This is a genomic window from uncultured Kluyvera sp. (genome assembly GCF_902485085.1).
Lineage (GTDB): Bacteria > Pseudomonadota > Gammaproteobacteria > Enterobacterales > Enterobacteriaceae > Kluyvera > Kluyvera ascorbata.
In genome coordinates this window covers 57672-102144 of record NZ_CABTJS010000091.1, presented here as the reverse complement: position 1 = coordinate 102144, position 44473 = coordinate 57672, and the positions used below count along the sequence as shown (strand labels likewise).

Below are 44473 nucleotides of genomic sequence, written 5' to 3'. Positions count from 1 at the left end.
TGCCATTCGGGAAGTAAATCCGCGCGACGCGACATTTCCCGGCCTGCCAGTAGCTCCAGAAGCTGCAGGATGCCTTCCTGATCGTCTAACGAACGCAATGTCTTTTCGTCATCTTGCAGAAATTGTTGCCCACGAGGTGTGGGTTGCCAGGCATCTTCTGGCGTGCTTTTCATCAGGTCAAACTGAGGATAGTTAAGGAATAAATAGCAGCCGTAGCTGTGGCGAGGGTTCAGAATATGGTTATCGGTATCCCAGATGCGGCGGGCGATTTCGGCATCTTCACCTGACAAGCGCTCGCTGATCCAGAGATCCGGTTCGGACCAGTCAACGGGTTTTTGCGGTGTACCGGTTTGCTCGTGGATGGCGGTAATCATATCGCGCACGGCTTTCAGGGAATAGCCTGAAACGGCTTTGATCATGGCTTTAACCTGGGCGTAGGTCGGAAAAAGCGGGGTAATCACTTTGTAATTTTTCACGAAAATCCCTTAACGTCAGTTATGGGCTTAGCTTGCCATAACGAGAGCGAAATTCTTTGGTGTGGGTCAGCTATTGGTGATGCGACGATGATTTTAGCAATGTGCTAAAACTGTGGAATAATATAACAGTTAACGGTTACAAGGACTCAAACCATGCCGACTAAACTGACAGAACTCACCTGGGATGCCTCCGTCCTTCCCGCTGTCCAGGCACCGGGAACCCGGGTGGCGCTATTCACCTTCAAAACGCACCTGGCGGGTTTCGTCTGGGATGCCGCGCAGCTGGAAAACAACCCGTACACCTTTGTCGAGGTGAAAACCCTTCTCGACGGCGTGACCGTGGGCGGGCATAAGGTCAGCGATACCGAGCAGGTGCTGAATCTGGCCGACAGCAGTAAAAAACTCATTGAACTGGTGCAAACCGGGCGTTTTGTGCTGGATAAAAAAACCTTCACCCTGCTGCATGGCATTATCGCGCGCAACGAAGCGCTGGAATGGGGCGTCTTTCGTGGGGAAGGTGAGGAGCTGCACTATAACGCTCGCGTCCATCTCGGGGAGCTGGGGACGCATTTCCCGCCAGCAACCGAAGCGGGCGCACCAGAGCTGAACCGCATTTTTGCCGAGGGCGTTAGCCAGATTAAAGCGCTGCCGCCGTTCGAAGGCGGGCTGGCGATGTTCCTGTTCGGCGCGTACTTCCAGTTTTTCTTCGATGGCAACAAGCGCACCAGCCGCCATATGATGAACGGCTGGCTGATGATGCATGGCTACAACCCTATCAGCATTCCCGCTGCTCGCGCGCTGGAGTTCAACGGTAAAATGGTGCGTTTCTACCACAGTAAAGATGCCACCGAGATGATGGAATTCCTGGCGGACTGCTACACCCTATAACTCTGGCTCCATCGCCACCTTCACCGCCGTCCCTAACTGCACCATCACCTCCCGATGCTTTTCGATCGGCGGCAGCGCGCAGTTGATCCGCAAGCAGTTCCGGTACTTCCCGGACGCCGAAAACAGCGATCCCGGTGCCACCTGGATTTTCATCCGGCACAGCTGCTTCGCCACGCACACCATATCTACCTGCTCAGGCAGTTCCACCCACAGCATAAAGCCGCCGGTTGGGCGGGTCACACAGATCCCGCAGGGGAAAAACTCACGCAGCCAGCAGGTGTAGATCTCCATATTGCGCTGGTAGATCTGCCGCATCCGTCGTACGTGGCGGTGGTAGTGGCCTTCGCGGATAAAGTTCGAGGCGGCTAGCTGAGTCGACGGCACGTTGGTGCCGCTGGCGGCGTATTTCATTTGCAGCAGCTTGTCGTAGTAGCGGCCCGGTGCTATCCAGCCAATGCGCAGGCCGGGGGCGATGGTTTTGGTAAACGAGCTGCACAGCATCACCCGGCCGTCGATATCCCATGAGTGGATGGTGCGCGGGCGCGGGTAGTCTGTCGCCAGTTCGCCGTAGATATCGTCTTCAAAAATCACGATGTCATAGCGCTGGGCGAGGCTCAGCACCGCGCGCTTGCGGGCGTCGGGCATGATAAAGCCCTGCGGGTTGTTGCAGTTGGGGACGAGGATCACCCCTTTGATCGGCCACTGATCCAGCGCCAGTTCCAGCGCTTCGATGCTGATCCCGGTGTTGGGATCGGTCGGGATCTCTATGGCCTTCAGCCCTAAGCCGCGCAGCAGCTGCATGGTGCCGTAATAGGTTGGGGATTCCACGGCAATAATATCGCCCGGCTGGCATACCGACAGCAGCGCCAGCGACAGCGCGCTGTGGCAGCCGCTGGTGATGATCAGGTCGTTGGCGGTGACCACCGATCCGCCGTCGAGCATCAGGCGGGCGATCTGTTCGCGCAGTTCGCGACGGCCGGCCAGTTCGTCGTAGCTCAGCACGTCGACAATATTATGCTGTATTACCCGGCTCATCTCGCGCCACAGTGGTTTAAGCGTGGGCTGGGTGACGTCCGGCGAGCCGCCGCCGAAGGGGATGATCGATTTGTCATTGCGGGCGTCGAGCATGTTCAACACCTGATCCCACTGGGTGATCTCCACCGGGCGCTGTACCGGGCGTGACATCGGCGGCACCGGCGGCTGGGCTTTTTGCGGCGCGACGAAGTAGCCGGAGCGCGGCTGCGGGGTGATCAGCTGGCGTTGTTCCAGCGTCTGATAAGCCTGCTGTACGGTGCTGATGCTGACGCCGTGCTCCTGGCTCAGGCTGCGCACGGAGGGCAGCTTTTCGCCGTGGCGATACAGCCCTTGTTCAATTCGTTCGGCCAGCAGGTTGGCCAGATGTTGGTAACGCGTCATTGCTGTATCCCCAGTGATCGCCATACAGATGAGAAAACCAGTACAGTCAGGCGATAAAAACCGCACGCAGATATCGTTTTAGCGAATCTGTATGTTAAAGAAAAGTATTTTTTGAATCTGTATTGCAGGACAGGAAATCCGCGAAGATAAAGCCTCTGGCAAGGTGAGGAGGCAAAGTATGGAATTTCACGTGAACCGGGCAAAACAGCCGTTTATCGGCTTTGTGCAACTGTGGCGCTTTATGAAAAAAGGGTGGCAAATTCGGCAAACGCGTCGCGTATTGCAGAGAATGAGCGATGAACAGCTGAAAGATGTTGGGCTGCGCCGTGATGAAGTGGGTTAAAAATACGGGCGACGTGCCTGACACGTCGCCCGCCCGCGTTTTAGCTCAACATAAATTGCCCTAAGATCCACACGCCGAAGACGATCAAGATACCGCCAGCCGTACGTTCAATTTTCCAGACAAGATGGCCAAGGCGACGCTGAACCTGCGGCAGGGCGATCAGTGCGATCAACAGCAGATCCCAAAGCAGCACGACGCCGGTCATCCAGAGTCCGCATACGGCCTGCTGTACCAGCGTGACATCCGGGCCGAGCAGCGCTGTCATCAGCGCCAGATAGAACAGCGCATTTTTCGGATTCAGCAGTGAAGAGCCCAGCCCCAGCAGCAATTGTCGGGTGAGCGAGGGCAGCGCCGATGCGGTATGTTGCCACTCCCGTGTTCCGGCGCGGCTATTCAGCAGCTGGCGGCCTACCCAGAGCAGGTACGCGGCGCCCATCAGTTCGATACCGGTGAAGAGCAGCGGCGCCTGGCGCAGCAGCCCGGAGCCAATAACGACCAGCAGAATGTAGAACCCGTTCCCCGCTGCAATGCCAAGGCAAACGCCCACGCTGCCGCGCAGTCGAAAGCGTAGCGCGTAGCCAACCAGCAGAAAGAAGTCCGGCCCCGGGCTGAGCAGCGCCATAAAGTGCGCGAGTGCCAGTGCGGGAAACGCGGGAGGGAAGAGTGTGGTGACCTGTTCCATAGCGACCTCAATAAAAAGCGTGAGGTCAGCGTAGGCCTGAAGAGGCGTTAATTATTGTCTGATATTGATCTACCCAGCGCGTACTGACGCGGCGTGGCGGCCGTGTAGCTGACGAAGGTTTTGTGGAAATGGCTCTGGTCGGCGAAGCCGCTCTGGTAGGCCACATCGGCAATCTCGTCCCCGGCGCGTAGCCGCGCTTTGGCGTACTCCACGCGCGAGTTGTTAAGAAAGCTGCCGGGCGTCAGGCCGGTATCCTGCTTGAACGTCCGGATTAAGGTCTCTTTACGCAGCGAGAAACGTGCGGCGAACGCATCAAGGGAGGGGGGAGAGACGGGGTTTGCCAGTAGCGCCTGCTGCAGATGTTGGCTGGTGGAACGCAGTTTTTCATTAACGCCAGTTCGCAGGGAAAGAGCGGATAACAGCGTGGTCAGCGCGTCGGCGGACATCTGCTCAACGACGGTGAGATACAGGCTGAACAGCGCATCGTTGCGAATGACCTGCCGGGCTAATGGCAGCGGCGTGTCGATATAGAGCATATGGTAGCTGCGCGGCTTTCCTTGTATCGGGTTGCAGCTGTGCGGCGCGTTGGCGGGGATAACGATAAGGTCACCTGGTGACAAAAGGTACTCCTGCCCGTCACAGACGCAGCGCGTTCCGCCTTCGAGAATCGCCCCTATAGAAAGCTGCGTATGACTGTGGCGCTTATAGGCCTGCGTGCTCTGCCAGGTGCTGCGTCGTTCAAGCCCCGGCAGTCGGGCGAAGGTCTGATGAATATCGCGTGGTGTGGTCATTCGCTTCCCCCGGCGGTTTTTTATTTTTATACCACATTAGGGGAAAGCAGGTAGAGATGTGTGAAAAATAAACGATTCGCTTTAGATCACATTAACGAATTTAATGTATCAAATAACTGGTATCAGACTCACAGTTCACGCTGAAATCATTCGCCTCATATAGATAAGTGTTGCTTCACAGCTAGTATCAACTCGCTAATCATACACCTGCAAGAGGATACAATGAAAAATACAAATCGTATGATCGTGAACTGTGTTGCTGCTTCCCTGATGTGCTCCTGGAGCCTTTCCGCGCTGGCGGCAGGTGCCCAGACCGAGGTCAAGATTGTTCGCGATGAATACGGCATGCCGCATATTTACGCCGATGATACCTATCGGCTGTTTTACGGCTATGGCTACGTGGTGGCGCAGGATCGCCTGTTCCAGATGGAGATGGCGCGGCGCAGCACGCAGGGCACGGTCTCTGAAGTCCTCGGCAAGTCGTTCGTCAGTTTTGATAAGGTGATTCGCCAGAACTACTGGCCGGATTCTATCCGGGCGCAAATTGCGGCGCTAGCACCGGAGGATAAGTCCATCCTTCAAGGCTATGCCGACGGCATGAACGCCTGGATTGATAAAGTGAACGCCAACCCTGGCACGCTGCTGCCAAAACAGTTTTCCACCTTTGGTTTTGCACCACAGCACTGGCAGCCTTTTGATGTAGCTATGGTTTTTGTCGGCACGATGGCGAACCGATTCTCTGACAGTACCAGCGAAATTGATAACCTGGCGCTGCTGACGGCGCTAAAAGACAAATACGGTAAACAGCAGGGGATGGCGGTTTTTGACCAGTTAAAATGGCTGGTTAACCCTTCCGCGCCAACGACTATTTCCCCTAAGGAGAGCCACTATCCGCTCAAGTTTGACCTTAACAATACGCAAACGGCGGCCTTGCTTCCGCGCTACGACCTGCCGGCACCGATGCTCGACCGGCCGGCAAAAGGCGCAGACGGCGCACTGCTGGCGCTGACGGCGGGACAAAACCGCGAAACCATCGCCGCGCAGTTTGCGCAGAGCGGGGCCAACGGGCTGGCGGGCTACCCAACAACCAGCAACATGTGGGTGATAGGTAAAAACAAAGCGCAGGATGCAAAAGCTATTATGGTCAACGGCCCGCAGTTCGGCTGGTACGCGCCTGCTTATACCTACGGCATTGGCCTGCACGGCGCGGGCTACGACGTCACCGGCAATACGCCGTTTGCTTATCCTGGTTTGGTGTTTGGTCACAACGGCACGATTTCCTGGGGTTCTACCGCTGGTTTCGGCGATGATGTCGACATTTTTGCCGAAAAAATGTCGAAAGATAAACCGGGCTATTATCAGCATAACGGCCAGTGGGTGAAAATGCTCAGCCGCGAAGAGACCATTAAGGTCAAAGACGACCAGCCGGAGACCTTCACCGTCTGGCGCACCCTGCACGGAAATGTGATGAAAACTGACCCAGCCACACAAACGGCTTACGCCAAGGCGCGCGCGTGGGAAGGCAAAGAGGTGGCATCGCTGCTGGCGTGGACTCACCAGATGAAAGCCAAAAACTGGCAGGAGTGGACGCAGCAGGCGGCAAAACAGGCGCTGACCATCAACTGGTACTACGCCGACGTGAACGGCAATATCGGCTACGTGCATACCGGCGCGTATCCTGACCGCCAGCCGGGCCACGACCCGCGCCTGCCGGTGCCCGGCACCGGAAAGTGGGACTGGAAGGGGCTGCTCTCTTTTGATTTGAACCCGAAAGTGTATAACCCGCAGTCGGGCTATATCGCCAACTGGAACAACTCACCGCAAAAAGATTATCCGGCATCCGATCTGTTTGCCTTCCTGTGGGGCGGCGCGGATCGCGTGACCGAGATTAACCGCATTCTTGATAAGCAGCCGCGCTTTACCGCCGATCAGGCCTGGGATGTGATCCGCAAAACCAGCCGTCAGGATCTGAACCTGCGGCTCTTCCTGCCGACGCTCAAGGACGCGACCGCGAGCCTGCCGGTGAGCGACCCGCGTCGCCAGCTGGTGGATAAACTAACCAGTTGGGATGGCAGCAATCTGCTCAACGAAGGCGGTAAAACCTATCAGCAGCCGGGCTCGGCGATTCTCAACGCCTGGCTGACCAGCATGCTGAAACGCACGGTTGTGGCGGCGGTACCGAAGCCGTTCGGTGACTGGTACAGCGCCAGCGGCTATGAGACGACGCAGGACGGGCCAACCGGCTCGCTGAACATCAGCGTAGGGGCGAAGATCCTCTACGAAGCGCTGCAGGGCGAGAAGTCGCCAATTCCGCAGGCGGTCGATCTGTTTGGCGGAAAACCGCAGCACGAGGTGGTGCTGGCGGCGCTGGACGATGCCTGGCAGACGCTGTCAAAGCGCTACGGCAACGACCTGAACGGCTGGAAAACGCCGGCGATGGCGCTGACCTTCCGGGCCAATAACTTCTTCGGCGTGCCGCAGGCGGCAGCGGATGAAGCGCGTCATCAGGCGGAATACCAGAACCGCGGCACGGAAAATGACATGATCGTGTTCTCGCCGTCGGCCAGCAAAAGCCCGGTGCTTGCCTGGGACGTGGTCGCACCGGGTCAAAGCGGGTTTATTGCCCCGGACGGCAAGGCGGATAAGCACTATGACGACCAGCTAAAAATGTACGAAACCTTCGGGCGTAAATCGCTGTGGTTAACACCGCAAGAGGTTGATGAACATAAGGAATCGCAGGAAGTGTTACAGGTGAAGCGGTAATTTTTTCCTGTCATCCCCCGTCTTGTCCGGCGGGGGATGCCTATTCGGAAACCTCCGTTTATACCCAACTTTACGTCCGCAGCCAGCCAGATTGACTACCCTTAATACCCTAAGCGGTAAAAACAAGGAGATTCACGATGGCTTACCAGACAGTTAATCCTGCCACTAACCAGCTTATCAAAGCATACCCTTCTCATACCGACGCGGACGTTGAAGCGGCGCTGAAAGCGGCCGATGCGCTCTACCATTCCGGCTGGGCAAAAGGGGATATCGACCAGCGCCTGCCGGTACTCCACAAATTAGCCGATTTGATAGATGCCCGCGTTGAGGAGCTGGCGAAGATTGCCAGCCAGGAGATGGGCAAACTGATCGCCCAAAGTCGCGGCGAGGTGAAACTATGCGCGCAAATTGCCCGCTACTATGCCGACAACGCGAAGCAGTTTCTCGCGCCGGTGAAGTACAAATCCGAGCTCGGCGAGGCGTGGGTCGAACATCATCCTATCGGCGTGCTGATGGCCGTTGAGCCGTGGAATTTCCCTTATTACCAGCTGATGCGCGTGCTGGCCCCGAACCTGGCAGCAGGTAACCCGGTGCTGGCGAAGCACGCCAGCATTGTGCCGCACTGCGCAGAGGTCTTTGCGCACCTGGTGCGTGAAGCGGGCGCACCGGAAGGGGCGTGGGCGAACCTGTACATCTCGCAGGATCAGGTGGCCAACATTATTGCCGACGACCGCGTGCAGGGCGCGGCGCTGACCGGTTCTGAAAAGGCGGGGAGCGTGGTGGCGGCGCAGGCGGCGAAGCACATTAAGAAATCGACCCTTGAGCTGGGCGGTAACGATGTCTTCGTGGTGCTGGACGATGCCAACCTCGATAAAGCGGTGAAAATCGGCGTCAATGCCCGCCTTAACAACGCCGGGCAGGTCTGTACCGCGGCAAAACGTTTTGTGCTGCATGAGAAAATTGCCGATGCTTTCCTGAGCAAGTTTACCGAGGCGTTTAAGCAGGCAAAAATTGGCGACCCGCTGGATGAAAGCACCACGCTTGGCCCGCTGTCGTCAAAAGACGCGCTGGAGACGCTGACCAAACAGGTCAACGAAGCACTGAAAAACGGCGCGAAGCTGCATCTCGGCGGTAAGCCGGTGCAGCGTGACGGCAGCTTCTTCGAGCCTACCATTCTGACCTACATTTCCCGCGATAACCCGGCGTATTTCGAAGAGTTCTTCGGCCCTGTCGCGCAGATTTACGTGGTGAAGAGCGATGATGAAGCGGTAGCTCTGGCCAATGATTCCCACTACGGGCTGGGCGGCGCGGTCTTTAGCCAGGATATTGAACGGGCGAAGAAAATGGCCTCGCGCATTGAGACCGGGATGGTGTACATCAACTGGCTCACCGATACCGCGGCTGAACTACCGTTTGGCGGCGTGAAGCGTTCCGGCTACGGGCGCGAGCTGTCGGATCTGGGGATCAAAGAGTTTGTGAACCAGAAGCTGGTGGTAGTGCGCCAATAGCGGCAGCCATAAAAAAACCTGCCATCTGGCAGGTTTTTTTGGGAAGTGGGTAACGTTAGAAGTTTACGCCGCCGCCAATGTAAGCGCCGTCAATCAGCGTGTGGTTTGGACGGCCGTCTTTGCCGTCAACGCTGACGTGGCGATAGCCCACTTTCAGCGTGACCAGTGAAATTGGCGACCAGCTTACGCCACCGTTGGCTTCAACGTAGTTTTTCACGCTGTTGTTCAGGCCTTCCGGCGCGGCATAGCCTTCGCCAAAGACGCGGATGCTGTCGGTCAGGGCTACGCTAACGCCGCCGCCGATAGGGAACGCCACGCCGTTATCACCTTTTTTCGGGCCGATGTAGATAGCTTTCGCGCCTGCGTTCAGCATCACTGGGCCGACTTCCAGGTTATAGCCTGCGCCCACGCCGCCGGTCTGGGTGCCGTCGTCGGTGTTTTTCAGCCAGTTGCTTTCTGCGTACAGGCCGGATGAGGATTTACCCATTTCCAGATTCAGGTTGGTAAAGTTTTTACCCTGCTCAAGGCTACCGCCCATCGCCAGTGCGGAACCGGATACGGCGGTCAGAGCGGATAGGAGCAGGATATTAAGCTTTTTCATGGTTTATTCCTCGTCATAAAATTAATCTGAGGACACCTTAACAAGTGGATTTTACTTCTGCAAATGTGACTCATGTCGATTTTTAATACTGGAATTGTAGTGGGTATGGTATTTTTTTGTTGCCTGTCTGTTTGTTTTTACCTGCGTCAATAATTAGCGTTTTGACGTTTAGCGCCCGTTTAGTTTTTGGCTAAACGTACCTTGAACAGAGCGGGGGATATTGGTTGGCAGTGAATTAATTGTCTTTCTAATAGTTTCCGAAAGCATTCCAATTGTCATGAATAAAAATGGATATTTACATTTCTACGCATTTAATTACCCCCTTCCGGGCGGAGGGGGCGTGATTCAGGCAGGGCTACGGGCTATTTTTTCAGGCTGGCGAATGCCGCGCGAATTTCTGCTTCCGGCAGTTGAATGCCAATAAACACCAGCGTGCTGTGCGGCGCTTCATCGCCCCACGGCCTGTCCCAGTCGGCGCTGTACAGACGCTGTACCCCCTGGAACAGCAGGCGGTTCGGTTCGCCGTCAATCCACAGCATCCCTTTGTAGCGCAGCAGCTTGTCGGCGAAGTCCAGTAGCAGGTTTTCCATCACCCGGGAGACGTCGCTGATATCCACCGGGTAATCCAGCTCGACCACAATCGACGACACGTCGTTTTGCTGGTCGGCCATAAAGTGGAAGCGCGGCTTCGAGGTGACGTTCTCTTCCAGCATAAAGCCGTTGGTGTTGAACAGCAGATTCAGGTCGATATCGCCGTGGGTGACGGTGTAAATCGGCGCGCGGGCGTTGATGCGGGCCAGACGCTCGCGCAGCTTTTCGGCCTCACCGGCGACGTCGGTTTTGGTCAGCAGAATACGGTCAGCGTAGCCAACCTGCGACTGGGCAATGGTGAACTGGTTCATCTGCTCGTCGGCGTGCACCGCGTCGACCAGCGCAATGACGCCATCCAGCAGATAGCGTTCACACAGTACCTCGTGGGAGAAAAAGGTCTGAATGATGGGGCCGGGGTCGGCCATGCCGGTGCATTCAATCACCAGGCGGTCGAAACTGATGTTGCCCTGGTCGAGATTATCGAGCAGGTCTAACAGCGCGTCTTCCAGTTCGTTAGAGCGGGTGCAGCAGATGCAGCCGTTGGTCAGGGTTTTAATCTGCGTGGCGCGGTCGCCAATCAACTGGTCGTCGACGGAGACTTCGCCGAATTCGTTTTCAATCACGGCAATTTTAAAGCCGTGCTGTTCATTGAGGATGTGGCGCAGCAGGGTGGTTTTGCCCGCGCCGAGGAAACCGGTAAGTAGGGTAACTGCAATCGGTGCCATGATGTCTCCTTTAACAGCAGCGCATGCCGCCTTTTCCATCGCCGCCGTAGCGCGCCTGCTGGCGCTCGCGGAAGAACTCTTCGTAGGTCATGTACGGTTTATCCGGATGGTTGGTCTGCATATGTTCGACGTAGTTGTCGTAATCCGGAATGCCAATCAGCATTTTTGCCGCCTGACCGAGATATTTTTTAGCTTGCCCTAAGTTACCAAACATAGACCATCCTGATAAGACAAAGCCCGACGAGGTTCTCTCTATCGGGCTGGGGAACTCGTTTTCCCTCACCCTGGCCCTCTCCCGGAGGGAGAGGGAGGGTTTGGTGGATTAGTGGTGTGAAGAGGTCTTCACGCCGCCTTCCGGTACTGGCACATACGGTGTTTCTTTGTCGGTACGTTTATCGCTATTGCGCACCTGCATCCAGGTTTTGAAACCGTAGAAGATGATGCTGTACACCACCACCAGGAACAGAATACTCAGGCCTGCGTTGGTGTAGTTGTTGATAACGATGTGGTTCATGTTGGCAATCTGCTGTGCAGTCAGTTCACCACCGGAAGCAATCTTCTCTTTGTACTGGCTAGCCATGAAGAAGAAGCCTTCCATCTGCGGGTTGGTGCTGAACAGTTTCAGGCCCAGCGCCCAGGTGGTGCAGATCAGCAGCCATACTGCCGGAATGATGGTCACCCACACGTACTTGCTGCGTTTCATCTTCACGAGGATGACGGTGCCAAGCACCAGCGCCACGGCGGCCAGCATCTGGTTAGAGATACCGAACAGCGGCCACAGGCTCTTCACGCCGCCCAGTGGGTCGACTACGCCTTGATACAGCAGATAACCCCACAGACCAACACAGCCCGCCGTCGCAACCACGCCAGCGACCAGCGAGTCGGTTTTCTTCAGGAACGGCACGAAGTTACCGAGCAAATCTTGCAGCATAAAGCGGCCCGCACGGGTACCGGCGTCCAGCGCGGTGAGGATGAACAGCGCTTCGAACAGAATACCGAAGTGGTACCAGAAGCCCATATCCGCCCACGGCAGCACTTTGTGGAACACGTGCGCAATACCGACCGCCAGGGTTGGTGCGCCGCCTGCGCGGTTCAATACCGAAGGCTCGCCGATGTCTTTCGCGGTTTGCAGGATCTGCTCTGGCGAAATCACGAAGCCCCAGGAGCTGACGGTGGCGGCAGCGTGAATGGTCACATCTTTTAGCTGTGCGGCAATCAGCGCCGCGTTCTCGCCGCCCATCTCATGCAGGTTTGGCATGGTGATGCCGAGGCCCGCCGGAGGCGTGTTCATCGCGAAGTAGAGGCCCGGTTCGATGATGGACGCCGCAACCAGCGCCATAATCGCCACGAAGGACTCCATCAGCATCGCGCCATAACCAATCAGGCGCGCATCGTTTTCATTCGCCAGCAGCTTCGGCGTGGTGCCGGAGGAGATCAGCGCGTGGAAGCCAGAAACGGCGCCACAGGCGATGGTGATAAACAGGAACGGGAACAGCGCGCCTTTCCACAGTGGACCGGTACCGTCGATGTACTGGGTCACGGCTGGCATTTTCAGATCCGGGTTGAGGATCACGATGCCAAGCGCCAGGCCAACGATAACGCCGATTTTCAGGAAGGTCGCGAGGTAGTCGCGTGGTGCCAGAATCAGCCATACAGGCAGCAGGGCAGAGATAAAGGCGTAGCCAATCAGCGCGAAGGTGATGGTGGTGTCTTTAAAGGTCAGCGCCGGGCCCCAGTACGGGTCATGGGCAATCACGCCGCCGAAGTAGATAGAGGCGACCAGCAGCACGATACCCATCACCGACACTTCGCCGACGCGGCCCGGGCGGATAAAGCGCATGTAGATACCCATAAACAGCGCAATCGGCACGGTGGAGCAGACGGTGAACACGCCCCACGGGCTTTCTGCCAGGGCTTTCACCACGATCAGCGCCAGCACCGCCAGGATGATTATCATAATCAGGAAGCAGCCGAACAGGGCAATGGAGCCCGGCACGCGGCCCATCTCTTCTTTGACCATTTCGCCCAGCGACGAACCGTTACGGCGCGTGGAGATAAACAGCACCATAAAGTCCTGTACGGCACCCGCGAGCACCACGCCTGCCAGCAGCCAGAGGGTACCCGGCAGGTAGCCCATCTGCGCGGCCAGTACCGGCCCAACCAGCGGGCCTGCACCGGCGATAGCGGCGAAGTGGTGGCCGAACAGCACGTAGCGGTTGGTCGGCACGTAGTTCAGGCCATCGTTGTTAATGACCGCTGGCGTCGCGCGCGTGGGGTCGAGCTTCATCACCTTTTGGGCGATGTACAGACTGTAGTAGCGGTACGCCACCAGATAAACAGAAACCGACGCGACGACGATCCACAGGGCACTGACGTGCTCACCGCGGCGCAGGGCGACGACCGAGAGGCAAAATGCACCGATGATTCCGAGAATCACCCAGGGTATGTGCTTGAATAGCTTTTTCGTATCCATAGTAAAACCTGGTTCTAATAGGATGAATAATCAGCCGAAGCTGCCGTTGTTTTGAGTTTGGGTTTGAGGAGGTATTGACCGTTATGCTGATGACAAGCTTGCCAGAGATACGCGCGCGTAAAGTTGGGTAAATGGGTGAGCGGTTGAAAGTGATGGCTAAGCGGTCAGAAATGACGGTGAGTGGTTTCTATCATGACGGGATAACGGTGAAAATGTGATGTATATCACTATGTTAAGCTGATTAAATTTCTCGCATCCGTCTACCCTATACGCCAGCCCTACAATATGGAGAACAACAATGACAACTATCAACATCGCGCTCAAGGATGCCTACCAACTGGCTTTCGACGTCCTCATTTCAAACGGGTTTTCAGCCCCTCATGCCGATGCCATTGCGCGCAACGTGACCGCGGGCGAACGCGACGGCTGCGCTTCGCACGGCCTGTGGCGACTGCTGGGCATTGTGGAGACCCTGCGTAAAGGTAAGGTGTCGCCGGATGCGGAGCCAACGGTCGTCGACCAGGCACCAGCAATCGTGAAGGCGGATGCCAACGGGGCGTATTCGCTTTGTGCCTATGAAAAGGCGCTGCCTCTCCTGATTGAAAAAGCCCGCCAGTGCGGGATTGCGGCGCTGGCGATTAACCGCTGCGTGCACTTCTCCGCGCTGTTTGCCGATGTGGAACCGCTGACCGACGTGGGGCTGGTGGGCTATGCCTGCACGCCAAGCCACGCGTGGGTGGCCCCGGCGGGCGGTACGCAGCCGCTGTTTGGCACCAACCCGATTGCGTTTGGCTGGCCGCGCGGCGAGAAGCCGCCGTTTATTTTTGATATGGCGACCAGCGCGGCGGCGCGGGGTGAGATTCAGCTGCATCAGCGGGCGGGGAAAACGATTCCGCAAGGGTGGGGAATTGATAGCGACGGCCAGCCGACCACCGATCCACAGGCGGTGCTGGACGGGGCGATGCTGACCTTCGGCGGCCATAAGGGCTCGGCGCTTGCGGCGATGGTGGAGCTGTTAGCCGGTCCGCTGATTGGCGATATGACCAGCGCCGAATCGCTGGCGTGGGATAACGGCGCGGGCGGCCTGCCGTATGGCGGTGAGCTGATTCTGGCGCTGGACCCGCAGCGTTTCCTGGGCGGTGAGGCCGAGGCGCATCTGGCGCGCGCCGAGACGCTGTTTAGCGGCATGCAATCACAGGGCGCGCGATTACCGGGCGAGCGACGCTATCTGGCGCGTGAGCAAAGTGAGAAGCAGGGGCTGGAAGTGTCTCGCGGCCTGTACGATGAGATTTGCGCGCTGCGCGGATAACGAGTTTCCCCGGCGGCGCTCCGCTTGGCCGGGCTACCATGTTTCTGTAGCCCGGGCGAGGCGTTTACGCCGACCCCGGGGAATACCGACCACTGATGCAAAATCGTGCCACTACCCGTATTAATAGTCACAATTTCTATAAAGTTTTTCTTTTCCACGCCGAAAACTCGTTATTCGTCCGGAGGAAAGAGAAACATGTTAAAACGTATAAAAATCGTCACTAGCCTTGTGCTGGTTTTGGTGTTGTTTGGCCTGTTACAGCTGGCATCAGGGGGCCTGTTCTTTAACTCTTTAAAGCACGACAAAGAGAACTTCACCATTTTGCAAACCGTGCGTCAGCAGCAGTCAGGGCTGAATGGGAGCTGGGTGGCTTTGCTGCAAACCCGTAACACCCTGAACCGCGCCGGGATCCGATACATGATGGATCAGAACAATATCGGCAGCGGTTCCACCGTTGCTGAACTGATGCAGATTGCCACGAAATCGCTGTCAGAAGCGGAAAAACGCTGGGCTGAGTACGAAGCGATGCCGCGTGACCCGCGTCAAAGCGAAGCGGCGGCGCTGGAAATTCAGCGTAACTACGATATTTACCACGGCGCGCTGGCCGAGCTCATCAAACTGCTGGGCGCCGGTAAAATCAACGACTTCTTCGACCAGCCGACCCAGGGCTATCAGGACGGTTTTGAGAAGGCTTACGTCAACTACCTGCAGCAGAACGACAGCCTGTACGATCTGGCGGTCAACGACAGCAACGCCTCTTACACTCAGGCCATGTGGATCCTGTTCAGCGTGATGATCGCCGTACTGGCGGTGATTATCTCCGTCTGGCTTGGCGTACGTAAAACGCTTATCGCACCACTGAATCGTTTAATCGACAGCATTCGCCACATTGCGGGCGGTGACCTGGTCAAACGCATCGACGTGGAAAGCGACAACGAAATGGGCGAGCTGGCACATTCTCTGCGCCATATGCAGGGCGAGCTGGCACGTACCGTGGGCGAAGTTCGTCAGGGGGCCGACGCGATTTACAGCGGCGCGAGCGAGATCGCCATGGGTAACAACGACCTTTCTTCACGTACCGAGCAGCAGGCGGCTTCTCTGGAGGAAACGGCAGCGAGTATGGAAGAGCTGACCGCGACCGTGAAGCAGAACGCCGAAAACGCCCGTCAGGCGAGTCATCTGGCGCTTAGCGCGTCGGAAACCGCGCAGAAGGGCGGAAAAGTAGTGGATAACGTGGTGCAAACCATGCGTGATATCACCGCCAGTTCGCAGAAAATTGCCGATATTATCAGCGTGATTGACGGCATTGCCTTCCAGACTAACATTCTGGCGCTGAACGCCGCGGTGGAAGCCGCACGCGCCGGTGAGCAGGGGCGCGGTTTTGCGGTGGTCGCAGGTGAAGTCCGTAACCTGGCGCAGCGCAGCGCCCAGGCAGCGCGGGAAATTAAGAGTCTGATTGAAGACTCGGTAAACCGCGTCGACCTCGGTTCTACGCTGGTAGAAAGCGCGGGCGAAACCATGGATGAAATCGTTAACGCGGTGACCCGCGTGACCGATATTATGGGCGAAATTGCTTCCGCATCGGATGAACAGAGCCGTGGTATCGACCAGGTGGGTCTGGCCGTATCGGAAATGGATCGTGTGACTCAGCAAAACGCTTCGCTGGTGGAAGAGTCCGCCGCCGCCGCCGCCGCGCTGGAAGAACAGGCCAGCCGACTGACTCAGGCGGTTGCCGTATTCCGTATCCAGCAAAGCCAGGCAAGCGCCGCACGCGAACCCGTCAGCGCGGTGAATGCGCCGGTAGCTGGCAGCCTGCGTAAAGCCGCAGCGACCGATACCGGGGAAAACTGGGAAACCTTCTGATATAACATGCGCCTCTGTCCGGGCGCATTAGTTCAGCATCAGGCGCATGGCGCAGCGTGATTCATACGCCATGCCGTGCGCCACTTCCTGCATCAGTTTCTGCCGAAGCGCGGTACTCAGCGAGTCTTCCGGCAGTATCTCAAACCCCATTCGGGCATACCACGGCGCGTTCCAGGGCACATCCCGGAAGGTCGTCAGCGTCAGCGACGTGAAACCTTGTGCCTTAGCTTGTGCGGCGACATAGCTTATAAGCTGGCGGCCTAACCCCAATCCCTGACAGGCCTGATGCACGGATATTTCGACAATAAAGAGCGTTGAACTCTGCGCTTGTGCTAGCAGAAAACCACAGGGTTGATCGTTGTGCTCTACCACCCAGCTCATCTTTTGCTGCGCGTAATGCTGATGGCAATCCGCAGAAATGACGGGACCTTGTGCAATCCATTGTAGTCCGGGCGCCTGCTGAAAGCGCTGCCCGGCGGCGCGTTCAATCACAGGTAGTGCGGGAATATCCGCAGAGGTTGTCGGGCGAACGGAATTTATCATGGAAGGAAGTATAGCCCGCCGTTAACCTGCACAAACGAGAATCGGCGAATAAAAATTACTGATAATCATCGCATTATCCGGTGTTTTGCGGATGCTCAACAGCCGTTTCTGGCCCGGGGTAATACCCAGCGCGTATTTTTCAAAGACTCCCGCTGGCACGTTGTCGTGACCAAGCTTTTCAAGTTGCTTGATGTGCAGTTCGTAAAACGTTTCATGTACGTAGTGCCAGTCAAAGCTCTCCTGGCGCGAAACTTTAGCATGTTGCCCATCGTTAAATACTTCGCCGTTCATGTTGATATAGCCGGTGCCATCCGGCGCGAAGTGCATGACCACCATTCCTTCAAATGAAAAATGGTTGTCCTGATGGCTGTCTTTATAGGTCAGGCTGCCCTGACAGGTCATAGAGAGGCGCGTGGTGCTACCTACCCACAGTGAAGCCGCAAGGATAATCAGCAGGTTAAGTAAGATAAAGCCGATGAGTCGTTTGTGCTTTTTCACTTTTGCCACTCGTAGTAATAGAGCGTCTGGCAGGCGCTGGCTTTGCCGAGAAACTGGGAGCATTGGGAGAGCACCAGGCGACCTTCATCGCCATACAGTAAAGGAGCCTGAATATGGGCATAAAAAATGGAGTGATTCAGACATGAAAAGGCCCCGTCTTTTTGAATCTGCGCGATCAACTTTTTAGCCTGCTCCCTGAAGACATCCGCCAGCGGCGCGAGGGTATAGACCGGGCAGTTGCCGATATGCTCTAACAAATAGAGATCGGCCTGCTGTTGCCGGTTTTTCCAGACGATCGCGGTGCTGCAAAGCGCCAGTACGATGAGGGTGACTATCGCGTATACGGCGGTGCATTTTCTCGGACGGGAGGCTTTTTCACTCGTTAACACCGGTGGCGGCGGAAGGGGAGTGAGCGGCGTGAGAGTAACATCCGCGCTGAGCATAAATCCGACTTTTGGCACGGTGACAATAAACAGGCTGTCGGGCACCAGCGTGGCGAAAATCTTACGCAAAATACTGATGTACTGATTGAGCGAGTTGCTGGAACCACGCAGCCCGCGCTCGTCCCAGACTTGTTCAAGGAACGTTTCGCGTTCGACCACCATGCCGTGGTGGGCAATCAGCAGATTGAGGATAGTTTGCGCCGTACAGGTTAACACCTGGCTTTCCGGGTCGGGATCGTTTTGTAATGTCAGTGAACCATCCTCGTTGTCATAAACGAGGACGTTCGCGAGCAGATATTTCATGGTTTTCAGGCGATCCGGATCGGGTAAAAAAACGACGTTAACGTAGATATAGACATTTTAGCTTGATTTGTTATCGGTAACATTGATCCGGCTCGCCCAATTTTTGATTAATAAGTAAGCGTAATCACGACGTCGTCACTGAACAGGCCAGTGCCACTCAGCATTTGTGGAGGCACGGTGCCGTAGACGGTGAAGTTCTGCACGTTTCCGTCCTCGTGTGTGACCTCCAGCGTGTTGCTGCCCGTCTGCTCTCCCCACGGTATGGTTGTGCCAGCATCCTGCCACAGCGCGTACTGTAGGCACTGATGACTATCGTTACAGAGCTGCCGCTGGCTCCCTGAAGCGTGTTCACCTGCGCTTATCCCCAATGAGTAATGCGTGCCGACCGGGCAGCGGGAGCGAATGGTGGCCGTTGAGGAGATGCGTGACATCAGTGAGGTGCTGTTGACTGTACCGAAATCGAGCGGCGTCACGCTCTGGATAAAACAGCTGTCAGACAGCGTAGCACTGGCGCTGGACGAGTTGTCGATGGCTTCCCCTTCATTCTCGCCATCCTGACAGCCGGGCAGCGAAGCTGTGCTCGTTGCGCTGTTCCAGGTCAGTCTCAAGCCCATCGTATAGTTAAAATAGCTGCGTACCGGCAGGTTGCTCTGCCCGGCCGGTATGGACGCCAGCAGTGGAAACGTCCCGCTGACGACCTGGTTTCCCTCCGCCGTCAGCGAGGTTTGTAGCGCGCGTCCCGATGCCTGTGAGGTCAGTTCCTGGCTGGTATCAAGCGCGCTGTAGAGGCGAAACAGCATCGTGTATTGCTTACCTTCTTCATCGCCGTTTGAGGTCATTTTAAACGGCGAGGTATCCAGGCTGCTCAGGCAGACCTTAAAGTAACGCGTTTCGCCATAATCGGCATAACAGCTGAATTTAACGTTCGCGTGTGTCGTGCTGCCGCTGCCGGTGACCAGCGTGCCAAATGCGGAGGTTACCCCCTGGGTTATCCAGCAATTTGAGGCGTGCGCGGGGCGGCACAGAAAACCCGCGCAAAGGAGAAGGACTAAGGCGAGGGGGATTTTTAATGACACAGCAAGGTTCCCAGATTGATTGTTGTTTTGCCCTCAGCCGCGGGGAGGGTGACTTCACAGCGCCCTGATGGGGTTTGGATTTGCAGTGCGCCAGGCATCGGTGGGCTTTCCAGCCAGATAAAGCCGTCGCGCCCGACGATGGATTGGTGATCGCCAAAGGTGACGAGGCTGCCGACGGGCAGTGGCCTGTGCTGTTGATCCATAACCTGGGCACTGACCAGAGATGAGCGATGAACCTGAAAATCGACTTTTACGGCTTCACTCTGCCCGGGCGTTGCCCGCATTTCCGTCAGCGGCGTGACGACTTCAGGCGGCAAATCCAGCGGGTCGAGCGAAATTTTACTCTTTTGATAACGGGGCAAATCCGTCAGCAGTAAGAAGCCGTTGTCATCCGTTTTGCCTGCCGGACGGTTTTCGACCGCAATGGGGACACCGCTGATGCCATCGGTGGTGATGAGCGCAATTCCCTGGCGGTTGTAGCGTAAGGCGTAGGGGTGTGAGTCCAGCAATATGAAGGAACCTTCTCCGCTGAGGTAGCGATTATTGCTTTGATTATCACGGTCCATACCCATATGCCACTCGCCGTATTGGCTCAGATAGCCAAGGTCAGCGTGCTGCTGTCGGGTACTGGCGTTATTCTGGCTGACCTGCCATGACCAGCCACCTGACTGATAATCCGGCTGATGGCGATAGTCCGCGCGCGTTGATTGATTGCTCATCTGCAGTGAAACCGTGTCTTTACGGCCAAGCGGAACCGACAGCATCAGTTGAATCGTTTTGTCGCCAGAGCTCAGCGCATGCGTAAAAGCGAACGTAGTGGAGACGCGGTTGTTAAAGGATTTTGACCAACTGGCATTCAGGTAACGTGCGCTATCCTGTCGCACCCATCCTGCTCCTAGCGTTCCCCAACCTGACAGCGTCTGGCTGAGCCAAATGTTGTCAGTGCGCCTCACCGGGAGGCTACCGGAAAGACGCGCAATATCCGTCCATTGCTCGCTGCTGCGGCTGGTGCTGGCGGCAAGCCCTAGCCCTTGTCCGTTCCACTGGTAGCCGAACCCCCACTTTACGCCTTCTCCCTGCGGGCTTTGGCTGCCCGCAAGATGACTGCTGACAATGCCCGCGAGTGGAGAGAGCAGCCAGTCTCCCGACGCGCCCAGATTATGTACGTCGTGGTGTTGTTCGGTGTGGGCGCTGAGGGTCAGACTGTTGTTGAAGCCGTAGCGCCAGCCCGCATCCAGCATGGGTGAGGCGGCATAGTCGTTTGAACGCTCGGCATAGCGTTGACGCAGCCAACCGATATCCAGCGAACTGCTGCTGATACCCTGTGCCAGCATATTTGGCGCACCATATAAATCGAGCGTAACTTCCCGGCGCTGACCGTTTATATCGGTGATCACCACCTGAGCCTGACCGCTACCTGAGAAGGTAGGGAGCGTATTGAGTATGTAATTCCCAGGCGTCACCTGCTGATGGCTTTGTTGCAGCCCATCAATATACAAATCGACCGTAGACGGTAGCGCGACGCTATCGCTGAACGCCGTGCGTGGCGCGGTATTCAGTTGCGGATCGAGTTGAAAATTTCGTGCCAGATGCAGCCCGCCAAATCGCACCTGACGACTCCAGCTCACCCCTGTCGTCACGCTATCGCCAATGGCTATGCTGGCGAGCCAGGTGGGGAAATCATACTGCCAGGTTGTCATGAGCCGGGTATGCGTGGCCGCTTCTGCATTGTCTCTGCGTTGAAAACGGCTGTTTGTGCTGTTGCTGAGCTGACCCGGAAGCCAACCGGAGGTCTGGAGCTGGCTTTGTAAGCTGGTTTGCTTGAGCGTGGCGGTTTCACTGGAATAGAGCGAGTAATCCAGCGTGAGATTGCCCATCTCCTCGGCCTGAGGGAGCGCATCGCGGGCATGATTTGGCTGTGCGTCCAGGTGCTGGACATGGGTGAGTTCGCTTTCGGGAAGCGTCAGGGCTAGCTGTTGTTGTAGGCTATCGTAGTTGACCTGAATGTGCTTTGCCGTCGAAAGATTAATCCACGACGCGTTCGCTTTCGGCGCTGATATTCCCAGCCTGACGGCATCCTCAGCGCTCATCCACAACGCGCCGTTGTCTACGCGTATGGGCCATAGCCCGTCGTAAAGATAGTGGTTAACGGTAATGGAGAGATACAGAGTGGATTCAGCGGGCGGCTCAGCGTGGAGCGGCATTGCGATTAACCACAGCAGCAGGATGCACGCTGAGCTGACTGGCTTGAGTATGTTCATTCAGATAAGCGCGCAGAGAGGAGAGCGAATCGCGGTGGCTGCGTTTGAACGGCAGCGCAAACTGTTTTCCTGGAAGCACATACCCTGCCAGACCTGAGAGCGTATCGACGACCTGCCCGTTATCGGCAATGGCCTGGACGTTGCTCATACGGATATGGCTATTGCCCGTGTTCTGACACCACACGTCCTGGTTTTCCTGTTGGCAGGAGAGTTGCGCCGTTTCGTCTACTTTGGTGGGTTCCTGTGGAGCGATAAAGAGCGGTATGGAGTAACGCAAAAGGAAATGGACGCCGTTTTGACTGAGGGCGTTGAGGTGGTCGCGGGGAAGCTCATCAACCAGCAGGCGAAAGCTCTGCTCTTGAGGATGGGCAACGGGATTGAGAACCACAATGCGTACCAACTGGCGCTGCCCAGGCGCTAACGACGTCACCGCTGGGCTACTGACGATTTCATTGGTCAGCGTCAGGACATCTTTTCCTGAGGACTGCGTCCAGTCGTAGACACGAATTTGCGCATGAATAGCCTGGTCCCCGGTATTGGTGAGATACAGCGCGCCGGCGCGTTGGGAGGCAGTAAGATTCAGCATCACCGGCGCTACCTGTAGGGTGGCGCAGTGCGCGTAGTGGGTGAACAAGGAAAGAATGGCTAGCCAGAATAGGGCAAAAAGAGAGAAACGGCGCATGTTTAATACACCAGATTCAGGGTGACATCATCGCTGTACAACCCGGCTTTGGCGTTGGTCAGTGCGCCCGCCTCAATAACGCCGACAATGGTTTCGGATTGTGTTTGCCCAGTGCCGGTGCCTTCAATTCCTCCGCTGGCGTTCACCGGCGTTTTTTTACCTTCGTCAGCATACAGTTTATAGGCGATGTTTTGTGCCCCAACGCTGCTGTCTTCAGGTTTCAGCCAGAAGGTACCGTCGCTTTCGCTATCGCTGCTTGCCGCTGAAAGGGTAAACGGCGTGCCGTTGGTGCACAGCACGCTAAGCTGGGTGGAGGTATTGATTTCACTGGATTCGTCAGAACCGTGACTGGCGAAATTCAGATCGTTGGTCTGCAGCGTACAGGACTTCAATACTTCCAGCGAAACATGCATGGTTGCGGTAGCAGGGCTGTCTGCCAGAGCGGCGTGCGGAATAATGCAAAACAAGCTGAAAATGACGATAGGCATCTTTTTCATAGATAAGCTCCAATAGATAAATTGATGCAGTCATGGAATAAGCATATTTCTGAGTGGTATTCGCGCAGATACTAAAATCAGCCCCTACAGAAGGATACTTTTATCCGTCAAATCTCAGCCTATTCCGAATAATGTAATTAAAATGTTCATTGCGCGTTTCCGGTTTATTTCCGTCGAGAAACGCCGTGGTAATCTTTACTTCTCATTGCTTATGATTTCTTTAAGTCATTACTGATGCAGTGAACTGTTATTCATTATGCGAATTTTTCGATGTAATTCAGCCAGCGAATTACAGTGAAATTTCGTCATTGCATTGCGGCGATGGGTATAAATTGTCTTCGGTGATTTATGCAGCATATTGGCAATGTCTGAGGGTGAATATCCCATGATTATCAACAAGCAAACGTGGATTTCAGCGTGCGTTAGCGGTGCTTCTCTGCGTAGCGTTCGGCGAAACTCCGGTTTTTTAAGCTGCTGGCTCATCATTTTTAGCGAGAGCTTGTCGCTGAAGACACAGGCCCGTTCCGGCGGTAGACATTGTTGAACTTCCTCTACCCGATTGTGCTCGGTCACGATCAGCCATTTTGATTCGCTATTATCGTTGAGGATCTTCTCGCGTAATTTAAATACGCTGTCATCGTTCTCCAGATTAAACCATTGGGGCGTTGGGGCAGGGTTAATCATAAAAGGCAGGGCATGCTTTAAACCAAGCCAGAGAAAATAGTTGTTGCTCAAGATAACCAGTTGATACGGTGGGTACATCATGACGATTTATTCCATAAAAATCCCTGGCCATAATTAGCGTGTGAATCTCGGGCTAATTGATAGTCGGCAAGGGTTTCAATTCCCTCGACAAGGACTTCATCGGCTATGTTTTTGCATAACCGGGCAAGTTTGAGAAACGGCTCTTTGCATTCGCGACTCGTCCAGAACGCATGTTTATCGATTTTGGCCCCAGAGAAGCGATAATCCTGTTCGACCAGGCAGGGCAGAATGTCGTCATGAACATCATCAGCCCAGACCGCGATACCCATCTCCCGCAGTGCGGCAATACGCATGCGGAGCTGCTGGCTTTCAGCTGGTGAAAGCTGGGGCAGTTGCTCCAGGTCAGTCAGCTCAATTGCAATCTTCTCGAGCGTGCTGCGCTGTTCGCTGAGGCGCTGTAAAAAATCGGGTGTAAGTAGAACATCGGCGTTGGCGTTCAGGTAGTACTTGCCAGAAGCAGGAGTGCTGAGCACGTGCTTCAGTTGGGCAAAGAAAAGCGTGATCCTGGCTTCCAGCGCCATTGTGCTGAAAAAATGCTCAAGGTTAATTTGCGACGGTGCGGTGGAAAGGACTTCCCAGGCGACGATATTTTCATCATCTAAGAAGCGAATGGATTCGAATTTATACCCTGTGAGCATGATTACGCAGCAATGTTTACCAATAATTTGTGTGTTGGTAAATGCTAGACAATCTTATTTTGTTGGTATATTTATAAATATAAATTGAATTTATATGGTTATTTGAACTGGTTTATAAATGATATAAAGATTTATATGCTTTCATAAGGGGCGGTATGCCCCCTATGAAAGTGCACTGATTTTACCCTTCGGCGTTAATCACCTTAATCTCGACCATGCCAATCCCCAACTGACGTGGTGAATGGCCGAGGATATTCCCCTCATTGGTTGACTGCGGGTCGGGCGGCACAATCACCAGCGTGTTGGCGTCAGCAGGGTTATCAAAGTGCAGGGTGGTGGTGGTGACGTCGTGGCCCAGCGTCAGCGTTTGCTCGCTGTTACCGACGCGGACCGGGATAGGCTTATCGGCATTTGGACCGAAAGCTTTGGCGGTAATAACCAGGTCGAAACGCTTCGGCAGCGGGTGCTGGTATTCAATCTTCACTTCCTGGCCAAGCTGGGCGTTAGACCAGCGCCCCCATGATTCAGGGCGAGAAATCCCGCTGAAGGTTTTCACCTCTTCCGGTGCGCCCGCGACGTTGAAGATAAAGCTGTCTGCTTTATAGCGAATATCGTTATCGACGGTTTTGAGCGAGTCGACGTTACCTTTGTAGCGCACCATGTCGATCACAGTGTCTTTAAACTCGGTTTTGCCTTTCCACTGCGTTTTATCAACGTGCTGCACTTTCTGCTCGCCGCCAAGCTGACCCTGAGATACGCACCAGTCGGTAGATAGCGACAGGTTTTGCGACCACAGTTGGCCCATTTTGTAGCAACGGTCGACCCAGACGAAGTTATCGCGCGGGGCGAAATCTGCCAACTGATAGCGCAGCGGTGCGGAATACTCACTTTCCGGCAACGGCTCAACGCGGTTATCCGAAACGCGTAGCAGCAGCGGCAGACGGAAATGGCTGCCGGAGAAAGCAATCATGTTTTTCTGGGAATCGATAGAGAAATTTTTGATCTCTTTCGGGAAGTTCCACAGGCGAATAACGTCCGGCTTCCAGGCCAGTACCTTTTCTTTCATATTGAGGAATACTTCCGAGAGCGACTGCCCAGAAAGGCTGCTGCGGCCAAGGCCGATAAAGTTATCGCCGCCGAGCAGATCCAGCACCGTCGCACCGTTATCCATGGTATTGCGCTTCATTGCCAGCACGTCCTGCTCGTCCGGCTGGTCGCCGCGAATTACAAAGAACAGGTTGCTACGGTCCTGCTTGTTGAGGTAATCCCAGGCGGTATTTTTCATCGCCAGATGGTCAGAAGAGACGACGATAATGGTGTTCTTAAAATACGGCGACGCTTTGATCTTATTGATGAATTCCGCGATGTTTTCCTGGCTACAGGTCACTGCGCTGAACGACTGGTTAGTTTTGCCGCCAATCTCATATTTTTTACGGTTGCAGGTGCGCGAGATAAAGCCGTCCGGGTGGTGGGTATCCACGGTCAGGGTAAACAGCGAGAAGCGCTTGCCTTCACGGGAGAGCGATTCGAATTTTTTCCATGCTTCATCCAGCACGGTGTCATCGTAATAGCCCCAGTCGTTCTTATAGTTCGGGTCGGCGACGGTGGTTTTCAGCTCTTCTGCGCCATACAGATAGTCAAAGCCGTGCGACTTCAGGAACACATCTTTTCCGGCAAAGCGCAGGTTGGCACCCTGCACGAAGTAGTTTTCGTAGCCGGAGTTTTTCAGGATATCGCCAAGGCAGATATTCTGCGGGAAGAAGCTCGACAGCGAGGCGGAGGCGTTGCCTTCGAACGGTGCAAACAGCGGGATGCCACACTGTGAAGCGACCATACCGGCGATGGTGTAGTCGGTTCCGGGCAGCTGCATGGTGTGGCTAAAATCGAGGCTCGCATTTTTTAGCGCACCCAGCTCAGGCGTCAGGTTGGGGAAGGCTTCATCGTCGAAATAGGTTCGCTCCAGACTTTCGCCGTAGATATAAACCAGATTCAGCTTCGGCTTAGGAATCGTTTTCGATGGCTCTTTGTAGTAGGCCGAGAAGTCAGGGTCGCCGTCGCGGGATTGGGATTTCACCAGTTCGCTAATCTGGCGAAACGCCGGGCTGGCATCCACCGAGCCGACGGCCAGAACCAGCGCTATCAGGCTGTAGCCAAAATGGTGAGGATGATGTCGACGGCGGCGAAGCACCCAACCGAGCGCGCTGAAGACGGCGACAAGCCCAACCACAAGGCCAATACCCGGCAGGATATATTTCCCCACGCCAGCGCCGGTCAGGCTGTTTGTTAATGTGTAGAGAACGGCGTCATTAATCCCATCACCGGTGAAATAGTCACTGGCGTACAGGGTGATATTCAGGACCACAAACAGGCCCAGTACCGTTAAGGTAGCGGCAAACCACCATTTATTTCGTCCCGCTTTCCACGCATAGATTGCAATGGAAGCAAGAAAAAGTACGAGGGATAACAACTCTGACACTACACGTCCTCAACTGCGCCAGATGTGCTGGCTGAACAGAAATTAACTTCACAATGTAATTGTGCCGTCATCTGTCTGCAATTCTATCGTAGCGAAAGTGTGCTGTTATTCGGAATTGGTTTAGAAATGAGCGTTTTTTGTGCAGGTAATTTTGCGGCGAGCGGGCGCTCGCCGCAGAGATAATATTAAGAAATGAAGCTAACGCCTTGTTTCAGTACAAAATCACAGGCTTTTGCTTTCACTTTTTTGCCCAGTTCGGTGTTGCCCAGGCTATCAAGGTCCAGTTTCTGGCCATCTTTCGCGTTCAGCAGACCCTGAATACCGTCCATATAGCCGGTATCCTGTTTCTGTTCTGCCTGCGTGTTGAGGCCCAGTTTATCCAGTACCTGGTTTTTCACGTTGTCCACGTTGGTCACGGAAGCCAGTTTTTCTTTCGCGCAGTAGCCCATGATCCCGGCGGCATTGTTCATGCTGCTGGAGCTCAGAGACTGGCTACCGCCGTTAAGCAGGCTGGTGAGCGAAGAGAGAGACGTGCCGCCAGTCTGCGACGTGCTGCTACCGCCGGTAAGCTGGGTAGCCGCGCTGCTCAGATCATTTAACGATACGGCGCCCGCAGCGGTTGAAACAAACGCGCTGGCAATAATAACTCGGCAAAGCATCGATTTTACTGATTTCATGGGTGTACTCGTGTGTGCTATTAAAAGTTGGCGTGATGAGTATACGCCTATCATTCGCCGGATTTATCTTAATACTCTTTGCCAGTGACGCGGCTGCGATAACTGTCCCAGTTGAAAATGACCCACAGGCTGTTACCAAGACGCATGCGGTCCATCACACGCTCGCCCAGCATCTTATTCATTTCATCAAGGTTGCTATTCGTCAGCATGCCGGTCGGGCGTTTAGACGAAGAGCGTCGATCGACAATCTGATTGATGATCACTTTTTCATACCGCGATTCGGTTTGCATGCCGATCTCATCGATCACCAACAGATCGACATTGCTGAGATCGCTTAGCAGCTGCTCTTCGCTGGTTTCCCGATTGCCGAAGGTTTCTTTCATCGCCGACATAATGTCGGCAACGGTGATGATCAGTACCGATTTTCCACGCAGCAGCAGCTCATTACAGATGGCTGCGGCAAGATGGTTTTTTCCGGTTCCCGGTTTGCCAGAGAAGATAAAGCTCGCGATATTACCGTCGAACTCCTCCACGTACTGTCGCGCTTTTGCCAGCGCGTTCATCTGGCCTTCATTTTCAACACGGTAGTTATCAAATGAACAGTTCTGATGCAGCGGACGAATACCAGAGCGGTTAAAAGTGCGCTGCATTTTCATGGCGCGGTTCTCACGCGCCAGCGCTGCGGCGCGGATTTCGCCCTGCTCTTTTTGCCAGGCCAATAGTTCTTCGCCGGTTTTAAATGCCGGTTCGATATGCGCCGGCATCATTTTCTGCAGGCGCTTCATTAATTCACCAACGTCTTTCATGCTCAACCTCTGAAACCCGGTGGAATATGACTGTCAGGCTCGCTGACGGTGTTGATATCACGGCGCGTCTGGCCGTTATTATTGGCTCGGCCCATCTGTACGCTGCGCGCCAGCTTTTGCTGCCATTGTACATGATGGAACACTTTCCCTTCAGCCTGCCAGTAGGCGACGAAAGCGGCCAGCTCTTCCGGCGTAACGGGTTCGCTTAAAGCGATACCCCACAGCGCGGAAAGGCGCAGGAACTCGGCATCGGGCTGCCAGCCTGCGTACATCGCAAATTTCCCCATTGGAACCGCAATCGGGGTTGGCGTCGGCTCTTCAAAAAATTGTGCGTCCAGCGTCACGTCGCTACCCGGTCGGGATAGCTTTTCTTCCAGCGCCAGGAGTTGCGCCAGACGTTCCTGCGTAATGGCATAGAACGCAGGCTGATTATTGGCAAACACGGCGAGCGCGCCGCCCTGAGTTTGCGCAAGAATCGCTGCAGGATCGGCGACGAAAGCGTCAATTCCGATCACGTTAGGCGTTAAAATACGAGAAGACATAACACAATCTCAATACTGAAAAAACAACGGGAAGGGGGCGGGATAACCGCCGTAATACTGCACATAGTAGCACAAGGTACGCGATGGGCGGCACTTCCCGTACCGCCGTTTTCCTTACACCCGCGGACGCTTGCGGTAGAGCCACAGCCCTGGAATGGATAGCCCGATGGAGAGCGCGCCGACGATGGATGATGCCTTAAGGAAGTTGCTCAGCAGCATGATCATCAGATCTTCGGAATAGCCAAAGTGGCTGATTTTTACAGCAGAAATCATCGCGGTATAGGCCGATATCCCCGGGAACATGGGGATGACGGCAGCGACGGTAAAGATTTTCGGATGCGCCAGATACCAGCGTGACCACTGAATGCCGATGCTGCCTACCAGCATCGCCGCCAGGAAGGTGGCCCATTCGATATTAAACCCGGCGGTCATCATGGCAAATCTCGAGGTATGGCCGATAGCCCCAAGTAGCGCACACCAGCGCAGAGCGCGCTGCGGGACGTTAAAGACCATCGCAAACCCGACGGCAGGAATGGCTGACAGCAACGCATCCTGCGCCAGCAAGTAAATAAAATGAATCACACCCATCCGCGAAGCCCCCATAAGGTCATGGCCATCACCACGCCAACGCAGGTGGCGAGCGTGAGTAAGCTCGCAATCGCCCAGCGGGCCAGACCGGTGTTGATGTGGCCTTTGAACATGTCGGCGACGGCGTTAATCAACGGAAAACCCGGCACCAGCAGCAGCACGCTCGCCGCCATGGCAACCGTTGAGGTCTGGTGGAATGCGGGGAGTTGCAGCATAAGCCCCGATACCGTGGTGGCCACAAAGGCGGTCAGGCCAAAGTTAATCTGGGGGTGCATCGAACGGTGCGTGAGTAGCTGGCGAATATACATGGCGATGGTGCTGGCGCAGAAGGTGATGAATGCGCCGTCCCAGCCGCCGTTGTTGAGCTTGCAGAAGCAGGCGCAGGAGAGGCCAACCATCAGTACAACCAGCCAGCGCGGGTAGCGCAGCGGCTTAATCTGCGCAAAGCGCTTGCCGACATCTTTATGGTCCAGCAATTTGTGCTCGGCCATGATAACGATGTGCTGCACTTCGGTTACCACGTGCATGTTGATGCCGCGGTCGCTATTTTTGCGCGTAGAGGTCAGACATAGCCCGTCTTTAATCGTCGTCAGCACGATGGCGTTCGACGAGATTGCGCTTTCGACGCTGTCCATACCAAGTGCGCGTCCCAGGCGCGTTGATAGCTCTTCGACCAGGGCGCTTTCCGCCCCATGCTGCAATAAAAAAAGACCGCATTGAATGCATAGCCGCGTAACGATGCGTTGTTCTGACTGATCTACTTCCATAATGGCCCTGGTATCGAGTACGCCTGTGTCATGACCTACTTTTACCCGAAGAGCGCGGAAGGGCTATCCGGTCAGGATCAAGTAATGTGCAAAAATTCAGCGGCACACCGCTTTTGTCTGAGAGTTGATATTGCCCACACTTTCGTAAAACTGTTCAAAAGTGCAATTTTTGAACGGATTCTGGCCTTCTTTTTCCGCACTGACTTATCAAAAATGCATTCTGAAACTTTATTGATACACAAAATAAACAAATAATTAACCAGAATGTGAGGTCTCCCATGAACACGCAAGTTGCCATTATCGGTGCTGGGCCTTCAGGGCTGCTGTTAGGTCAACTGTTACATAACGCCGGTATAAAAACCGTTATCCTGGAACGTCAGACGCCTGAATACGTATTGGGTCGCATTCGTGCCGGGATTCTGGAGAACGGTACCGTTGAGCTACTGCGTGAAGCGGGCGTTTCCCGCCGTATGGATACCGAAGGGTTGGTCCATCATGGCGTCGAGTTCCTGTTTGCGGGACAGCGTATTCCGGTACCGCTGAGTGAGCTGACCGGCGGCAAGAGCGTGATGGTTTATGGGCAGACGGAGGTCACGCGCGATTTGATGGAAGCGCGACAGGCCAGCGGAGCGCAGACGATTTATGGCGTTGAGCAGGTGGAATTACATGACCTTAAAAGTGATAAGCCATTTGTCACCTTTGTGAAAAACGGTGAGCTTTGCCGTCTGGATTGTGATTTTGTGGCGGGTTGCGATGGTTTCCACGGTGTTTCTCGTCAAAGCATCCCGCGAGACATCCTGCGTGAATACGAAAGCATCTGGCCGTTTGGCTGGTTGGGGTTGTTATCCGATACCCCACCGGTTAATCCTGAGCTGATTTATGCGCACCACGAACGCGGGTTTGTATTGTGTAGTCAGCGCTCACTAACTAGAAGCCGTTATTATCTGCAGGTGCCGCTAACCGAGAGCGTTGACCAATGGTCTGATGAACGTTTCTGGGAGGAGTTAAAGCGGCGCCTGCCGGAGGATCTGGGGAAAAAGTTAGTGACTGGTCACTCACTTGAGAAAAGCATTGCCCCGCTGCGCAGCTATGTTGTGGAGCCTATGCAGTATGGGCGAATGTTCCTCGTGGGCGACGCGGCGCATATCGTACCCCCAACCGGGGCAAAAGGGCTGAATCTTGCCGTTTCAGATGTCAATTACCTGTGGCGAATTTTGCGCCAGTACTATCAACATGGGCGTACCGATCTGCTCAGCTGCTACTCTCAACTGGCGTTGAACCGGGTATGGAAAGGCGAGCGCTTTAGCTGGTTTATGACGCATTTGCTGCACGATTTTCAGGATAAGAGTGCGTTTGATAGAAAAATGCAGGAAGCCGATCGTCAGTACTACCTGGGTTCGCGAGCCGGCCTGACGACCATTGCCGAAAATTATGTCGGTCTACCTTATGAGCGGGTGGAGTAAAGAATGAAACGAACGGGTGTCGATGCAAAGCTGCCGGATGCAGTGCCGGTTTTTAAGCTTTATGGTGAGCATATTGGCTGGCCGACACCTGATTTGTTGCATTGTGAGTCAATTCTTAAACGTAGCAGTCTTTATGAATGGCATATCCGCGTGCATCAGCATGCTGAGCTGGTGCAACTGCTTTATCTACATAAAGGACAGGCTGAAATTGAGATAGAGGGCGTTCGCCGAGTGGTTAATGAGTCTTCTATCCAGGTTATCCCCGCACTTTGTGTGCACGGTTTTCGTTTTTCGCCGGGAACACAAGGCTACGTACTTTCTCTGGCACTGCCGCTGTTAAACCGCCTGGAGGCACAGTTTGGTCGACAACTGGACATTCTGAGCCGACCTGACTGCGTTCCCGTTAAGCGCTCCAGCCATCATATTCGCTCCGTGTTCTCCACGCTTTTAGATGAATACATTCAGGACCATGATGCACGTGAGATGATGCTCTACTCGCTTTTAAGCGCTCTGCTGGTCTGGCTTAATCGGCAGGGAACGCTGGGCGTAATGGCAGAGGATAAAAGCGAGCGAAAGCGACAGGTGTTACGTCAGTTCAGTCGATTGATTGAGAGCCACTATCGGGAGCACTTATCGTTAGCTGAATATGCGCAAAAGCTGCGTATTTCCACGACGCATTTGAACTGCTTATGTCGCGAGTTTCATGGAGCCAGCGCATTGAGTGTTTTACACCAACGCCTATTGCTTGAAGCAAAACGAAGCCTGCAGTACACCAGCATGACAATCACTCAAGTATCTGATTATTTAGGCTTTACTGATGTTACTTATTTTTCTCGTTTCTTCCGCAAACGAGGTGGGATGACGCCTAAAGAATTTAAGACGAGAATGGTACAGCCGAAATAGGCATATACTCGTGATTATTTAATTTTTCTTATAGGCACGTTAATATTTTCTAAGTTACTTGTTTAGAATTGCAGGATTATACTCATATAGCTAATCATGTTAGTTAGCAAAATATCTCACATCAGTAATATCATGCAGCGGTATGATTCATCGGATCGTTACCATCAGCAGTATGCCGCTATTTACAGGAAATCGAAATGGATTCGTTCATTTCCTATGAATACATCTTTTGTTTTAAATTAAAATATATTCAGGAAATGAATCTTCGAAAGGATACGGAGGTTATATGTTGCCAGAGTACTGCAAGTTTGCGCTGATTATCAGCAAGATACCGGTTATGCAATCCGGGCTGAAAAGCATCATGCAAATGAATTTTCCTGATTACGAACTCAATTTTTGCCTATCACTAGAGCAGTTAACGCTGCTTCAGCTTCGTCGTACCGATGTTGTTATTGTTGATTTCTCCGGAGACATCGGCAATCCGCGTAGTCTCTATGAGCAATATTATACGCTGCTCTCACAATACCGTGATATTCATTGGATATTTATGATCAGCCGGCAACACTACGCGTTGGCCGTTGAGTTCTTAATGCGACCGGAAAGTACGCTGCTTTCTGATTCAGAGTCCGTTGAGCGCGTGATTAAAGCTATTCAGCAGGGCAGTGTGTATGCCGGTGGCGTGAGTGAGTCCCTGCTGATCCTAAGTCAGGACGATGCCGATATCGAAGACGATAGCAACCGATTAGCCATGCTAACGCTTTCTGAGCGAAAGGTTCTGCGTCTACTCGCAAAGGGATGGGGTATTAATCAGATCGCCACTTTGCTGAAAAAGAGTAATAAGACGGTGAGTGCGCAAAAGAATAGTGCGATGCGCCGCCTTTCTTTACGGAGTAACGCAGAAATGTATGCCTGGCTCAACAGCAATCAGGGTATGAAGGAACTCAACCTCTATTCAGCGTATGGGGAACAAATCGAATGGAAAAGCGCGCCGGGAAGCAGTGCATTGCTATCATAGAACCGTGCATTATGACAGCAGTCGGATTACGTCATCTATTAATGTCTTCTCATAGACAGCATATTATTTTCCATTTTTTTCGCACTATTACCGAATTTAAGCAGGCGGCAGAGCAAAACAGGTTTGATGCTGTGATGTGCTGTCTTTCTGGAACCCGTGAGCTTCGTATTGAAGGTTTGCAGGCCATGGGGGATATTGCTCAGAATTATCCGGCAATGAAGCGCTTGATTCTGGCTGATGATAATGAGGAGGCCTCGCTTATTCAGCTCCTGTCGCCAACCTATATGCACGGTATTTTGAGCAAGTCTGATACGTTGAGTGAACTGCAACAACGCATATTGGCAGTACTGATGGAAAAAGAAGAGTCCTCTGACGACATCGAGCTGCACTTTTCCATACGCAGAAATCATGTTCTTAGCCCAACCGAGAATTTGATTCTGCGTTACATGACCTATGGATACTCGTTGATGGACATTTCTCAGCAGCTGGGTCGGAATATCAAAACTATCCGCGCGCATAAATTTAATGCGATGAGTAAGCTGGGGGTGAATTCTGATATTGAGCTACTGAGCGCCGCCGATCTGTTGGTCTCTCTTCACGATATCAACACTGCCGTTACGCCATCGGCTTGCTAAAGACACACATCAACCCATGTTGCTGCGGTAAGGCTGGCCATTCTTTCCGGTGAGATACGTACCGCGCTATGAATGGCACCTGCGGCAGGGAGGACCTCGTCGTATTGTTGCAGGGAAACATCGCAGTAAACATCCAGCGGGTTTTCGAGACCAAATGGGCACACGCCACCGACGGGGTGACCCGTCAGGATAACCACCTCATCACTGCTCAACATGCGTGCTTTTGCGCCAAAGGTCTCTTTGAGTTTCTTGTTGTCCAGGCGGGCATCACCTTTAGCAACGACCAGAATCACACGATCTTTCACCTTCAGAGAAAGCGTTTTGGCAATTTGTCCTGGCTCAACGCGATGAGCAGCAGCGGCAAGCGCAACGGTCGCTGTACTTTGCTCAAGCTCGATGATGTTGATGTCGGGCGCATGCTCGGCAAAGAAATCTCTGACAGACTGCAGGCTCATGGTGCTCTCCTCAAAATTCGGCGAGTCACTCTGTCATAAAGCTACCTTGGTTGTAAATAAACGGACGAAGTTGTGCAAAAATTGTTTGTTTTTTGGATCTCCTTCACAATCAATGCAACCGGTTACTGTAACCGGTTGCTGTTCTTCATCAGGCGATTGATACTGCAGAGGTAACTTCCTTTGTATCTATAATAAGAGCCGTGTATGAACTGTATCTATACGAACATCATCATTGCTGGTCGCAGACCCGTAACTCCTGATGCTTCACAGTATGCCCAGTTGTATTTCGGCAAAATCGTTGTTGCTGTGCTTACGTCTAAAGCCTGTCAGGAGGGCTGCTATGTCTGCTAATCACGCTGCATTTAATCTGATATTTCACTTTGTAGAAAATTACGTTAGTCCGGTTGCGGGACGCATTTCCTCTCAGCGCCACGTTATGGCGATTCGTGATGGCTTTATTTCTGCGATGCCATTCATGATTGTAGGATCATTTTTGCTGGTTTTCGCCTATCCGCCGTTTTCTCCCGACACCACCTGGGGCTTTGCCCGGGCGTGGTTAGATCTTGCTAAAGAGTTTGAAGGCCGTATTTTGACGCCGTTCGACATGACGATGGGCATTATGTCTATCTATATCTGTGCGGCTATCTCCTATAACCTCGGCAAACACTACGAAAAGAGCAACCAGCTCGATCCGTTCATGTGTTCAATGCTGTCTATCATGGCATTCCTGTTGGTTGCGGCACCAAAAACTAGCGGCCATCTGCCGGTCGACAGCCTGGGCGGAACGGGGATCTTTACTGCGATCCTGGTTGCTGTCTACTGCGTGGAGATGATGCGTTTTCTGAAAGTTCGCAACATCGGGATCCGTCTGCCGGATCAGGTGCCGCCGATGATCAAAAACTCTTTCGATCTCTTGATTCCGGTACTGGTCGTGGTACTGACGCTGTATCCGCTGAGCCTGTTTATCCAGAGCCAGTTCGATATGCTGATTCCACAGGCCATCATGTCCGTATTCAAACCACTGGTTTCTGCCGCGGACTCCTTACCGGCCATTCTGCTGGCTGTACTGATTGGTCACCTGCTGTGGTTTGCAGGGATCCACGGGGCGGCAATTGTCTCTGGTATGCTGCAAATGTTCTGGCTGACCAACCTTGGTCTGAACCAGACTGCGCTGGCACAGGGAGCTCCGCTGCCGCACATCTTCATGGAAGCATTCTGGACCTTCTTTATCGTGGTCGGGGGCTCCGGTGCAACGATGGGGCTGGTGTTCTGCTATCTGCGTAGCCGTTCAGCACACCTGCGTTCAATTGGCCGTCTGAGCGTGGTGCCAAGCCTGTTTAACATTAACGAACCGGTTATTTTTGGTACCCCAATCGTGATGAACCCGGTGTTCTTTATTCCGTTCCTGCTGGCGCCGATGGTCAACGCCATTCTGGCCTGGGCGGCGATGAAGCTGGATCTGATTGGTCGTGTGATTTCCGTTGTACCGTGGACTGCTCCTGCACCGATTGGTGGTGCATGGGCATTAGGCTGGGACTTCCGTGCAGCGATTCTGGTTGTGCTGTTGGCCTGCGTTTCCGCGGTTATCTACTATCCGTTCTTCAAAGTGTATGAAAAACAGTTGTTAGAACAGGAGAATGAAGAAGCACAGCGTGCGGCTGAAGAGAGCGAGCAGGCTGCTTAAGACAGTAAATAAATAACGGGGCGAAAGCCCCGTTATTTATTTCAGCGTGCAGTCACCGCACTGTTGAACGTCCGGGAGGCGGTAACGCTGACAGCAGGTACGACGTACCAGAAGCCCGTCACGTAATACGACGGTGCGCCATAAAGGGTTGTCCTGACCATCACCCAACGTTTTGGCGAAGAAGCAGCGTTGGCGTAGCTCGTTAACCTGCTCTTCGCCCAACAACGTTTTCATTTCACCGAGATACCAGTTAATCAGATACCCGGTATTGCTCCAGATGAGTTTGCCGTTGATGTCCCCCGTGGCTTCCAGCGCCTGGACCACCGGCATTAATGCCTGGGTTACCAGATCATCCATGCGGTCGATGGCGGGCTTCTGGCTGATGCGCAGGTCGGGTTCAACGTCAATCCAGAAGCAGGCTGCACGGCCCGTTTCGTGAAACTCAACGTGGAAGTTGTCAGCGCTAAGCGACAGGGCTGATTTTTCCGTCAGCAGTGCGAGCATTAAAGGGGGGACAAGCAGGCCGATATACCACTGCGCCCAGAGGGAAATCAGCGGTTTATTTTCTCGTGGCTGAGTGGGCTGATTGCGATAAATATGGTCGGAATACACCGCCAGCAACGAACTTAACTCCGTTGGCTTAGCCCATTCATTGAGCGTTTTGGCGCAATCAGGCGCCGTTTCATCCAGGCGGAACAGTTCCAGCAAATGCGGGCGCAGTTCAGTTATCTTGGCACGCACCGACTCAGCGAACGTGCTTTCCTTAGCAGGAAGCGGCGTGCGCCAGATAAGGTCATCAGCAATCGGTGCGGAGCGATAGGCCATAGATAAGCTAGTTATAAATCTAAATGATAATGATTAGCAATCCTAGCTATAGATAAAAGCCAGCGCAAGAAGTTTGTCTCTTGCGCTGGCTTTTTGTGAACTTAAACGGCGGGAGCCTGCTCGTAGGTTAGGATGTTGTTGCGGCCCATGTTCTTCGCCTCATACAGCGCTTTATCCGCTCTCTGCATGGCCAGTTCGATATTGCTATCTTCCAGTGGCGCGACCCCTATGCTGATGGTGACGTGTGTGGCGACGCTTGCGTTAAACATATGTGGAATACGGAGGTCGTACACCTGCTGACGAATGCGCTCAGCGGTTTGCATGGCGGTATCAACATCACAATGCGGTAGAACCACCATAAACTCTTCGCCACCAAAGCGCGTCACAATATCGCGTGAGCGAACGGCATTACGAATAGCCGCTGAAACGCGCATCAGAGCCTGGTCACCCATCATATGGCCGTAGTGATCGTTATAGGCCTTGAAATGGTCGATATCCAGCAGCAGGACGGAGTGCCGAGCCTCCCCTATAGACATCAGCGAGTCCAGGCGGAACTGAAACCCACGACGGTTATAGAGCCCAGTAAGCGGGTCGAGCATGCTCAGACCATTCAGGGTCTCCCGCTCTTCCAGCAGTTTATACATCAATCCTTGAGCAAACTTATCGTTTCGTCGCTGAATGACGTGCTGAATAGCAATACCTATTAATGGTAGCGCCATACAGTAGGCCATCCTCCACCACTCATTTGTTGGACTTGTTATCAGGCAAACAATAAATGTTGGCAACGAATGTAGAGAGAAGGCAACGATATTATTTGAAAACGCAATTGTTCCGACAAATATCACGCTAAATAGCGCAATCATTTGAAAATTGTCATTTGGTAAAGCGAGTACCAAAGTTTTACTTAAAATATGCCAGCCCCACAGGCAGCCGAATACAGCCGAAATTATTGGTAGATTCGGCCGGATACTGGCATATCGCCAGTTCCACACTAGCAGCACGCAGCTGCCCACCGCTATCAGCATTGCGGGTAGAGGAAAAATATTAACGTCATAAATCGGGCTGAAGACAGAGAGCGTCGACGAGACCAGATTCAAAAACAAAAATAGCCGGAACGTTAGCTGATATTTTTGCGCACGCAGGGTGCGCCAGGATTGTACAGTCATTGTTGAATGTTGTAGTCAGCCTTTAATATATAAGTAAGTGCATCAAAAACAAGAATAAAGCATGAGTAAAAGCGCGCAAATTCTTTATATTAGACATGATATTTTTGTACACGTTATCACCATACAATATACATGTCATTAATGATTATGAAACCTTAGCTTATAAGCAGACAAATAACAAAAAATGTCATATGATATTGGTAATCATTATCATTTAGATGGGCGCAATCATGTGGCAAAGAACGCTAGGCAGTGGCTGGGGAGGACTGATTTCTGGGGGAGCTATCGCCATTCTCAGTACGATGGGGCTATCCGTCGATGTATGGCGTGGGATGATCGTGTGTGGGCTGCTGCTGAGCGGAGCGATGATCTGGCATCGTCGTTTGCGACATTTTGTACTACTGCCATCATGCATTGCATTTGTTAGCGGTCTTGTATTGATTACGATGAATTTAAAGCTAATGGGATGAATGCAGGAAAGGGAAAATCAGAGAGGGAACGAGGAGTCTGGTGCGAGGGGGGGGACTCGAACCCCCACATCCTAAGGACACTAACACCTGAAGCTAGCGCGTCTACCAATTCCGCCACCTTCGCACAGATTATCTCGTTTCTTTTGTTATATCGCTTCGTTGGTGCGAGGGGGGGGACTCGAACCCCCACATCCTAAGGACACTAACACCTGAAGCTAGCGCGTCTACCAATTCCGCCACCTTCGCACACTGCGAACGATATAACGTGGTTTATGGTGCGAGGGGGGGGACTCGAACCCCCACATCCAAAGGACACTAACACCTGAAGCTAGCGCGTCTACCAATTCCGCCACCTTCGCATACCATTGACTCTTTATGAAAGAATCATTACCACGGGGGCGAATTCTAGAGATTTTACGCTGGGCGTCAACAGTTAATTATCGAACTCGGCGCGATTGCCGAAAAAAAAGGCGTTTCTTCGGTTATGGGGAGTTTATGTAGGCCGGATAAGCGATAGCGCCACCCGGCGCTGCTCGGTGTCACGCCGGATGGCGGCGTAAACGCCTTATCCGGCCTACATGAGTTAGGCTTTTTTAGCCTGACGAGTCAAAACGGTACGGTACACTTTAAAACGGCCAGTCTGGGCAATCACTTCGTGGAAACCAAACATTTCGTCCAGCACAGCCGGATACGGCAGGAAGGCGTTCGCAACAATACGCAGCTCACCGCCGCTGTTCAGGTGACGAACGGCGCCGCGGATCAGCGTTTGCGCGGCATCCAGGCTGGTTTGCATCCCATCATGGAACGGCGGGTTGGAGATAATCATGTCGAAGCGACCGTTAATCTCAGAGAAGACGTTACTGGCGATGACTTCGCCTTCAAAGCCGTTTGCCGCGAGCGTTGCACGGCTGGCTTCAACGGCTGAAGCGCCCACGTCACACAGCGTCAGGCGTACTTTTGGTGAATGGCTGGCAAGGGTTGCCGCCAGTACACCAGCGCCACAGCCAACGTCCAGCACTTTGCCTTTGGTATGTGGGGTGAGGGTAGAAAGCAGCAACTGGCTCCCCACATCAAGACCGTCGCGGCTGAATACGCCAGGCAGGGTTTTGATGGTCAGGTTATCCAGCTGGTATTCGTCCCAGAAGCTTTCGGCATCGAAGGATGGCTGTTTTTCCAGGCGACCGTGATACAGGCCGCAGCGACGCGCGCTGTCGACTTTATTCAGCGGTGCGTATTCGGCCAGTATCTGCTCGGCGCTACGCACGCCGCTGCGGTTTTCGCCGACAACGAAAATATCGGTACCGACCGGCATCAGAGACAGAATGTTCATCAGCTGGAACTGCGCTTCCGGCTTATTTTTCGGCCAGTAGTAAATCAGGGTGTCGCAATCCGCAACGTCCTCAGCTTGAGCGACCAGGCTAAAACGTACGTTGTTGCCCATCTGGCGGCTCAGTACCTGCCAGTGGTGAAACTGTTGGGTATGTGCACGGCTTGCCGCGGTATCCAGACGTGCGGGCAGGTCATCCTGCAGATCGCCGGCAAAGAAAATACGGCTCTGTTCGAAATCATCACTGTGGCGCAGCAAGACTTCACTTGCCGGGGTAAAAGCAGACATGAATTAATCCTCAATAAACTTAGGCGGGGATTATAGTGTGTAATTGGCGCAGTTTCGATGAATTTGCTATATTTGCGCCCTTGATAGACAGGAGCGTTTCACATGACATCCCGGCGAGACTGGCAATTACAACAGTTGGGTATCACCCAATGGGCATTACGTCGCCCTGGGGCACTGCAGGGTGAAATTGCGATTACGCTTCCGCCGCATGTAAAACTGGTGATGGTGGCCGAGACGTTACCTCCGCTCACCGAGCCGCTGATTAGCGATATTCTCCGCGCGCTGTGTCTGACGCCGGATCAGGTTTTACCGCTGACGCCGGACCGTGTCGCGATGCTGCCTCAGGACAGTCGCTGTCACTGTTGGCGCCTTGGGAACGACACGCCTGTCACGCTAGAAGGCGCGGTGATTTCGACACCGCCATTTAATGAACTGCAAGCCAGCGCGCCAGCGCGTGCTGCACTTTGGCAACAAATTTGCACCCATGAACACGATTTCTACCCTCAGCACGACTGATTTACCCCGCGCCTTTCAAATTGAAACGCGCGCGCATGCCTTTCCCTGGAGTGAAAAAACCTTCGCCAGCAATCAGGGGGAGCGCTATCTGAACCTCCAGATGTCAGTCGACGGTGAGATGGCCGCGTTCGCCATTACTCAGGTGGTGCTGGATGAAGCGACGTTGTTCAATATTGCCGTAGATCCCGCGTATCAGCGTCGCGGTCTGGGGCGTGAGCTGCTGGAACATCTTATTGATGCCCTGGAAGCGGCTGGCGTGGTGACGCTGTGGCTGGAAGTTCGCGCTTCGAATCACGCGGCCATCGCGCTGTATGAAAGCTTAGGCTTCAATGAAGCGACCATTCGTCGCAACTATTACCCCACGGCGGAAGGCCGTGAGGATGCCATCATTATGGCGCTGCCCATTAGTATGTAAGACAAGGTGAAAAGATGAAGAAGTGGGACTGGATTTTCTTCGATGCCGACGAAACGCTGTTTACGTTTGACTCGTTTAGCGGCTTACAGCGGATGTTTCTCGACTACAGCGTGACCTTTACCGCGGAAGATTTCCAGGACTACCAGGCGGTCAACAAGCCGCTGTGGGTCGATTATCAGAATGGCGCGATTACCTCGCTTCAGCTTCAGCATCAGCGTTTTACCAGCTGGGCGGAGCGTCTGAACGTTCATCCCGGCGACCTGAACGATGCCTTTATGAACGCGATGGCTGAAATTTGCGCCCCGCTGCCGGGTGCGGTTTCGCTGCTGAACGCCCTGAAAGGCAAGGTGAAGATGGGCATCATCACCAACGGCTTTACGTCACTTCAGCAAATTCGTCTGGAGCGTACCGGGCTTCGCGAACACTTTGATCTGCTGATTATTTCTGAAGAAGTGGGCGTGGCAAAACCGGATCGTCGGATCTTTGACTATGCCCTGGAACAAGCCGGTAATCCGGACCGTTCCCGCGTGCTGATGGTCGGCGATACCGCCGAGTCCGATATTCGCGGTGGGATGAACGCCGAGTGGGCAACCTGCTGGCTGAACGCGCACCAGCGTCCGCTGCCGGAAGGCATTACGCCTGACTGGACGGTGACCTCATTGCATGAACTGGAGTTACTCCTGTGTAAACAGTGATTGCCAGCCCCCCTTTGATGGGTAAAATAGCCGCAATTTTTTCGTATTCAACATGCGCGGTGCGAAGCCGTGCTTACTCAAGAAGATTGAATTATGACGTTGTCTCCTTATTTGCAAGAGGTGGCCAAGCGCCGCACTTTTGCCATTATTTCCCACCCGGATGCCGGTAAAACGACAATCACCGAAAAGGTGCTGTTATTCGGACAGGCTATTCAGACTGCCGGTACGGTAAAAGGCCGTGGCTCCAGCCAGCATGCAAAATCTGACTGGATGGAAATGGAAAAGCAGCGTGGTATCTCCATTACCACCTCCGTGATGCAGTTCCCGTATCACGACTGCCTGGTGAACCTGCTGGACACCCCGGGGCACGAAGACTTCTCCGAAGATACCTACCGTACCCTGACGGCGGTGGACTGCTGTCTGATGGTTATCGATGCCGCAAAAGGCGTCGAAGACAGGACTCGTAAGCTGATGGAAGTTACCCGTCTGCGCGATACGCCGATCCTGACCTTCATGAACAAACTCGACCGTGATATCCGCGATCCGATGGAAGTGCTGGATGAAGTTGAGCGCGAGCTGAAAATCGGCTGTGCGCCGATCACCTGGCCAATTGGCTGCGGCAAGCTGTTCAAGGGCGTTTATCACCTCTATAAAGACGAAACCTACCTGTATCAAACCGGTAAAGGCCACACCATTCAGGAAGTGCGTATTGTGAAAGGCCTGAACAGCCCGGAACTGGATGCCGCCGTTGGTGAAGAGCTGGCGCAGCAGCTGCGTGACGAGCTGGAGCTGGTGCAGGGCGCTTCTAACGAGTTTGATAAAGAGCTGTTCCTGGCCGGTGAAATCACCCCGGTCTTCTTCGGTACCGCGCTGGGTAACTTCGGCGTTGACCATATGCTCGACGGTCTGGTGGAGTGGGCGCCTGCGCCGATGCCGCGTAAAACCGACACCCGTCTGGTGGAAGCGCAGGACGAGAAGTTCACCGGTTTTGTCTTTAAAATTCAGGCCAACATGGACCCGAAACACCGTGACCGCGTAGCGTTCATGCGCGTTGTGTCCGGAAAATATGAAAAGGGCATGAAACTGCGTCAGGTACGTATCGGTAAAGACGTGGTGATTTCCGACGCGCTGACCTTTATGGCAGGTGACCGTTCGCACGTTGAAGAAGCCTACCCGGGCGACATCATCGGCTTGCACAACCACGGCACCATCCAGATTGGTGACACCTTTACCCAGGGTGAAATGATGAAGTTCACCGGTATCCCGAACTTCGCACCAGAACTGTTCCGTCGTATTCGCCTGAAAGATCCGCTCAAGCAGAAACAGCTGCTGAAAGGCCTGGTTCAGCTTTCCGAAGAGGGTGCGGTGCAGGTATTCCGTCCTATCTCTAACAACGATCTGATCGTTGGTGCGGTGGGCGTGCTGCAGTTTGACGTGGTGGTTGCGCGTCTGAAAAGCGAATACAACGTGGAAGCTATCTACGAATCGGTTAACGTCGCGACGGCCCGCTGGGTTGAGAGCAAAGACGTGAAGAAATTCGAAGAATTCAAACGTAAAAACGAAGTTCAGCTGGCGCTGGATGGCGGCGATAACCTGACCTATATCGCCCCAACCATGGTGAACCTGAACCTGACTCAGGAACGTTATCCTGAAGTTGAGTTCCGCAAAACTCGCGAGCACTAAAATCCCCTGCAGGGTGCGGCATCCGCTGCACCCTGACACTTTTCCTTCCTAATTAGCCGCTTACGGAAAGTTCTTAATTCCTTCTCTTTTTGCGCTAACTGTCTGTTTTTTGCTCAGCGAAGCGGGCGGTTTCAAAATTGTGATCTATATTTAACAAAGCGATGACATCTACGTTGGCTTTAAATGCTGATAACTCGTCTTGGTTAAGCGCTTAAAGCTAACGTTTATTTCTATCGCAATATTAATAACTGGCTCAGAGCGCGATCTCGCGGTGTTTGATGGCCCTGGTGGATTCAGGGAAGCCGTGAGAAGTATGCGAGCAGGGAGTTTTTACCCTATTCAGCAATGCAACCTGCGTGTTGCTAGTGCTCGGATGATGAGCAATACATACAGGAATATATTGATGACGATGAAAAAACTGACAATCGCTAAAACGCTGCTTGCCGTGATGCTGACCTCCGCTGTTGCCACCGGTGCTGCCTATGCCGAAACCTCGACCATGGATAAGGCTCAGGCGAGTGCGGAAAGCGCAGGGAATAAAGTGGGTAGCTTTATGGATGACAGCACCATCACCGCGAAGGTAAAAGCCGCGCTGGTGGATAACGAGAGCATCAAGAGTACCGATATCTCGGTGAAAACAGACAAAAAAGTCGTGACCTTGAGCGGCTTTGTCCAGAGCCAGGCTCAGGCCGAAGCGGCCGTTGCGGCGGCGAAAGCGGTTGAGGGCGTCGCCTCTGTCAGCGATAAGCTCCACGTTCGCGACAGTAAAGAAAGTTCGTTGAAAGGGTATGCCGGTGATACCGCAACGACTAGCGAAGTGAAAGCCAAACTGCTGGCCGATAACATCGTTCCTTCACGTAACGTGAAAGTTGAGACGACAGATGGCGTGGTACAGCTTTCAGGTACCGTGAAATCTCAGGCGCAGAGCGATCGTGCTGAAAG

43 protein-coding genes, 3 tRNA genes and 1 pseudogene (1 of these 47 running past the window's edge) are annotated in these 44473 nt (G+C 53.9%); 17 read left to right on the top strand and 30 right to left on the bottom strand.

Translation table 11 applies throughout. The features are described from left to right. Positions 1-476 (bottom strand): annotated as a pseudogene (locus RDN66_RS10985) (restriction endonuclease); the annotation flags it as partial. Positions 477-629: 153 nt separating this feature from the next. Here RDN66_RS10985 and RDN66_RS10980 point away from each other — a divergent pair. After that, a complete protein-coding gene (locus RDN66_RS10980; RefSeq protein WP_202216580.1) occupies positions 630-1364 on the top strand; it encodes a Fic family protein in 735 nt (244 codons plus the stop codon). Here the strand turns inward: RDN66_RS10980 and RDN66_RS10975 are convergent. Continuing rightward, positions 1359-2780, bottom strand: a complete 1422-nt coding sequence (locus RDN66_RS10975) for a PLP-dependent aminotransferase family protein (RefSeq protein WP_202216579.1) — start codon at positions 2778-2780, stop codon at positions 1359-1361. The genes RDN66_RS10980 and RDN66_RS10975 overlap by 6 nt on opposite strands. 178 nt (positions 2781-2958) lie before the next feature. Between RDN66_RS10975 and RDN66_RS10970 the strand changes: the two genes are divergently transcribed. Continuing rightward, positions 2959-3123: a DUF1127 domain-containing protein gene (locus RDN66_RS10970; protein ID WP_202216578.1), complete on the top strand. Its 165-nt coding sequence runs from the start codon at positions 2959-2961 to the stop codon at positions 3121-3123. A gap of 40 nt (positions 3124-3163) precedes the next feature. Here RDN66_RS10970 and RDN66_RS10965 read toward each other — a convergent pair whose 3' ends face one another. Together RDN66_RS10965 and RDN66_RS10960 are read right to left on the bottom strand one after the other, a co-directional pair. Further along, on the bottom strand, positions 3164-3805 hold the full coding sequence (locus tag RDN66_RS10965; RefSeq protein ID WP_202216577.1) for a LysE family translocator: 642 nt from the start codon (positions 3803-3805) through the stop codon (positions 3164-3166). A 47-nt stretch (positions 3806-3852) separates the two neighbouring features. Continuing rightward, a complete protein-coding gene (locus RDN66_RS10960; RefSeq protein ID WP_202216576.1) occupies positions 3853-4596 on the bottom strand; it encodes an AraC family transcriptional regulator in 744 nt (247 codons plus the stop codon). Positions 4597-4818: 222 nt separating this feature from the next. On the opposite strand from RDN66_RS10960, the gene RDN66_RS10955 reads away from it, so the two are divergent. Both RDN66_RS10955 and RDN66_RS10950 read left to right on the top strand, forming a co-directional pair. Then, entirely contained in the window at positions 4819-7359 is a 2541-nt protein-coding gene (locus RDN66_RS10955) for a penicillin G acylase (RefSeq protein ID WP_202216575.1), read from the top strand. A 137-nt stretch (positions 7360-7496) separates the two neighbouring features. Beyond that, the gene (locus tag RDN66_RS10950) at positions 7497-8867 is read left to right on the top strand and encodes an NAD-dependent succinate-semialdehyde dehydrogenase (RefSeq protein WP_202216574.1); all 1371 of its coding nucleotides are present in this window, start codon (positions 7497-7499) and stop codon (positions 8865-8867) included. Positions 8868-8922: 55 nt separating this feature from the next. On the opposite strand, the gene RDN66_RS10945 is transcribed toward RDN66_RS10950, so the two are convergent. The 4 genes from RDN66_RS10945 to btsT all read right to left on the bottom strand — a co-directional run bounded on the left by RDN66_RS10945 (position 8923) and on the right by btsT (position 13257). Beyond that, positions 8923-9468 carry a YfaZ family outer membrane protein gene (locus RDN66_RS10945; protein ID WP_035893376.1) on the bottom strand — a complete coding sequence of 182 codons (546 nt, stop codon included), beginning with the start codon at positions 9466-9468 and terminating at the stop codon, positions 8923-8925. Positions 9469-9830: 362 nt separating this feature from the next. After that, the gene (yjiA, locus tag RDN66_RS10940; protein ID WP_035893374.1) at positions 9831-10784 is read right to left on the bottom strand and encodes a GTPase; all 954 of its coding nucleotides are present in this window, start codon (positions 10782-10784) and stop codon (positions 9831-9833) included. 10 nt (positions 10785-10794) lie between these two features. Further along, positions 10795-10998: a YbdD/YjiX family protein gene (locus RDN66_RS10935; protein ID WP_035893372.1), complete on the bottom strand. Its 204-nt coding sequence runs from the start codon at positions 10996-10998 to the stop codon at positions 10795-10797. 108 nt (positions 10999-11106) lie between these two features. Continuing rightward, the gene (gene btsT, locus RDN66_RS10930; RefSeq protein WP_202216573.1) at positions 11107-13257 is read right to left on the bottom strand and encodes a carbon starvation CstA family protein; all 2151 of its coding nucleotides are present in this window, start codon (positions 13255-13257) and stop codon (positions 11107-11109) included. 298 nt (positions 13258-13555) lie between these two features. On the opposite strand from btsT, the gene RDN66_RS10925 reads away from it, so the two are divergent. Both RDN66_RS10925 and tsr read left to right on the top strand, forming a co-directional pair. Continuing rightward, positions 13556-14566: an Ldh family oxidoreductase gene (locus tag RDN66_RS10925; RefSeq protein ID WP_202216572.1), complete on the top strand. Its 1011-nt coding sequence runs from the start codon at positions 13556-13558 to the stop codon at positions 14564-14566. 195 nt (positions 14567-14761) lie between these two features. Continuing rightward, on the top strand, positions 14762-16429 hold the full coding sequence (gene tsr, locus RDN66_RS10920; RefSeq protein ID WP_035893368.1) for a methyl-accepting chemotaxis protein: 1668 nt from the start codon (positions 14762-14764) through the stop codon (positions 16427-16429). Between the two features lie 27 nt (positions 16430-16456). Here the strand turns inward: tsr and RDN66_RS10915 are convergent, their stop codons facing one another. The 15 genes from RDN66_RS10915 to RDN66_RS10845 form a co-directional block, all read right to left on the bottom strand. After that, positions 16457-16972 carry a GNAT family N-acetyltransferase gene (locus tag RDN66_RS10915; protein WP_202216571.1) on the bottom strand — a complete coding sequence of 172 codons (516 nt, stop codon included), beginning with the start codon at positions 16970-16972 and terminating at the stop codon, positions 16457-16459. A 21-nt stretch (positions 16973-16993) separates the two neighbouring features. Beyond that, a complete protein-coding gene (locus RDN66_RS10910; RefSeq protein ID WP_202216570.1) occupies positions 16994-17470 on the bottom strand; it encodes a hypothetical protein in 477 nt (158 codons plus the stop codon). Beyond that, complete coding sequence (locus RDN66_RS10905) at positions 17467-18216, bottom strand: winged helix-turn-helix domain-containing protein (protein ID WP_248537768.1); 750 nt, start codon at positions 18214-18216, stop codon at positions 17467-17469. The genes RDN66_RS10910 and RDN66_RS10905 overlap by 4 nt, the downstream gene beginning before the upstream one ends. Before the next feature lie 107 nt (positions 18217-18323). Continuing rightward, positions 18324-19292, bottom strand: coding sequence for a spore coat U domain-containing protein (locus RDN66_RS10900; protein WP_308537845.1), 969 nt, complete (start codon positions 19290-19292; stop codon positions 18324-18326). Next, positions 19283-21496, bottom strand: coding sequence for a fimbria/pilus outer membrane usher protein (locus tag RDN66_RS10895; RefSeq protein WP_202216567.1), 2214 nt, complete (start codon positions 21494-21496; stop codon positions 19283-19285). The genes RDN66_RS10900 and RDN66_RS10895 overlap by 10 nt, the downstream gene beginning before the upstream one ends. Beyond that, positions 21480-22235: a molecular chaperone gene (locus tag RDN66_RS10890; protein WP_202216566.1), complete on the bottom strand. Its 756-nt coding sequence runs from the start codon at positions 22233-22235 to the stop codon at positions 21480-21482. The genes RDN66_RS10895 and RDN66_RS10890 overlap by 17 nt, the downstream gene beginning before the upstream one ends. A gap of 2 nt (positions 22236-22237) precedes the next feature. After that, positions 22238-22732, bottom strand: a complete 495-nt coding sequence (locus RDN66_RS10885; RefSeq protein WP_227675111.1) for a spore coat U domain-containing protein — start codon at positions 22730-22732, stop codon at positions 22238-22240. 228 nt (positions 22733-22960) lie between these two features. Next, positions 22961-23497, bottom strand: a complete 537-nt coding sequence (locus RDN66_RS10880; protein ID WP_035893355.1) for a helix-turn-helix transcriptional regulator — start codon at positions 23495-23497, stop codon at positions 22961-22963. Next, positions 23494-24135, bottom strand: coding sequence for an EAL domain-containing protein (locus RDN66_RS10875; RefSeq protein ID WP_202216565.1), 642 nt, complete (start codon positions 24133-24135; stop codon positions 23494-23496). The genes RDN66_RS10880 and RDN66_RS10875 overlap by 4 nt, the downstream gene beginning before the upstream one ends. A 181-nt stretch (positions 24136-24316) precedes the next feature. Beyond that, a complete protein-coding gene (gene opgB / locus RDN66_RS10870) occupies positions 24317-26611 on the bottom strand; it encodes a phosphatidylglycerol--membrane-oligosaccharide glycerophosphotransferase (RefSeq protein WP_308537844.1) in 2295 nt (764 codons plus the stop codon). Between the two features lie 185 nt (positions 26612-26796). Continuing rightward, on the bottom strand, positions 26797-27288 hold the full coding sequence (locus RDN66_RS10865; RefSeq protein ID WP_035893349.1) for a DUF2501 domain-containing protein: 492 nt from the start codon (positions 27286-27288) through the stop codon (positions 26797-26799). A 68-nt stretch (positions 27289-27356) separates the two neighbouring features. Further along, a complete protein-coding gene (gene dnaC / locus RDN66_RS10860; protein ID WP_035893348.1) occupies positions 27357-28094 on the bottom strand; it encodes a DNA replication protein DnaC in 738 nt (245 codons plus the stop codon). A gap of 2 nt (positions 28095-28096) precedes the next feature. Beyond that, on the bottom strand, positions 28097-28636 hold the full coding sequence (dnaT, locus tag RDN66_RS10855) for a primosomal protein DnaT (protein ID WP_035893347.1): 540 nt from the start codon (positions 28634-28636) through the stop codon (positions 28097-28099). A 114-nt stretch (positions 28637-28750) separates the two neighbouring features. Next, the gene (locus RDN66_RS10850; protein WP_035893345.1) at positions 28751-29224 is read right to left on the bottom strand and encodes a threonine/serine exporter; all 474 of its coding nucleotides are present in this window, start codon (positions 29222-29224) and stop codon (positions 28751-28753) included. After that, complete coding sequence (locus RDN66_RS10845; protein ID WP_035893344.1) at positions 29215-29991, bottom strand: threonine/serine exporter ThrE family protein; 777 nt, start codon at positions 29989-29991, stop codon at positions 29215-29217. Before RDN66_RS10845 ends, RDN66_RS10850 begins: the two co-directional genes overlap by 10 nt. Positions 29992-30269: 278 nt before the next feature. Between RDN66_RS10845 and pobA the strand changes: the two genes are divergently transcribed. The 4 genes from pobA (at position 30270) to bglJ (ending at position 34007) form a co-directional block, all read left to right on the top strand. Then, a complete protein-coding gene (gene pobA, locus RDN66_RS10840) occupies positions 30270-31454 on the top strand; it encodes a 4-hydroxybenzoate 3-monooxygenase (RefSeq protein ID WP_202216563.1) in 1185 nt (394 codons plus the stop codon). Between the two features lie 3 nt (positions 31455-31457). After that, on the top strand, positions 31458-32357 hold the full coding sequence (locus RDN66_RS10835) for a helix-turn-helix domain-containing protein (protein WP_051910736.1): 900 nt from the start codon (positions 31458-31460) through the stop codon (positions 32355-32357). Positions 32358-32643: 286 nt separating this feature from the next. After that, entirely contained in the window at positions 32644-33372 is a 729-nt protein-coding gene (locus RDN66_RS10830; RefSeq protein WP_308537843.1) for a response regulator transcription factor, read from the top strand. Beyond that, positions 33333-34007, top strand: coding sequence for a DNA-binding transcriptional activator BglJ (gene bglJ, locus RDN66_RS10825; protein WP_072011370.1), 675 nt, complete (start codon positions 33333-33335; stop codon positions 34005-34007). Before RDN66_RS10830 ends, bglJ begins: the two co-directional genes overlap by 40 nt. Here bglJ and RDN66_RS10820 read toward each other — a convergent pair. Next, the gene (locus RDN66_RS10820) at positions 34004-34462 is read right to left on the bottom strand and encodes a YbaK/EbsC family protein (RefSeq protein ID WP_035893338.1); all 459 of its coding nucleotides are present in this window, start codon (positions 34460-34462) and stop codon (positions 34004-34006) included. The genes bglJ and RDN66_RS10820 overlap by 4 nt on opposite strands. Positions 34463-34802: 340 nt before the next feature. Between RDN66_RS10820 and RDN66_RS10815 the strand changes: the two genes are divergently transcribed. Further along, the gene (locus RDN66_RS10815) at positions 34803-36146 is read left to right on the top strand and encodes a PTS sugar transporter subunit IIC (protein WP_202216561.1); all 1344 of its coding nucleotides are present in this window, start codon (positions 34803-34805) and stop codon (positions 36144-36146) included. A 36-nt stretch (positions 36147-36182) separates the two neighbouring features. Here RDN66_RS10815 and fhuF read toward each other — a convergent pair whose 3' ends face one another. After that, positions 36183-36971, bottom strand: a complete 789-nt coding sequence (gene fhuF / locus RDN66_RS10810) for a siderophore-iron reductase FhuF (RefSeq protein WP_202216560.1) — start codon at positions 36969-36971, stop codon at positions 36183-36185. Between the two features lie 101 nt (positions 36972-37072). Further along, positions 37073-38137 (bottom strand): GGDEF domain-containing protein, encoded by a 1065-nt coding sequence (locus RDN66_RS10805; protein ID WP_123651540.1) that lies wholly within the window; start codon positions 38135-38137, stop codon positions 37073-37075. Positions 38138-38367: 230 nt separating this feature from the next. On the opposite strand from RDN66_RS10805, the gene RDN66_RS10800 reads away from it, so the two are divergent. After that, a complete protein-coding gene (locus tag RDN66_RS10800) occupies positions 38368-38607 on the top strand; it encodes a DUF1435 domain-containing protein (protein WP_202216559.1) in 240 nt (79 codons plus the stop codon). Positions 38608-38645: 38 nt separating this feature from the next. On the opposite strand, the gene RDN66_RS10795 is transcribed toward RDN66_RS10800, so the two are convergent. From RDN66_RS10795 to rsmC, 4 genes are all read right to left on the bottom strand, one after another. Further along, positions 38646-38731 (bottom strand) — tRNA-Leu (locus tag RDN66_RS10795). A 36-nt stretch (positions 38732-38767) separates the two neighbouring features. Next, a tRNA-Leu gene (locus RDN66_RS10790) sits at positions 38768-38853 on the bottom strand. Positions 38854-38880: 27 nt separating this feature from the next. Then, positions 38881-38966, bottom strand: a tRNA-Leu gene (locus tag RDN66_RS10785). 224 nt (positions 38967-39190) lie between these two features. Then, positions 39191-40222 (bottom strand): 16S rRNA (guanine(1207)-N(2))-methyltransferase RsmC, encoded by a 1032-nt coding sequence (gene rsmC / locus RDN66_RS10780; RefSeq protein WP_202216558.1) that lies wholly within the window; start codon positions 40220-40222, stop codon positions 39191-39193. Between the two features lie 102 nt (positions 40223-40324). On the opposite strand from rsmC, the gene RDN66_RS10775 reads away from it, so the two are divergent. From RDN66_RS10775 to osmY, 5 genes are all read left to right on the top strand, one after another. Next, complete coding sequence (locus RDN66_RS10775) at positions 40325-40738, top strand: DNA polymerase III subunit psi (RefSeq protein ID WP_035894551.1); 414 nt, start codon at positions 40325-40327, stop codon at positions 40736-40738. Then, positions 40707-41153, top strand: a complete 447-nt coding sequence (gene rimI / locus RDN66_RS10770; RefSeq protein ID WP_035894552.1) for a ribosomal protein S18-alanine N-acetyltransferase — start codon at positions 40707-40709, stop codon at positions 41151-41153. Before RDN66_RS10775 ends, rimI begins: the two co-directional genes overlap by 32 nt. A 14-nt stretch (positions 41154-41167) precedes the next feature. Further along, a complete protein-coding gene (gene yjjG / locus RDN66_RS10765) occupies positions 41168-41848 on the top strand; it encodes a pyrimidine 5'-nucleotidase (protein ID WP_035894553.1) in 681 nt (226 codons plus the stop codon). 93 nt (positions 41849-41941) lie between these two features. After that, positions 41942-43531: a peptide chain release factor 3 gene (gene prfC / locus RDN66_RS10760; protein WP_035894554.1), complete on the top strand. Its 1590-nt coding sequence runs from the start codon at positions 41942-41944 to the stop codon at positions 43529-43531. Between the two features lie 403 nt (positions 43532-43934). Further along, positions 43935-44473 carry the 5' portion of a molecular chaperone OsmY gene (gene osmY / locus RDN66_RS10755; RefSeq protein ID WP_202216556.1) on the top strand. Its footprint extends 58 nt past the window's final position, so 539 of the gene's 597 nt are visible here — the first part of the coding sequence; the start codon lies at positions 43935-43937; the stop codon falls past the right edge of the window.

Excerpts from the sequence above, each read along its gene's own strand:
- RDN66_RS10980 (WP_202216580.1), top strand. The coding sequence starts at position 630 with ATGCCGACTAAACTGACAGAACTCACCTGGGATGCCTCCGTCCTTCCC.
- RDN66_RS10975 (WP_202216579.1), bottom strand. The coding sequence starts at position 2,780 with ATGACGCGTTACCAACATCTGGCCAACCTGCTGGCCGAACGAATTGAA.
- RDN66_RS10970 (WP_202216578.1), top strand. The coding sequence starts at position 2,959 with ATGGAATTTCACGTGAACCGGGCAAAACAGCCGTTTATCGGCTTTGTG.
- RDN66_RS10965 (WP_202216577.1), bottom strand. The coding sequence starts at position 3,805 with ATGGAACAGGTCACCACACTCTTCCCTCCCGCGTTTCCCGCACTGGCA.
- RDN66_RS10960 (WP_202216576.1), bottom strand. The coding sequence starts at position 4,596 with ATGACCACACCACGCGATATTCATCAGACCTTCGCCCGACTGCCGGGG.
- RDN66_RS10955 (WP_202216575.1), top strand. The coding sequence starts at position 4,819 with ATGAAAAATACAAATCGTATGATCGTGAACTGTGTTGCTGCTTCCCTG.
- RDN66_RS10950 (WP_202216574.1), top strand. The coding sequence starts at position 7,497 with ATGGCTTACCAGACAGTTAATCCTGCCACTAACCAGCTTATCAAAGCA.
- RDN66_RS10945 (WP_035893376.1), bottom strand. The coding sequence starts at position 9,468 with ATGAAAAAGCTTAATATCCTGCTCCTATCCGCTCTGACCGCCGTATCC.
- yjiA (WP_035893374.1), bottom strand. The coding sequence starts at position 10,784 with ATGGCACCGATTGCAGTTACCCTACTTACCGGTTTCCTCGGCGCGGGC.
- RDN66_RS10935 (WP_035893372.1), bottom strand. The coding sequence starts at position 10,998 with ATGTTTGGTAACTTAGGGCAAGCTAAAAAATATCTCGGTCAGGCGGCA.
- btsT (WP_202216573.1), bottom strand. The coding sequence starts at position 13,257 with ATGGATACGAAAAAGCTATTCAAGCACATACCCTGGGTGATTCTCGGA.
- RDN66_RS10925 (WP_202216572.1), top strand. The coding sequence starts at position 13,556 with ATGACAACTATCAACATCGCGCTCAAGGATGCCTACCAACTGGCTTTC.
- tsr (WP_035893368.1), top strand. The coding sequence starts at position 14,762 with ATGTTAAAACGTATAAAAATCGTCACTAGCCTTGTGCTGGTTTTGGTG.
- RDN66_RS10915 (WP_202216571.1), bottom strand. The coding sequence starts at position 16,972 with ATGATAAATTCCGTTCGCCCGACAACCTCTGCGGATATTCCCGCACTA.
- RDN66_RS10905 (WP_248537768.1), bottom strand. The coding sequence starts at position 18,216 with ATGAAATATCTGCTCGCGAACGTCCTCGTTTATGACAACGAGGATGGT.
- RDN66_RS10895 (WP_202216567.1), bottom strand. The coding sequence starts at position 21,496 with ATGCCGCTCCACGCTGAGCCGCCCGCTGAATCCACTCTGTATCTCTCC.
- RDN66_RS10890 (WP_202216566.1), bottom strand. The coding sequence starts at position 22,235 with ATGCGCCGTTTCTCTCTTTTTGCCCTATTCTGGCTAGCCATTCTTTCC.
- RDN66_RS10885 (WP_227675111.1), bottom strand. The coding sequence starts at position 22,732 with ATGAAAAAGATGCCTATCGTCATTTTCAGCTTGTTTTGCATTATTCCG.
- RDN66_RS10880 (WP_035893355.1), bottom strand. The coding sequence starts at position 23,497 with ATGATGTACCCACCGTATCAACTGGTTATCTTGAGCAACAACTATTTT.
- RDN66_RS10875 (WP_202216565.1), bottom strand. The coding sequence starts at position 24,135 with ATGCTCACAGGGTATAAATTCGAATCCATTCGCTTCTTAGATGATGAA.
- RDN66_RS10865 (WP_035893349.1), bottom strand. The coding sequence starts at position 27,288 with ATGAAATCAGTAAAATCGATGCTTTGCCGAGTTATTATTGCCAGCGCG.
- dnaC (WP_035893348.1), bottom strand. The coding sequence starts at position 28,094 with ATGAAAGACGTTGGTGAATTAATGAAGCGCCTGCAGAAAATGATGCCG.
- dnaT (WP_035893347.1), bottom strand. The coding sequence starts at position 28,636 with ATGTCTTCTCGTATTTTAACGCCTAACGTGATCGGAATTGACGCTTTC.
- RDN66_RS10850 (WP_035893345.1), bottom strand. The coding sequence starts at position 29,224 with ATGGGTGTGATTCATTTTATTTACTTGCTGGCGCAGGATGCGTTGCTG.
- RDN66_RS10845 (WP_035893344.1), bottom strand. The coding sequence starts at position 29,991 with ATGGAAGTAGATCAGTCAGAACAACGCATCGTTACGCGGCTATGCATT.
- pobA (WP_202216563.1), top strand. The coding sequence starts at position 30,270 with ATGAACACGCAAGTTGCCATTATCGGTGCTGGGCCTTCAGGGCTGCTG.
- RDN66_RS10835 (WP_051910736.1), top strand. The coding sequence starts at position 31,458 with ATGAAACGAACGGGTGTCGATGCAAAGCTGCCGGATGCAGTGCCGGTT.
- RDN66_RS10830 (WP_308537843.1), top strand. The coding sequence starts at position 32,644 with ATGTTGCCAGAGTACTGCAAGTTTGCGCTGATTATCAGCAAGATACCG.
- bglJ (WP_072011370.1), top strand. The coding sequence starts at position 33,333 with ATGGAAAAGCGCGCCGGGAAGCAGTGCATTGCTATCATAGAACCGTGC.
- RDN66_RS10820 (WP_035893338.1), bottom strand. The coding sequence starts at position 34,462 with ATGAGCCTGCAGTCTGTCAGAGATTTCTTTGCCGAGCATGCGCCCGAC.
- RDN66_RS10815 (WP_202216561.1), top strand. The coding sequence starts at position 34,803 with ATGTCTGCTAATCACGCTGCATTTAATCTGATATTTCACTTTGTAGAA.
- fhuF (WP_202216560.1), bottom strand. The coding sequence starts at position 36,971 with ATGGCCTATCGCTCCGCACCGATTGCTGATGACCTTATCTGGCGCACG.
- RDN66_RS10805 (WP_123651540.1), bottom strand. The coding sequence starts at position 38,137 with ATGACTGTACAATCCTGGCGCACCCTGCGTGCGCAAAAATATCAGCTA.
- RDN66_RS10800 (WP_202216559.1), top strand. The coding sequence starts at position 38,368 with ATGTGGCAAAGAACGCTAGGCAGTGGCTGGGGAGGACTGATTTCTGGG.
- rsmC (WP_202216558.1), bottom strand. The coding sequence starts at position 40,222 with ATGTCTGCTTTTACCCCGGCAAGTGAAGTCTTGCTGCGCCACAGTGAT.
- RDN66_RS10775 (WP_035894551.1), top strand. The coding sequence starts at position 40,325 with ATGACATCCCGGCGAGACTGGCAATTACAACAGTTGGGTATCACCCAA.
- rimI (WP_035894552.1), top strand. The coding sequence starts at position 40,707 with ATGAACACGATTTCTACCCTCAGCACGACTGATTTACCCCGCGCCTTT.
- yjjG (WP_035894553.1), top strand. The coding sequence starts at position 41,168 with ATGAAGAAGTGGGACTGGATTTTCTTCGATGCCGACGAAACGCTGTTT.
- prfC (WP_035894554.1), top strand. The coding sequence starts at position 41,942 with ATGACGTTGTCTCCTTATTTGCAAGAGGTGGCCAAGCGCCGCACTTTT.